Source organism: Anaerolineaceae bacterium oral taxon 439 (assembly GCA_001717545.1).
Lineage (GTDB): Bacteria > Chloroflexota > Anaerolineae > Anaerolineales > Anaerolineaceae > Flexilinea.
Window position 1 is genome coordinate 115,343 of sequence record CP017039.1, and the last position, 55,714, is coordinate 171,056.

The window sequence follows — 55,714 nt, forward strand, 5'->3', positions numbered from 1 at the left end:
CGGCGGAAACGAGGAAGCGTCAAAACTTTCGGGCGTTGACGTCGATAAAACAAAGATCATTTCATACGCGATTTGCGGCGCATGCGCGGCGTTTGCAGGAATGATCATGTTAGCGAATCTGGGGACCGGCGAACCGGCTTCCGGGCAAGGATACGAACTGGACGCAATAGCGGCCGCTGCAGTCGGCGGCACAAGGATGACCGGCGGTAAAGGTTCAATTCTGGGAACCGTTCTTGGCGCGCTCCTGCTTGCCGCGCTGAAAATCGGAATGATCGTTATCGGAGTCCAAACGTTTTACCAATTCATTGTAACCGGAATCATTATCATCATCGCCGCATATTTTGAATTCATTCAGGATTCAATCGTCGCGAAATTATCGAAAAAGTCATAATTTCCGATCAGGTGATCCGTCAGAAAAAGGGGAATCCACTATGAAAGAAGAGCATGGTGTCTTAGTCGTCGGCAGTCTCAACCTGGATATCATTCAAAAGGTTCCCGCGTTTCCAAAAGTCGGAGAATCTCTTCCCGCGGAAGAAACGACGTTATGCGCCGGTGGAAAAGGCGCGAATCAGGCCGCGCAATGCGCCCGGCTGGGAATTCCGACTCGCCTGATGGGCTGGATTGGGAACGATCTTTTTGGAGATTTTCTCCTGAAAAGCCTGTCAATCCCGAACTTAGATCTGAGCCGCGTTAAACGTGTCGAAACGCTGACCGGACTCGGCGTCGTAAATACGCTGCCGGACAGACGATTGTTTGCGATTGTATCGAAGGGGGCGAATTACGCCGGTCAGAAAGAGGATTTATCTGATCTCGACCAGCTGTTGAACGTTTCGAGTATCCTGGCGCTGCAACTTGAAATTCCCGCAGATATCGTGACCCACTGTATTGGAAAAGCGAAAGAACAAAACGTGCGTGTATGCTTAAACGCAGCGCCAAATGTTCCGCTTCGTTCTTCAACAATTTCCGACTGCGATTTTTTTATCGTAAACGAAGTTGAAGCGTCCTTTTATACTGGGGAACCCATCGAAACGCTGAATGACGCTATTCGATCGATCCTGCCTTTTGCGAAAACTCACCGGAACGTTTGTATTTTTACGCTTGGCGAAAAAGGCAGCGTTATCAGTGATGGGAACAGCGCGATTCATATCCCAGCTCATCCGACAAAGGTTATAGAAACAACGGGTGCTGGAGATTCTTTCATCGGTGGATTCATCAGAGGCCTTATCGACGGGTTCAGTATCTGGGACAGCGCAAAATTCGCTTCCCGCTGCAGCGCGGTTACGATCGGGCATATTGGCGGTATTGAATCTATGCCAACGTTTGAAGCAATGCGAACCGCGTATGAAGAAATCCGTGAAAAGAAAGGAGAATAATAAATCTTTAATCCCGCGACATCGTTATAGCATATAATATTTACGATGTTAACTTTCGGAGGAAGATATGATCCCCTATGAACGGCGAATAAGAATTGTCCATGAACTAAAGAAACGAGAATTCTTAAGCCTGAATGAATTGATGGAAATCTTCCAGGACGTATCCGCGTCTACCCTTCGACGCGATTTAAAAAGCCTGAGCGAAGACGGTCAAATCGATCTCATTCAGGGCGGCGCGGCAATTCGGATTTTTTCAACGTTCGATTCTCCGATCAGTTCAAGAAGCATCGTAAATATTGAGGCTAAGGATAAAATCGCGAAGTATGCGGCCAGCCTGGTTAAAGAAAACGACGTCGTTTATATTGATACGGGAACAACAGCGCTGAGTCTGATGAAATATCTTGCAAGTAAAAAAATAATCATTGTAACAACAAATGTATGGCTGCTGAATCATCTGCAGGGAGCAGTTGCCTCTTGCATCGTAGCGGGAGGAGAAGTCAATAAGGAAACCGCAAGCATTACCGGGCCTCAAGCGGAAGAGGCGCTCCGACAGATGTTTTTCGATATCGCCTTCTTGGGGACCTCCGGCGTCGACGCAATCGCCGGAATCAACACTGGCGATATTCGGGAGGCAAGTATCAAAAGAATAGTTAAAGGCAACGCCGCAAAGACCTACGTTCTCGCCGATAGTTCGAAAATCGGCGTTGCCTCCATGTATAAAGCCTTTGAAATCGGGGACTGCGTCATTATCACAGAAAAACGTCATGACCTGCTCCAAAAAGCTGGGAACTATCTTATAGCGGAGTAAAGATGAAACGGAACTTCGACGCGATCGGATTAGATATTGGAGGAACAAATCTCCGGATAGGCCGCGTCGACAGGGATTATTCAGCGCGCGATATTGAAATCAGCTCCAGCCGCGAGATTTTTTCCAATGAGGACAGCGTCAGCAGAATATCAGCCATCATATCTGACTATATTTCAACTTATCTCGGCAATAGGCAGCCGGCGTTCGTCTCAATCGGATTGCCGGCAGTCCTTAATAAAGATCGCAGCATCATCTTTTCAGCGACGAACTTTCCCGGACTGAAAGGAAACTTTCTCGAAAAAATTCGCAAATCGTTAGCTATTCCTGTCATTTTAGAACATGACGCTTATTTTCTTCTGGCGTACGATATGCTTGAGCATGGCGTCCAGCAGACCTCAACTTGTGTCGGAATCTACTTCGGAACCGGATTAGGAACCGCTATTTTTCTAAACGGGATTCCGTATACAGGGAAAAACGGAACAAGCCGCCGAACTGGGACATGTATCCATTCCTTTCGATACGCGCCTTTGCAGCTGCGGAAATCAAGGCTGTATTGAAATGTACTGCTGCGGGAAAGCCCTGGAACAAATCCAAAAGAGTTTTTACAAAGAAACTGTTATCGCCGACATGTTCAATGCGCATCATAGCTCAAAAATATTGAGAAATTTCATTGGATACATGTCGATGCCCGCCGCCGCGATCGCGAATATTCTCGATCCGGATCATATTTTTATTGGCGGAGGCATACCCAACATGATCGGTTTCCCTAAAACAGAACTGGAAGCAGCGATTCGGAAGATTACCCGAAAGCCTTTCCCTGAATCAAATCTGTCAATTATCTTTTCAGATAACCGCGCTGAAAAAGGAATTATCGGTGCAGTTATAGAGGGTAACAGAAAGTTACACCTTCAAGCTGACAATGAAAAAAAAGTAAGCCCCCCACCCCCATTTCAAGCCTCCGTTTCCGGAAAGAAAATCGCAGGCGCTTCCTCAAACGAACGCATGAAAACGTCGGATACGCGCCGGATCGCGTTCAGGTCGCCGACCGCCTCCGACTCATAAATCGCCGCGACAGGGAACCCGGCGCGCTTCGCCGTCGTCATCGCGTACAGCGAATCCTCAAAGACGACGCAAGCCTTCGCCGGGACGCCGAGCCGTTCAGCGGAAGTCAGAAAAATATCCGGGAACATCTTGCTCTTCCCGACCTCGTCCGTCGTCAGCAGGAAATCAAACGCATCGATCAGATCCAGCCGCGTCAGCGCCTTCTCCGTATGCGTCCGCTCCGCCGCCGTCGCAACGCAGCAGGGGATCCCGCGTTCCCGCAGGGCGCGAACAAACGCGCGCACGCCCGGTTTCAACTCAAAAACGTTATCGAAAAAATAACCGACGCGGTCCAGGAATATATCGACGATCTCGTCAACGCTCTCGCTCAGGCCATACCGATCGATCATCATCTCCGCCGCCTGACGCAGCGCAACCGGGCGCAGCGCCTCCAGGAACTCCGGATCGGGCTCGTAGCCATGCTCCCGCGCGTATTCGGCGCTGAGCCTGGCCCAGGTCCCCATCGAATCCAACAGCGTACCGTCCAAATCAAAAATTGCTCCGCGAATTTTGATCACAATCCTTCCTCACTCCACCCAATCCGCATGTTTCACCACCAGCAGCGTCCCGTCGCGCACGGAGATCGACGCCGCCACGCCGGTAAATTCATTACTCAGTCCCAGCCACTCGCGCGCCGTCAGCGTTCGATCCGCCAGCGGATATTTCAGCCCGCTCAGCGTCACGCCCAGACTGCGCTCGCTCAGGCTGAAAATCGACAGCTTCCCGCGTTCCTCCGCCGGAAAATCGACGCGCTCGCTGATCATGACGAACAGCTCGGCGTCCGGTGTCACGATCCGCCCCAACGCGCCCTGCTCCCGAAGATAACGAAGCGCCAGGACGTTCGCGTATGAGTGATCAAAGCGGGTTCCCGTCGCCCCATACAGCGCGAATTCCCGGCAGCCCGCCTCCAATCCGCAGCGGATCGCAAGAATCAGGTCCGGATCGTCCTTCTCGCGCGGAACGACCCGGACGTTTTTTCCCTTCGGGACGAATCCGAGCGAATCGAAATCGCCGATTACCCAATCCGGCCGTAGCTTCCGCCGCCGCAGCGCGTTATATCCGCCGTCGGCGGCAATCAAAATATCACCGATCCGGGGAGAATACGCCGCGCCGCGGCTTTCCCCTGATCCGAAAATCACGCAGCGCCGCGGCTCAGAACGCAGATTCATTTTTCAAGCCGGTTGATCAGCGAGACGACTTCGTTTATCTTTTCGTCCTGCGCCGCCTCGTCCTCATGAAGAAAAGCGTCGCGAACGCAGCCGCGCAGATGCGCTTCCAGAATTTCCCGATTCGCCCGCTTTAAAATCGCCGTCGTCGCCGATAACTGCGTCGCGATATCCATGCAGTAGCGATCCTCATCAACCATCTTCAGAATCCCGTCCAGCTGGCCGCGCGCGGTTCGAATCAGGCTGGTAATCTTACCCCGATCCGCCTGCATCTCACTTAAGGTCCCGGACCGAGACGACCTCGTACCCCGCGCCGGTTACCGCTCCGCTGAGGACCTCGTCCGCGACCGCCGCGCTCAACTCGACCGTAGCCGTTTTCGCTTCCAGATCGACCGCCGCCGACTTTACCCCGGCGAGCGCGCCTAAAACCGATTCGACCCGGGCTTTGCAGTGCCCGCACATCATCCCTTCAACAACCAATTCTTTTTTCATTCCTGACTCGCTTTCTTCCTTCGCTGATTTTACCGTTTCTCCCAAAGCTTCGTTAACGACCGCCGGAGCTTCGGAAGCCTCGATCCATTTCGGACGGAACCCGCGCAGCCGCAGCGCATTCGTCACCACCGTCACGGAGCTCAGGCTCATCGCCGCAGCGGCAAAATCCGGGCTCAGCTTCCAGCCGAACAGCGTATAGAATACGCCGGCGGCCAACGGGATCCCGATCACGTTATAAAAGAACGCCCAGAATAAATTCTGACGAATCGTGCGCATCATCGCCCTGGACAGCTGCGTCGCGGTTACAACGTCGCGCAGATCGTTTTTCATCAGCACAATATCCGCCGATTCGATCGCGATATCCGTTCCCGCGCCGATCGCGATCCCGACGTCCGCCCGCGCCAGCGCCGGCGCGTCGTTGATCCCGTCTCCAACCATCGCAACCTTCTTCGCCCGGCCCTTCGCGTCCGTTTCCGCCTGATACCGGCGGATAATTCCTTCCTTATCGCTCGGAAGCACCTCGGCGATGACCTCATCGACGCCAACGACCCGACGGACCGCCTCCGCCGTCAGCCGGTTATCCCCGGTCAGCATCACCGTTTTCATCCCCATCGCGCGGAGATTCGCGACCGCCTGAGCGCTGGTCTCCTTAACCGCGTCGGCGCAGGCGATCATTCCCAGATAACGCCCGTTCGCCGCGAAATACAGCGGTGTCTCGCCCTCAGCCGCATACAGCGCCGCGTCGGAGATCGATTCCGGAAGCGCGATTTTTTCAGACGCCATCAGCCGTGCGTTCCCGCCGAGAAGCGTTCGTCCGTCCCGAACCGCGCGGACGCCGAAGCCGGAAAGCGCCTCAAACTCGCCGGACCTGTCCGAATCGAACGCAGCGCCCCGTTCAGCCGCCGCGTTCAGGATCGCTTTCGCGAATGGATGCTCTGAGAAGTTTTCCAAATATACCGCCGCCTGCCAGAGCTCGTCCTCGCTGACGCCGTCGGCGGCGATCGCGCGCGTTACCTTCGGACGCCCTTCGGTAATCGTTCCCGTTTTATCCAGAACGACCGTATCGACCTCATGCGCGATTTCGGCGGCATCCGCCGATTTAATCAGGATCCCGTTCAACGCGCCCTGCCCGGTCCCGACCATGATCGCGACCGGCGTCGCCAGTCCCAGCGCGCAGGGACAGGAGATCACCAGAACTGAGATCGCGATCGACAGCGCGAATTCAAACGAATGCCCCAGAAGGAGCCAAACGATCATCGCGGCAACCGCAATCGAAATCACCGTGGGAACAAAAATTCCCGCAATCTGATCCGCCAATTTCTGGATCGGCGCTTTCGAGCTGTTAGCGTCGCTGACGAGCTGAACGATCTGCGCCAGCGTCGTATCTTCGCCGACCTTATCGGCGCGGAATTTAAACGATCCCGTCCGGTTCAGCGTCGCGATATACACCGTGTCGCCAACCGTCTTCTCGACCGGAACGCTCTCGCCGGTCAGGACCGCCTGATCGACCGCGCTCCCGCCTTCGAGAATCGTCCCGTCGACCGGGATCGCCTCGCCCGGCCGGACGACGATGACGTCGCCGACGACGATTTCTTCAATCGGAAGAACCGTCTCTTCCCCGTCCCGGATCACGGCGGCGGTTTTCGGAGCCAGGTTCAGGAGCTTCCCCAGCGCGTCGGTCGTCTTTCCTTTCGAAATCGCTTCGAGATACTTCCCGACCGTAATCAGCGTGAAAATCGTCCCGGCGGATTCAAAATACACGTCCATGACAAACCGGTTCGCCTCCGCCGTTTCCCCCGCGCCAACCGCCCAGGCGATTTTATACAGCGCGTAAATTCCGTAAATCGTCGCCGCCGCCGCGCCGATCGCGATCAGCGAATCCATGTTCGGCGATCCGTGCGCCAGCGTCCGGAAGCCGACGATAAAAAACTTGCGATTGATATACAGGATGGGCAGCAGGAACAGGAACTGCGTCAGGACGAAAACGACCTGGTTCCCGTTTCCATGCAGCGCGGCAGGCAGCGGCAGGCCTATCATATGCCCCATCGACAGGTACATCAGCGGCAGCAGGAAACATATCGAAACGATCAGGCGCGTCCGCAGCGCATTGATCTCCGAGCGGACGATCGCCCCCGGATCGGCCTTTTCCAAGGCGGCCGTTTTCGCGTTTCGCGGCTTCGCGCCGTATCCCGCTTTTTCAACCGCCTGAACGACGACGGAATCGTCGACGGCGCGCTCGGAAACGATTGTCAGCTGGTTCGCGAGCAGGTTCACCGTCGCGCTCTCTACGCCGGGAAGCGACCGCGTCGCTTTTTCGACAGCGGCTGAGCAGGCGGCGCATGTCATCCCGGTAACGGTATAAGTTTGTTTCATGAAAACCTCGTTTCAAAACCCGGCGGTCCCTGTCTTCCCAGGGCCCCACCCCCGCGGGGTGGTGTGATTAGTATACGCTAAATCACCCGCCTGTCAAACCGCCAGATTCCCTTTATTAAAAATCAATAAGTTACTTTTCCAACTTCGAAACCGCGTCCAGCGCCGCGTCCATCAGGACCTCCGACAGCGTCGGATGCGCGTGAATCGTCATGGCGATATCCGCCGCCTTCAGCTTCAACCGCACCGCCAGCGCAATTTCCGGAAGCAGCTCGGACGCCTCCGACCCGATAACCGTCCCGCCAAGAACGACGCCCGTTCCGGCATGGCAGACGAGCTTCGCCCAGCCGGCGTAATCGTCCAGGCCGATCGCTTTTCCGTTGGCGATGAAATCGGCCTTGCCGACGATGACCGGGATCCCGCGTTTCTCCGCTTCCGGCTGCGTCAATCCAACCGCCGCGACCTGCGGAATCGAGTAGGTCGCGTGCGGAACCTGGTCGGGATCATATCCCGCCGGGCTGCGTCCGGCGATTTTCTCCGCCGCGATCCGCCCCAGCGCCGACGCGACATGCGCCAGCTGAATTTTTCCGGAAACGTCGCCGATCGCGTAAATCGATTCCACGTTCGTCCGCCCAAATTCACCTGTCCTGATCCAACCGCGCGAATCCGTTTCAACTCCGGCGTTTTCCAACATCAACGCTTCCGTATTCGGCCGGAATCCGATCGCGATCAGGACATGATCGGCATTCAGCGTTACCTCGTCCGCGCCGTGCTCAAGCGTTACCGACGCACCGTTTTCTGACGACAGCGCCGATTTCAGCTTATGGCCCGTCAGGACTTTGATCCCGCCGCGTTTGAACTGCTTCGTGAGTTCGACCGCCGCATCGGGATCGTCGCCGGGAATCAGCGTGGACATCATCTCAACAACGGTCGCCTCAGCGCCATACGCCGCCCAGACCGAAGCGAATTCAACGCCGAGCGCCCCGCCGCCAATCACGATCACCGACCTCGGAAGCTCAGGGCGCAGAATTGCCTGCCGATAGTTCAGGATCCGTTCGCCATCGAAGCGGATCCCGCCGATCTCCGCCGGACGGGTCCCGGTCGCGACGATCACGTTTTTCGCCGAAATCGCTTCCACCGTTCCATCGTTCATACGAACCGCCAGCGTATCCGCCGTTTTAAAAGAGCCTTCGCCGGCGTAAACGTCGACCCCCTTTTTTTTCATCAGCAGCCCGACGCCCTTGCTCAGGCGTTCGGAAACCTTACGGCTCCGCGCGACCGCGGCGCCGTAATCGAGCGCGGCATTTTCGAACGTGACGCCGAACGTCTTCGCTTCCTTCCGGACCAGGCGCGCTACGTCCGCGTTTTTCAGGAGCGCTTTCGTCGGGATGCAGCCGACGTTCACGCAGACGCCGCCTAACGTATCCTTCTCGATCAGGGCCGTCTTCAGCCCCAATTCCGCCGCCCGTCCCGCCGCGACGTATCCCCCCGGACCGCCGCCGATTACCGCCACGTCATATTGCTTCATAGCAAGTCTCCTTTTCGGTTAGGTTATGAACCGTACCGTTGATCCATTCTAAATTTTAATACAGCCTGTCCGAGCCGGGAATCTCCCCCAGCGCGGCGCCGTTATGAAGTACCGGCAGCGTCACAGTCAGCGCGTCGTCTTCAATTTCCAACGCCGGCTGGACCGGGTAAGGCTGATACGCGGACCGGATTCGCGTCATGCCGGTTCCAAATTTTTCAATAATCCGCAGCCGGTGCAAAACTTCGGCGACAATCACATTTCGCAAAACGGAGCGCTGACCATGCAGACAGGCGTTTTTACTCATCCCCTCCGGCAGCCCGCCGGGAGACGTGACTTCAATCCGATTGGCGTACATCGCGATCCGAACTGCGGACGAAAGGTCATAGCGACGATGCGTTAACGCGTTGGCAACCGTTTCCCGATACGCGTCAAAGGGGATCTGGACCTTTTCAATGCGCCTCCCATCTTCAACCTCCTCGTACGGCGCGTACCATTTCCGGAACATATCTATCGCAGCAGCATATTGCGTCAGGATCGACCGCGCGGATACGTCCCGCCGCTCCAGGAAAATCGAAATCGACGCGCCGAACCGAACGATATTCGTCGCAGGTTTCAGGTTATGATTTTCGTCGGCAAAAAGTTCCCCGGCGATAGTGTAGTCGTTTTCATGGAGGAGGCCGAGGGATCGTAAAGAGTCCCTGGTTAATTTCGTCAAGCCGATTTCGCGCTGCAGTTCGACTTCCAAAACGCGGAAGGATAATTTTTTCTCCGATGAAAGCTGCTGATCATATTCAATCGGAGTCGCGGAAAGAGATAAAGACCGTAAACCAGCCGAATCCAAAGGAATCGAGGCCGTATGCCTCCGCTGATACGCTACCCCTTTATATAAATATGGCGCGTCGGAACCTTTTCGTACTTTTACGCAAACGATCACCCTGCCGTCTGTTTTCTTCTGCTCAATTGAAAACTGAGGCCATGGAGCGATCGAATCGTTAATTTTCGTTTCTATTTGGAGCGAAAACACGTCCGGATTTTCAATCCCGATAAGATCACCGTTATCCCGCACGCCGAACACAATTTCTCCGTCATGAAAATTTGCAAAAGCGCTGACAGATTTCAGAAAGGTATCCGAGTATTTTTCTTTGAACTCAACGGTCTGGCTTTCCCGATATTCCGGCACGGTTATTCCTCCGCTCTCCTTATTTACCAAAGGAGTAACAGGATTATACCTTGCCGAAAGAACCGACCCCGCCCCATGGATCAGCGGAGAAAAAATCGATCAGCCGCTGCACGCCCGCCCCGGAAAGCGCATAGTTCTCTACGATCTCGCCATGCTCGATCCGAATCGCATGCGTACAGCAGCTCAGGATAAATTCAGGATCATGCGTCACCACGAACGACGTCACGCCCTTCCGGCGAAGGGCCGCGATATTTCCCGCCGTTTCGCGCATGTGGATCAGATCCAATCCGCTCGTCGGTTCGTCGAAGACCAGGATATCACGACCGGAAACGAGCGCCGACGCGATCGCGACGCGCTGCTTCTGCCCGCCGGAGAGCGACATTGGATGATCCTCACGGAAGGCGGAAAGGTCGAGCGACGCCAACGCCGCGCCCGCCAGTCCCTCGTCCTCGGGGTTCATCGACAACAGCGCCTCGTCAAGCACGCTTTCAGTAAAGAGCTGATGGTTCACGTCCTGCATCACCAGATAGCAGGATGACAGCCGCTTTTTCGCCGTCAGCGTCTTTCCACGGTACGTCAGCAGGCCGCGATCCTGCGAAATCAGGCCGCAGAGACTCCGCGCAAACGTCGTCTTCCCAGCGCCGTTGCTCCCGATAACCGCGATAACGGCGCCGTCCGGAACCTCCGCCACCGGGACGCTCAGGATCGTATCAGACCCCGGGAATCGAACACGGAGGTTCTCGATCCGGATCGTTCCGTTCCCGGGAAGCGGCTCTGCCGCTTCGGCGTTCAGCCGGTCCAGCGACGGGATCCGCAGCCCGCGTTCCTCAAAAAACCGGGGCGGCATTGAAAAAAACTTGTCGCCGTCGTATGTCTCCCGGATTTCGCCGTCGCGCATGAAAATCACGCGATCCGCGATCCCGCGCAGGAAATGGAGGCGATGTTCCGCGACGAGAATCGTTTTCCCTTCAGCTTTCCAGATTGAAAGAATCCGCCGCAGCGCCTTGATCGTCTGAAAGTCCAAATTCGACGTGGGTTCGTCCAGGACGAAGACGCTTGGCTGAAGGACGCTGACCGAGCCGCAGGCGATCTTCTGTTTCTCGCCGTCGGAAAGCTCGAAAATACTCCGATCTAAAAGATGGTGAATCGATAAATCGGAAACTGCCTTCCGGACCCGCGCGAAAATTTCGTTTTCAGAGATTCCCAGATTTTCACAGCCGAACGCCAGCTCGCTCGTCGTATCGACGTTGAAAAATTGGCTGCGCGGGTTTTGAAAAACGGAGCCTACCGTCTGGGCCATGTCATAAAGCTCGGTTTCAGCGACGTTCTTACCAGCCACAGAAATTGTCCCGCTGAGCTCGCCTTCGTAAAAATGCGGAATGAGCCCGTTGACCATGCGCGTGACCGTCGTCTTTCCGCAGCCAGACTCGCCGCAGAGAAGAACGACCTCTCCGGAGGCGATCTCCAGATTCAGGTGATTGACGCCGGCGTTTTCACGTCCCCCCGCATAAGTAAAAGATACGTCCGTCAGCCGGATCATATGACGACGGCTCCCGCACCGCCCAATCTTTCAAAGAGAAATAACAGGATCATCGCGAAACAGACCGCCATTGCGAAAATATCCTGCGCCCGAAGTCCGATCCGGCAGACGTTCGTCCGACGGATCGGCGCCCCAAGCCCGCGCGTCAACGCTGCCGCCGACAGCTCGTCGCCAATCTTGACGCAGCAGACCAACAGCGGCACCAACCGATATTCAATCATTTTTCCCGGTTTTTTTCCGCCGAAACGGATCCCGCGCATGCGCATCGCGTCGCTGATCGCCGCATATTCCTCGGCGACCGTCGGGAAAAAGCGGAAGACGACCGACAGCGGAATCGACAGGCCCTGCGGCACGCGCATCCGTTCCATCGCACCCATGAACTCGCTGACCGTCGTCGTATTAACCATATAACTCGCCATCGCAATTCCAGGCATGAAGCGGACGGAGAAAAAAGACATCGCGACGAGCAGGAAGTTAACGACGCCGGTCGTCAGCGGCAGCAGGTACGTCTGCATCGCCGTCGCGCCCCAATAGACGCAGAAATAAATCAGCGCCGCTTTCCATTTCCGTTCAATCAGGAATAACGCGAGCGGGACGAACGTCAGGATCCAGATCAGCATGGACATCCATCCGACGCCGGTATCCGCCATGATCACCGTGCCGATCGTGATCACCATTAACAGCTTCGTCCGCGGATCAAAGATCTTCCGCGCGGACAATTCCGCAGATTGAAAAAAACCGGACCTCATTTATGCAATCCCAGCGCGGACAAAATGTTTCTTCAGGATTGCTTTCCCGATCAGCGCGCCAATAATTCCAGCCGTAAACCCGGCGATCAGCATCGGAATCAAACTCCAATCCGGAACGTAGCGCATCAGCGCATTGGCATACTCTTCGCCGTAGCCGCCGTTGATCAGCTTCGCAAAATAAGCGTCGCGGGTAACGATGATCGGAATCAGCGCGCCGATCACCCAGAGCGAAAAGACGCCATGGCAGAGGACGCTCTTCCCGGCGCTCGCATAGTTGCCGGAACGGAAAATCAGGTCGGCGCAGAAACCGGCGATCAGCCCTGTCGCCGTGACCCAGTAGACGCCCATGCCCATAATCCCGAGAAGAAAGCCGCATAGCGCTCCCATGATCGTAATCATCCCGAATTTCTTCGTTTTCGTCAGGAAAAGCATGAACGGAATCCCGCAGATCAGCGGAACAATGACCGTCAGAAACGGAATAAAAATCGGAATAAACCCTAACATGCCGACAGCCATGCTGACAATAAAAATAATCGCGGTAAATAAACCTGTGGTAATTAAGTCTTTCGCAGTAATACGCTCGTTCTTCATCACAAGCTCCCGTTTAGATGTATTTAGAAAACGCGATTCCATCTCGCCAAAAGCCCTGAAATGAAATCGCGTTTATTTTAGCGCACGAAGTTAGTCCTGTCTACCCCGAACTTCACAGATGCCGCCAACCGTTCCACCCGTCTCAGGCAATCCCCGGCCAAACGAAATGTTTCCTGAGGAGCGTTTTCCCAATCCAGCCGCCAGGCAGTCCAAACACGAAACAGGCGGCGAGCAACGGCCCCATGTCCCAGTCCGGAACGCAGCGCATCAGCCTTCCGGCATACGCTGCGCCATACCCGCGCCCGATCAGGCCGGCGCTCTACGCCGCGCATCCGATAACGATCAGAATATAGGACCCGATGGGCCGCATGCAGAAAACGCCATGACTTAAAACGCTTTTTCGAACGCTCGCAAAATTTCCGGAACGGCAGACGAGATCAGCGGCCAGTACAGAAATCGAGCCGGTCACCATGACCGGGATCCCCAGTCCGCGGGCCTATAAGCTAACCCAGCTTTACTATGCCGACAGCCTGTCTATAACCGTTAAACAGGAAAAGTCCGCCGAAAAAGGACAATTCACACTATAATAGAAAGTTGCTGATCCTGTCAAAACACGACACGGAAAAGATATCTCGCAGACGGTTGAGCCGATGGATTCACAGACAATACACTTCTTACACCACGAAAAAAGCGAATCGCTTCATAACGGAAATGGGTATTCAAACGGCAACGGGAACGGCGACACAAGTCTCATTGAATATGTCAACGGCTTTTCGATTCGTCCTGGCTTCTTTCAGCAGAACGGCGCGTACGTCGTCTCGAACGGCGTCGGCTTCACGGTGACGTCGATTGGAGCGGAACTGGTCGAGTTGGCGCTGTTCCGACGTTACGCGAAGGAGCCGTTCGCGGTTCTCCCTTTCCCGCCCAGCTGCCAGATTGGCAACGTTTATTCGATGATCGTTTTCGATATCGATTATATCGACCTGGAATACTGCTATCGGGTTCATGGCCCATATGAGCCGGAAAGGGGGCTGGTCTTTGACGGTTCCCGCTACTGCCTCGATCCCTATGGGCTTGCTGTCACGGGGCAGAGCGATTGGTGCGTGCGGCGCGAGCGGAACGATTATCGCTCCAGGGTTGTTTGGACAAATTTTGATTGGCAGGATACGCGACTGCCCGAATCACGGATGGAGGATCTGGTCATCTATGAGCTGCATGTTCGCGGCTTTACCCGGCATGATTCCTCCGGCGTTCAGCGTCCCGGTACGTTCGCCGGGTTGATCGAGAAAATCCCGTACCTGATTGACCTGGGCGTCAACTGCGTCGAGCTCATGCCCGTGTTTGAATTCAACGAAATGTTTGACGAACGCTATTACGAGGGGAACCGCCTGATCGATTACTGGGGCTATAACCCGATCAGCTTTTTCGCGCCCAATACATCATATTCTTCTAACAAAGAACATCATCAGGAAGGGACCGAGCTGAAAAAGCTGATCCGCGAATTGCATCGCAACGGGATCGAGGTTTTTCTGGACGTTGTCTTTAATCATACGGCTGAGGGAAACGAGAACGGACCGTTCCTGAACCTGAAAGGCTTTGACAACAACGTTTATTACATGCTGACCGGAGACGGCCATTATCAGAATTTCAGCGGCTGCGGGAATACGCTGAACGCAAATCATCCCATCGTTCAGCAGCTGATTCGCGACAGCCTGCGTTACTGGGTTACGGAATATCGTGTCGACGGCTTCCGGTTTGACCTGGCTTCGATCCTGGGGCGATCGGAGGATGGGTCGCCGTTAAATAACCCGCCGCTGCTGAAAAATATCGCTTATGACCCGATTTTATCGCATGCCAAGCTGATCGCCGAAGCCTGGGACGCGGGGGGATTATATCAGGTTGGCTCGTTTCCATCCTGGAAACGCTGGTCGGAATGGAACGGGCGCTACCGCGACGATCTGCGCCGGTTTTTAAAAGGCGACGCGGGCGCGGCGAAAGCGGCAGCGCTGCGAATCGCGGGATCGCATGATCTTTATCATCCCGACGCGCGCGGAAACGACGCTTCGATCAACTTTATCACCTGCCATGATGGGTTCACGCTCCGCGATCTGTATACGTATAACGAGAAACATAACCTCGCGAACGGCTGGAACAACGCCGACGGGGAAAACTTCAACTTAAGCTGGAACTGCGGCACGGAGGGAGAAAGCGACGACCCCGAGATCCTGCGGCTGCGGCTCCGACTGGCTAAGAATGCGCTCTGCGTTCTTCTGGCGTCGCATGGGACGCCGATGCTGCGCGCCGGCGACGAAATGGGAAAGACGCAGCGTGGAAACAACAATGCGTACTGTCAGGATAACGAGATTTCCTGGATCGACTGGAACGATTTAGAACGAAACGCCGACCTGTTCGCGTTTACGCGCTGGATGATTCGGTATCGCCTGACGCATCCGTCGCTCCGGAGCGGAAAAAAACCGGCGAACTGCGGTTTACGGGAGGTACGATTCTTTGGCCCTGACGCGGAAACGTTAACCGACGATCATGAAAACCGCTTTATCGGCCTGTTTTTCGCCGCGCGGAACGCGGCGGATACGGACGATGAGTTTCATTATTTAGCCGTCAACGCTTCCTGGGAAGGAGCCGACGTGAGACTGCCAAAGCTTCCGTCGGGACACGCATACCAGATTATCGTTAATACCGGCGACGAAACCGGGAACGATCATGGAGATTCGGTTTCGCAGCAGCCGCTTACAGCGAACGTACTGACGATCGGCGCACGTTCGGTTATCCTCTGCCGCGCGGATCGGATATGAAACCGGAGCAGAATGGCCTCGCGTTTGCGGGGTATGGTATAATCTGAAACGTTGTTTCGGGGAGGTGCCGGAGTGGCTGAACGGGGCCGCCTGCTAAGTGGTTATCGGGGTAAAACCCGATCGGGGGTTCGAATCCCCCCTTCCCCGCTAACATCAACAAAATCCGAAATCCGCAGCGCAAAAATCTTTTTCCGCTGCGGAATCATCGGACTGATCCTCGACCGCACTTAGCAACAAAAATTAATCCGGCGCGAACGGCGCAGCCGGCGGCGTAAAATTCGCCGCATAGCGCGCCACATTCGATACGCGGAGCTCGTCGATATAAAACCTTCTGTCATCCTTAACAAAGAATTTTTTATTCGTAAAATTGTAGTCATATTGTTTCGTCACCAGCTTAACCCCGTTTACGAACCCTGAAACGGCTCGGGATCCGTTCACGGCTCCATTCCCAACAACCGCGATATGAGAATAAATCATTGTGGGTAGATTTGGCGATATTCCCGCATACGCATTAACAATATTCCGCAGTAATGTGATACTCGACGTATTTACGTGAATAATCTGTTCCTCGCCGGAAGTTGAAGGCTCCCCAAATCCGGCGTAAGTAGTCCCGCCGGAAAAAGGTCTGATCCAGAATTCAATCGTAAAAGGCGATGTTCCTGTCGGAACCAGGTTATCGAAAGTCCCGAGCAAAGCAGAGCACCCTGAACCGAATTTTCCGGCTGGTTCAGAATCGGGACTCTGCAAATATGCATTCGCCGCCCCGCCCGAATTCATATAAACCGCGGTCTCGGCAAGATTTGCAGCGTTATCAAAATGCGCGAGTAATTTTGTCTTCGTCCCCCGATACGTCATCGGTACCTTCCCCTGCGCCATATTAAAAATCGCCATCTTTATCCCCCTAAAATACTCACCCTGATCGCCACCGACGGAATCGCCTCGCACTGAAACGTCAGCGTATTACCCGATCTCGCCACGCAGCGCACCCCGCAGTTGCACCACTCCTCATAACTATTCGCCGTACCGATATCCGGTCCCGTCAGCAGGTTCGCGCTGTTCGCCGACCCCGGAACGTTCACCGTCTGTTGCCGCGTCGTCGCGTTCCAGCTCGCCCCCGGTTGCAGCGTCGCGCCATAATTCGTAAACCCGCCGTTTTGAACCAACTGGCCATTGTTCATAAAAATTCGGCCAATAACAAACAGGTCGTTCACAATGGTGATTATTCCTCTGGTAAATTCGCCAATTCTTGACGTGAAATCCGCCGTCGTATCATTATTGAAGTGGAAATCAATAATTCCGCCGCCTCCTGTCCAGCCTCCCATCTCAATAGCATTTGGCCGCTCGACCATCGCCCCAATATCCGCGGGCGTCAGCGCGTCGCTCCCGCCAATTTTATGCGTATTCTTGTGCCCCGTCGGCGTCATCGCCGTCGGAAAGTCGGTAATCTCTGCCTTCGGATGCGTATGCGCCGCCGGCGGCATTGTAGCTGGGAAATCGCTGATCTGCGCCTTCGTCAGCGTCAGCGCGTCGCTTCCGGTTGCCCCGTGACTGGCCGCGTGCCCCGTCGGTATCATCGCCGCCGGAAAATCGCTGATCTGGCTTTTCTCAATCGTAATCGGATCGCTTCCGTCCTTCGCGTGCGTAGAACCATGCGGAGACGGATTAAATTCAGACGGCATACCGTCGATCTGGCTGACGTCGATCCGGATCGGATCGGAACCGGCCGGGCCGTGCGTTTCCCCATGCCCCGTCGGCGTCATCGCCGTCGGAAAGTCGCTGATCTGCTGTGTCGTGATCGTAACCGGATCGCTTCCGTCCGCCTGATGCGCCGCCCCGTGCGGCGTTGCGTCCAGCTTATCGCGCGACAGCCGCTCGATATTCGCCTTAAACGTATCGTGATCGTAAACCGTATACGCGCGGTAAACCTGCGTCCCCGCCTCCCGGAAATTCGCCGTCGTCCCGCCGAACCCCCGCTCGCAGCTCGTCAGCCGCGATCCCTCGATCCCGTTATAGCGGATCACCTCGGCCGAATCGCCGCTCCCGATTGTCGCCAGATTCGGCGCCTCCGGGAACACGTTAATATTCTCGACCGGAATCGCCGCCGCCTCGGCGGTAATCGATTCCGCTAAAACCGTCTGCGGACTGTTGCTGATCCCCTTGTACATCGTCTCCATCCCCCTGCCCTGAGGCGAAGGAGCCCCGCTTGCGCCTGCCCGTCCCCGTGCCATGTTGAAACCTCCGTCATATGTCAATAATTCCCGCCGCCCCGGCTCTGAATGAACCCCTGAACGAAAAGATGAATGCGGATATACGCTAAATCGTTCGGCCGGACCTCGACGTCGATCCAGCGCCCTCGCGGGATCTTCCCACTGCTGTTCAAAATGTGCGGCGTCAGGTCGAACTCCCCCGATTTCCCGATATCCAGCCGTTTTGTCCCCTCGATCCAGACCTCCGCCCTCTGCGGCGATCCGTACTCAAAAATCCCCTGCTCGATCTCATGTTTATGCTCCGGAAGCTCGACCTTGTGCGTATGCTCCGGAACCTGAACCTTGTGCGTGTGCGCGCTGATAAACGTCAAATGCTTATGCGGCGGAATCGCCACCTGGTGCGTATGATGCATGTTATGCTCATGCTTGCTCAGCGCCCGAAGCACGCTGTGCCGGTGATTCGCGCCCGACACCGCCAGATGGTGATAATGCTGAAGATCGATCCGGTGCTTATGCTGCTGACCCGGATAAGCCGTCGCCTGGCTCGTGTCCCGCGGCGACGAACTCAGCGCCGCCGCCCCGCTCATCGACAGCGTCCCCGAATCGCCCGTTTCGTCCTCGTCGATCAAGACGCCGTGCGTAAAATTCTGGCTTGGCGAGCTCGTCGTGTAAATTTCAACGTTCTCCTCGCTGTTAAAACTCCCCGACCCGCTTGCGCTGCTCGTTGTGACCGACCCGCCCCCCGCGCTGCTCGTCCGGACGCTCTTCCCGCCGCCCTTCGTCTGCCGGTTGAACGCACGGAACCGCTTCAGCTCGATCTTCGCCGTAATCTTATTCACGTAGCGCATCTCACCCGGAAGATAGAACGATAGCCGCGCCCCCTTCTCGTGCGTTGCGTTCTCGCTGATACTCTGCGCGTACAGCTGCGTGCTTCCCTGCGCGTACGTCGATTCGATCCGCTGCCGGTTCGCTAAATCCGCTATCGACGACGCGATATCCGTCGCCTTCGTCGATAGCTCGATCTCTAAGCTTCCCGCCTCGTCCAGAACCCGCTTCGTCTTCGTAACGATCGCCCGCGTCCCGTCTGCCGTCAGCGCCGCGACCTGCCCGACCTCCGCCCGGTCTAAAGGATCCCGCGTCAGCTCGTATAAATCCGTGACCCGGAACGATCGGCTGAACTGCGGCCGCTCCATCTCTTTCAGGAGCGCGGTCATCCTCGCCTTCAGCATCTCCGCGTTTTCAAAGCTGCGGTCAACGTAAATCCGGTTGATCAGCCCATATTTTGCGATCGCTGATGGACTCGATTCCAGGTAAGGCTTCCCGCCGTTAACCGCGCTGATCGTCAGCTGATTCACCCCTTCGCCGTATCCGAGCCCATATAACCGGGTGCAGACCTCTAACGAATTCTGCTCCTCGTCCGATTCCAGCAAGTTCTTCTCTGCCCGAAGATAATACTGCGCCCTGCCCGCTTCGTCGATCCGGCGAAGCTCCAGCCGCCAGGGATAGACCCGCGTGTTGAAATCGAACCGATAGAGCGCGACGAAACTTTTCGGAACCGAATACAGCGCCGTCAGTAAATTTTCATGCTCCCAGCCGTATTCCAGCTGCTGATCAAAGTCGCAGCGCCCTAAAACCCATCGCTGAACCGTCTGCCGCTCCAGAATCCAGCGGATCGTCGCCGCCGTAGGCATTCCGACGTTCCCGACCACAAACGACCCGAATAAAACGTCGTCGACCAGCGTCGCGATAACATGCTCGCAGCGATAACGACGGACCCCGATCGTATTCCGAACCAGCCCCGATCCGATCAGCCGATAAAGCTGCCCCTCCTCGCCATACCGGACGTAGTGATAAGCCTGACAGTACCTCGCTTTATCGTCATCCGCCGGTAGCTCGAACTCCAGCGAGTACACCGCGTTCAGCTCCTGCGTCTCGACAATATTCATCGCGTTCTGAAGAACCGCCGTCTTTTTCAAGTCCAGATCATACACGTTAATCATCGTCATAAAAACCGCTCCGTGTATAAAATCGACGCCGAAAGGTCCCGCGTCGTCCCGCTCTCAACCTGTAAAGACCTCGTCTCTCGACTCAACGCATCGATCCAGTCCCCCGAATGCGTATGGATCACGTTGACCTCGCCCCCATTTTTTGGAACCATCAGGACAACATAATTCTCGCTGTCAATAACCAGCTTATCCCCCGGACGCAGCGTAAGCTTCAGCGCCAAAACCCTTTCCTCGTTCGCCTCCGCCTCTACGACCGCGCTGATCACCTCGTAAAAATCCAGGCCGCGGCTTACGATCTCCCCGGCCGCTACGGCCGCTGTGACGATTTCCGTGAAGAAGATCGACGTGTATCGAATCTGGACCAGCGTGACCGCGGCCTCGATCCCCTCTGTCATCTCTCTGTCCAGATTCCGGACCTCGCTGATAGAAACCCGCGCTTCGATCTCCTCTTTCAGCTCCGCCGCCAGCTCCCGCGGCGCTTTAATCCCCGTGATCTCCGCCGCTGCGCCGATCTCCTCGCTGAAAAAACCGGAATACAATCTTCCTGCGAACCCCTGCGTTTCGGCGGAAACCAGCTCGTAAAACGTTAACGCGTGATTCGTAATATCGGAAACCTGAAAAAGCCCTCCGACCGTCTCGTTCAGACGCAGCGCCAGAACGATAAGAGACTCGCCGCTGCCCTGATTGAATCGGTTCAGATTAAACCGCGTCTGATTCATCTGGTCGCTCCGTTTTTTCCTAATTCACGCTGAATTTCAGCTTTCCGGCCCGGAACGCGACGACGCTCCCGCTGAAAATCGGCGCGCTGCTCCCGAGCTCGCTGATCGCGAACGGCTGCCCGTTGGTTGCCGCGTCGTAAATCGCGATATGCGTCAGCTGCCCCCAGTTTCCCGTCGCCTCCTCCGATACAATATCCGCCGCGTTCTGAACCGTCGTAACCCCCGTCGCTTCTCCCGTCGGAGACGTAAAACTGAACCCGATCCGCGCGTACCCGTTCCCGGAAAACTCGTTTCCACCGTCCTCCGGCGATCCGTTGCAAAGTGCCAGAAACGGTGTGAACCCTGAACAGGACTGCCCGCGCAGGAGATTCATGATCCGCGTCCGCCAGACGTTCGATAACTTCCCGGACCAGATCCATCTCGTCGTCCCCGCCCGGATAACCGGCGCGATCCCTGCCGTAACGTTGAGCGGCGTACCGAGCTGCCCGTATAAATACATATTCCCGCCCGACAAACTGTCGAAAACCGCCACATGCGTAATATTCCCGACCGCGTTCGAAGCTTCCGCGAACGTAATCACCGCGCTGTTTTGAATCGACAGCCCCGCACCCGACGCCTGCGGCGCGCTGAAAACAATCTCCTGCCGCGCGTAGCCCGAATAACCGGCCTCCGTCCCGCCGCCTTCGTCGCCCGGATTATTCAAAAACAAACCAATATAAACCCGGACCGGCGCTGTAGCCGACTGCCCGCGCAGTAAATTAAGCGTCAGCCTTTCAAAATAATCAGTCGCATACATCTTCCTAGTCCTCCTTCATCCCATATATCCTGATCCATAAACCGCTGATTCGCGATCTCGCCCTGCGACATCGATCGCGGGGTCGCATACATCAAGCCACTGGGACCACAAGTCCCCGTGGCGCAGTGCCTGACGCAGAGGCGTCAGGTGCAAATAGCTACGCAACCTTTTTATCGATCTGCATAATCCGTATCCCCACCGCGTCCCGGACCCCTGTATTCGTGATCTCGATCCGCGTCGGCGTCGCCGCCGTCCCCGTGTAGTTCGGCGCGTAAAGCCCCTGAAAATTCCGTTGAATCGTCTCTCCATACGCGAACGGTTCGCAGCTGAATACCAACGCGAACCGGTTCCCGACCCGCCGGAGCTGCTCCAATTCGATCGCGTCGTAAAGTCGCCCGACGTAATACTTCCCCGGCTCGTTCCAGATTCGGATCGTCCCCTTCTTGCTGAGAAGATACGAAATCTCCCGGACCCCTGCCCGCTCGATGATCCGCGTCGTGACGCAGCTCAGCGTCAGAGCCCGTTCGTCGTAAAATCGCGCTCCGAAATCGTACGCCCCCGATCGATTCGGGATCGTCGTCTTTCGTGGCCGGAGCCCCGGCTGGAAAACGTCCTGCGGTTCCTCCGTCAGCTGGATCCCGAATCGCTGGTACATGTCCGTCCCATTAAAAAGGAACGAACTCTTATTCAGATAATTGAATTCCATATTTTACACCCCGGCATAGCGCATCTTCCGCTTCAGCTCCCATGCGATATCCTCCGCCATTTCAATACTGCTATTCCCTCCATGCACGTGAATATGAATATCGCCGAAGTTCCGGCTGTTATCCGTACTCGACTGATTCAGAACCTGCTGCGTCTGCTGATGGTTCAAAATCCGTCCGTCGATCCGCGGAATAAATAACTCCTGTCCCCGCTCCCCGACAATGTACGGAACCCCCGCTTTAACGTTGCCGCCGGACGCCATCCCCATATAAAACGTTCCCGGCGTATATCCGCCGTTCGCGCCGGCCCCGTTCGCGTTAAGCGCGCTGAAAACTCCGCGCCACGCCGATTTCATCGTCTCGAAAAGTCCGGTGATCCAATTAACCCTATTCTCCAGCCTGGACGTATCCACGTTCGCCGCCTCATTAATGCCTGTCTGGAGACCGCTCGCGATCCCCGAAGCCGACTCCGAAACCGAATCCTTCGCGTCCGAAACGCTCGTCTCAATCTCGCTCATCCTGGAGTCAATCGCCGTCGCACCCGCCGTCAGCGCCGTCTCGCTGTCCGACATGCTCGTCTTCACTCCATCCGCCAGCCCTTTTCCATGCGTCACCACCGAATTCATGTACAGTATGATCCGCGGCTCGTAATACCCCCAGTTTTCATAAACCTCTGAAAGCTTTAACCCGTTCGTTTCGGCGTAATCCTCAATATAACCTTTGGCGTCCCAAAAACTCGTCTGAATCTTATCCGCGAAACTTTGAATCTCGTCCTTAACTTCAATGAATGCTATCGTCGCGTCCGCGCTCTCCTTGAGCCATCCGTACGCGTCCGCTACCGCGCTGATCGCGGAGCCAATCGACCCCAGCGCCTCTACCGCCCCGGGCGCCTTTTCAACAAGCCCCTCGGCGAATCCGACAATCTTTGGAATCCATTCGTCCGCAAACGCTTTCGCATCTCCTGAAAGAACCCATCCTGCCGTCTTCTCCGCGATCCCGCCGACAGACTCGACAACGCTGTCGAAGAACGCCTTCCCCGATTCATTTTGCGTAAAATCATTAAACGCCGTCAAAAGCGAATTCGCAACCGGTAAAAGCTTTTCGCCGATAGAAATCTTCAAATTGTCAAAATTCGTGCGCATCAGCGCCAGCTGAGAATTGTAATTGCCCGACTCCCGCTCCGCCTGCCCGTGCATCGTCTTCGACTGCTCCATGACCAACGCGTACCGTGCCTGCGCCTTTGCCGCCTCGTCCAGCGCAATCTCTTTCCCTTCTAACGTCTTTTCGACCGCCTCCTCGGCCTCCGCGACCTTCTGAAGCGCGTTTCGGTATTCGAACGACTCTTCTCCGTGCTTCGCTAACGCCGTTGCTAAATTCTTCTGCGCTTTTTCTAACTTCAAGGAGGCCGCGTTCACGTCTGTCATATCGACTTCCGTCTGAACCAGCCCCATCTGCAAAGCCTTCAGCTTCACGGCAGTATCTTTTATGACCAGCCCGTATTTATACCCTGCCTGCGCGCCGCCCGTCATTACCGACTGTAAATTCTCCAGCACCTGCGCAACCGGGATCCCTGTCGCCGCGCTCATGTCCGCCGCCAGCTGTACTAACGACGTGGAAAAATCGTAAGCTTCCTCCTTATTCATGTTTAACGCACGGAACATCCCGCCGTAAGTATTAATCGCCTCGCGCATCTCCAGCTTATTCATCCGCAGCGCCAGCGTATTCTTCTCAACGAAATACTCGACGTCCCCCTCGAAATCGCCGAAAACCTGTAAACTGTAACCAACCGCGTCCTCATAACTCGACGCCATCGAAATAGCTTCCGCGCTGTATTCTTTCGCGCTCGCTATGGCGCGGCCAATCCCATGAAAAGCTGCCTTAATCCCATCGCTGACAAGTCGGGTCGCGACCCCCGTTTTAATCGATTCCCAAAACCCTTTAATCTTGTTCCCTGAGTCGCCTGCGGCCTCGCCGGTTTGCCGGATTTCAGCCTGAATCGTGTTGTGCTTTTGCTTTGCGATGTCGAGTTCTTCGTTGAGTCTTTGATGCTCCTTTTCGTAGTCCGATATTGGCTTTGCCCCGTTCTCGAAGCCTCTGCGGTTTTCCTTGATCTCTTTTTCGAGCGCTTCGATCTCGTCCTTTGTATTTTCCGCCTGTTTTTCGAGCGCGTTCATGACCTCCTTATACTGAGTCAGCCTTTCCGCCCCATCCGTCCCCGAGAACTTCAAGGCCTCTTTTGCTAATTTGACACCCTCCGCTAAGTTTTTTGAGCTCGTTCGAATCTGTTCCAGCCGTTCGCGATTCGCGCTCATCGCCGTGCTGAAAGCGCTGGATGAAGCCTTTGCCTCGTTCAGCTTCTCCTTCCAGTTCGACAACTCAGACGTCGCTAAACTTTGTTCTCTCTTGGTCTTCTCTAACTTACGCGTGAGTGCGTCGTGTGTCGCTGCATATTTCTCATTGCTGATCGTTTCTGATTCAAGCGCTTTATGATTGTCCTGAATAGCCTTTGTAAGAACCCTGATCTCATCGTCAAGAACCTTGACCTTGCCCGCGGCCAGATTCGCGCCGTCCTGAAGCTTTGCGATATTCCCTGCGTCGAAATTTAAATCCGACTTAACCAGCCGGAGATTCTGCGAAATTTCGCGCGCCGCCGCCTGGAGCGATTTCAGCGATGACGTCGCCTGTGAAGTATCTGCTTTGATTTTTATCGTAGTATCCATAAAGTTTGTATCCCTCTCCCTGATAGCAGCAACAAAAAAAAAACAACGACAGCCGACCGTCGTTGTTACCTGCAGTGAAAAATTTTTTTAAAGGATTACTTTAAAAGCCGAGGAATGTAAGAACGAAAAGAAAACCGAAAACGATAAGCCCGATTAAACCCAGAATAAAAGGCAGATACCCGATAACCGCAACCGCAATCATAATCCTTGTAATTCGGTCCGGCCCTTTCGCCTCCGGCCATGGATAACCGCGCTCCGCGGCCTCTTTCTTTAGCTGATGATATCGCTCAATCGCAGTAAGCTCTTCCATAATCCGCCTCCCGTGCCTTAATTATAAACCTGTGGCAGGAAATCCGTTTACGCTGCAGCCTAAAATCCGTCGTAATCGGATTGCGCAGCCCCTGCTTCGTTCGCCTCATCCAGCGCGTTCAGCCGGTAATAAACCGCGTCCAAAATCATCCCGATCGTAAAACAATCCAATTCCGCGACGGAGAACCCTGCGTGACGCCCCAGCTCCAGAAAATAAAAAAAATTGAGCGCCTCGCTGCTTTGCTCCCCGTCGCTTACTCGTTTTTTAGCGTAATCGTCGTCTTATACGTCCCGGTCCAAAGCTGAAACAACGCCGGAATAAACTGTTCCATTGGAATCACAACGTCCAGATCCTCAATCCAGCCGTCAACCCCTGGTATCGTCGAATCCGCGTTCTTAGCGAACGCCCAGATCAACCGTTCAGCCTGCTCGATATCTTCATACCCGAGGACCTTCTTCTTTGTAAGCTCTTCAATGTCGACGCTCTCCAAAAAAGCCTCGTACAAAGCCTTTTCGTCTTTAAGATCAACGTCCTTTCCCTTAACTACCTCTAAAATCAATAAACTGTCCCTGTTTACGATCCTGTCGTAAAGCGTCGCTAAATCCTCGATGAGGTCTCGCCCGAACTCCGCCCTGTAAATCCGCGCTGCCCCCAACGTTAACCGGACGCGAACCTTTTCGCTTCTCCCGTCGCACTGAATCTCAAAAACCCGTTCCATCCCTGATCTCCTGTTCCCTTTCGGAGAGCTGAGCAGCCCTCAGCCCTCCGCTCATCCAAATCTAAGCCGCCTTCGGATCGTGAACCGCCGTGAACCAGCCGTCATAAACCGTATCGTCCGTCTCCTCGTACGTCCGCGCCTTAACCACCCCGTCGGCGCGCGGAATCGCCGTAACGTTCAGCGTCCGATACTGCGGCGTCTTCGACCCGCCGTCCCCCGCCGTCGTCGCGCTGACGTCCGGTCGGTTCGCCGTGCAGTTGTACATCACATGCCGCGCGTTCTTCGCGTCCTGAACCCATTCCCAGACCAGAACAAACCGCCCCGGATTCGCCTCGTTTTCCTCGTAAATAACCTTCTTATCCGAAGCCTTCTCCCCCAGCGCGTACTGCGCGAACGCCTCGTCTAAAATCGTAAACTCCAGCGTCCCCATATACCCGCTGTTCTGGTTCCCGACGAAAATAACCGTCCCGTCAGCGTAAACCTGCGTCTGATTTCCCGACGCCGTCCAGTTAATCTGTCGCGTCCCCTCGAACATCTTAATCGCGCCGTACGTATCCTTCCCGTCCGGCCCCGCCGTAATCGGAGCCCAGCCCATCTTCGCCGACCCCCATAAAACCTTATTCTGCTTTGCCATCTTTCCTCGCAGTGCCTGACGCAAAGGCGTCAGGTATTATTTCAGCGCCTTCTCAACCGCCGACTCAATCGCGGCGCGAACCCGCCCTCGGACCCGTCCCCAGGCGCGGGCGATATGTGGCCGCTTTCGGCTCGTATTCTCTAAAATAACGACCAGCGGAATCTCCGACCCCTTCCATCCCACCCTTCGTTCATTCCGGATAAATCGGACCCCCGTATAATCCCCGCCGTCTTTTGCCTTCGCCTTAATCCAGCTGCGCGCGTACCTTCCCGAAGCCTTCGGACTTGCCCCCTCCAGCTCTCGAATCGTGAGCTCCGCCGCCTCGTTCAGCCCGGCCTCAACCGCCGCCTTGAGACTCCGCTGAATTTCGGATAAATACGAAGAAATCGACGTCCCCAGATCATCCCCGTTATCCATAATCCATTCCCTCATACCTCCGTATAACTTCCCTCAATGACAACATGATAATTCCCCAGCTCCTCGTCGTACGCCTCCGAAACAATTCGGACATTGTAGAACCCCGCTCCCGCCAGCGCCGAGAAAACCCGCTCAACCGTCGGACGCGCGTCCCCCTTTGAAACGACATCAACCCCGAACTCGTAATACCGCCCCAGCGAACCCCCGTCCGCGTAAACCTCCGCCGCCTCGTGAAGCAGCCAGTAGACCAGATAAACCTCGGTCTTCCCCGTCTCCGGAATCCGGTAAACGCCCCGTTCAACCGGGATCCCGGTTGAGCGAAGCGCCCTCGCTATCAATTCCTCTGCGTCATACATAAATGCCTTTCCTCCCGACGGCCCGAATCCTGCTGCTAACGCTTCCGGTGCGAAACCTTCCCGCGATCGTTCAGTGTCAGCTCAACGAAACCCCGATCCTTGCGGTACACCCGGAGAATCGAATACCGTCTCCCGTATAACTCCGCCTCCCGTTCCATCGCGTAATCCTCCGCCCGGATTATCGCGATCATCTCGATCTCAACCCCGGCCGCTCGCGCCTGATAAAACTCGGACCGTCCGGCCGAACGCAGCTGCGCGTAAACCCCTCGTCGCTGCTCCTGAATCGTCGTCGGATACCCGAACTCGTTCGTAATCGTCCTCGCCTGAATCAGCGTCAGAACCTCGTCCCCGTACCCTTCCATCTCTACCCGCCTCCGTCGGCGTACGAAATCGCGATATACCCTTTTAGCTTCTCGTAAATCTCAAGATACTTCTCCTGATCCTCGCTGAAACCGAAATGAGCTTTCGCGTAAAGAATAACCGCCCGTTTAAGAATCTCGTCCTGAAGTACCTCCGAATCCGCTGAAATCTCCTTAGATTGAACCCCCAGCCGGCGCAGCTCGCGCTTCGCCCCGCCGATAAGATCCCGAATCTCCCCCGTGATCCCCGCGTCCTCCGTCGATACCCGGAGCGCAGCCTTAACCTCATCAAATAACTTCATGCCGCTTCTCCTTGCCAGAACCTTCCGATAACCGAAACCTTTGGGAAATTGAGGGTCTCAGGGAGATGAGCGCCGCCTCGCGTCTTCCGAGACGCCGAGGCAAGTCCCGCGCATATTGATGCGCGGGAGGTCGTTGACCCTCAGTCCCTCACGGACTTATCTTTTACGCCCCCTTCTTGATAATCACAACCCCATTCGGATCCAGCAGCTTCCCGTCCGCAACCATCAAAGCCTTGTTATAGACCTTGTTCGTCTCGTGGTTCGTCCATTTGTACATCGACATGTTCAAGTTGGAATTCACCCCGAAATTCCGAAGATTGCTGAGAATCGCCACCACGTCGCCCGTCTGCGCCGTATCGTAAGGCGCGATAACGTCATCTTCGACCGTGATGACCTCCTTGCCTGCGAAACGGTACGGATTCCCTTCTGTGATGTTGTAATTGACCCGCGCGATCGGCTGACCCTGCGCGTCCGTCATCCCGTCGATATACGCGTCAAACGTGCTTTCGCTCATGATCCAGCTCGCGCCCGCCTTATAACGGATTCCGAGCTTGCTGATCGCCTTCTTCCAGGCTGTCCACTTTCCGAACTCCGCCGCCGTCAGCGTCACCTTATTGTCCGCCGGGACCCGCGCGTCGACCGTGATACCCGTAAACTGACCCGTTCCCGTCCCGTTGATAATCCCCTGATCCATCTTGCGCATCATCGCCTCGGCGATCAGGTCCGTCAGCGCAGCCTCGAAAAAGTTCAGCGAAACGATCGACGTAAGCAGCGACTGCGCAACCTTGCATTCCAGCCCGTGATACATAAACGAAACCGACTTGTCCGCCTTGAACTGCTTATCTTCCGACGGCGTCGTGTCGTCGATCCAGCTCGCCTCCGGAGCCAGATCGAGAATCGGAACGTTTAATCCGCCCTGAACGTTGAACTTCCGGACCCGGCTGAAAAGCGTCCCGTACCGTCCTAACTTCCGGATAACCTCCTCGACGATCGTCGCCGGAATCAGCGCCGCCGCTTCCGCGATACTCGTAAACTCGTTCGAACGGAGAACCTCTCCCCGGATCCCCGTCTGAACGTAGCGCATGAACGCGTTCCGATACTCAATCGATCCCGTCCCCGCATTTCGCCCCTCGTAGAGAGACCCTGCCGAACCCTGCGCTTCGTTGCCCCCGCTGCCGGAAACCTCCGGTGAAACCTGAACCGCGCTGCGGATCGTCGTCCCTTCCGTTCCCTCCGCGATCCGGCCGAGCAGCCCCGATCGCCGTTCCGTCTCCTCCTGAATACGGGACCGCTCCGCCGTCAGCGTCGCGATCTCCGTTTCGTACCGCTCCAGCTCGTCAACCGCGATCGCCTCGCCGCGCGTTTCAATATCCTGCCGAATCTCGGCTAACCTCGCTTCAATTTCCTGTCTGTTCATTAAATTCCTCCGATAATAGACTTTAGTTTGATAAGTTGTCGTCTGCGCGCTAAAACCTCCGTCGCCGGTAGGTTCTCAATACCGCCCGGCGACGTCCTGGCGTCATCGTGACGCCGGGACCGCCTCTCCGCCTCGATCACTCCGTCGAGAAGAGAACGCGCGCTGATACTCGTTTCCGGATTCGCCGGAAACGTAACCGCCGAAACGTCGTAAACCTTCTTAATCTTCCGGATCGTAAACGTCCGTGAAACCTTGTCGTAAGAATGTTCCCGGATCGTAAACCCCCAGCTCATCGCCGTAATCAACCCGGCCCCGATCTCGCTGTACAGCTCGCGCGCCGCTTCCGTGCGCGATAAATCCGCGTAAACCCGTAACGCTTCCGAATCGACCGCGATATCCAGCGTCCCGTTCGACCGCCGCGCGAACGGTTTCCCGCGATGATCGAAAAGCAGGATCACGTCGCTCAAATCCGCTCCTTCCAGCGCGCCCGGATCGATCCGCTCATAATATTTGTTTCCGTCAAACTCATAAATCTCATACGGTTGATCAAATCGCGCGGCGACCCCTTCGACGTAATGCGTCGATTCGAACCGCCGCGCCGTTCCTTCCGATGGCGTCGGCGCTGTAAGCGGCGCAGCCATCGACCGATACTCTATATTGCTCACAATCGGCATAAAACCCTCCAGTTCTCTTTGCAAATAAAAAATCCCTTTATCAACAAAGGGATTTTTAAGTGTTGTCGAATTTTTTATAATTTAGGCACGATTATTTCCATAAAATTTCTCTCATCGCTTTCGCTATACTTATAAATTTTTCTTCATTAGGCGACAATAGAAAATCTTCAATTTTTTGAATCAATGAACTATCAGTATATAAATATAAATTCAATAGATTTGCTTTTACTCTACTGCTAAAAGAATCTTTGATTTCTTTATCATCAGACAGTGGAAATTTAGCTACAGAATTTTTAAAACTACCCTCATCATTGATGTATAAAATATGATCAGGATGCAGTATGATATCCATAAAAATAAGAATACTCCTAAATCTTTCTTCAGTGATTTCTTGTAGTCTTATTCTATTTTGAGTTTTTATTTCTGAATAGTTTCGATAGATAGCAAGAAGAATACCACTGCTAACAATAAGCCCTAAGACTTGAAGGATAGTATTTAACATTTTTACACTCTCCCTTTGTAGATATTTTATCCTACCTGAGAAGAGTGAATAGATCAAAAAAAATATTTAAGTCAGTGGATTGCCACCCTATCGTAAGGAGCTGTGATATTGCGTTCCGCTGAAAAACATTCATGCTCATCCGACAAATAATCCGATTGCACAAAAAGACACTGGGATCGCATCATTCCCGAGTGGGAGAGTGAAGAGAGGCAGAGGCGTCAGCCTTTGCCTCTCTTCAAAAATTTATCTGAAATCGAAGAGGTCGGGTCCCCGACCTCCTTGAGGGAGTGGGACCATCGACATCTTCGATACCTCCGTATAATGACAATTATTCACCCGCTTCTATTCACCCACTTCTGCCGCATCGATCCTCTCATTCAGCAGCTCCACCTCCGCATACTCCTTCCGAATATACCGCTTATCTCCTCCCTCCACGTGCGGAAGCTGCCAGATATCCATAATCTCGTTCCGGCTCAAAATCCCGCGGTCGAAAAGCTGCGTGCTGACGTCTAACTTCGTCCGATTGCTTGCGTACTGTAAGCGGTTCGCCGTGAAGTAAATCGCGTTCCCGTGCGCGAGCTCCCGCTCGCTGAAAATCATGTTGCACATCACCAAACTCAGCTGGATCGCGAACGGCTCGATCTTCGCCTCGTAATACGCCGACCATTCGTCTTCCGTGTACCGGTTCTGTAAAATTGCCTCGTTCGTCCCGAAATACTGATAAACGTTCTCGTTAATCGCCTTCATTTGCAGCGCGTTCACCGTAAACGGCTTGCTTTCCACCTGCTTCAAATCCGAGAACTTATTGTCATAAATCAGGACCCCGCTTTCGTTGTCAGGTCCTAAATTCTCCGCCGTGAACCGCTTCCGTTCCGCCGCGATCTCCTCCGGCTTAAACATGTTGTTCACCCGCGCTAAAAACCGAATCGAAGCCCCGTTCCGGACCCCCTTGATAATCCCTTCGTTTTGCGCGTGAATCAGCTGCATCGTCGGACGCAGCGCCCCGTTGCTCTCCCCGATCAGCTCGTCCTTATATTGATACCCCGTCAATATCCCGACCCGATCCAGCTCGATCGCCGCCCGTTGCCCGTTCGCGAACCGATAACGGACGAATGCCTCCCCGCGAACGTCGACGAATTCCGCGTACTGCGGTAAAAGCGGATAAAAACCAACCGTCTGCCCCGTGAGCGGATGCTCGATCGGGACAATGAACGCCGTATTATGGACGCTGAGAATCGTCGCGATCCGATATAAAAACTTTGCCGTATCCTGAAACGGATTCGGACGGAACGCCAGCGTATTCTTCAAATGAGCCGCCGCCGACCCCGTAACCTCCGGCTTCAGCTTTGAGCAGAACGTCGCGAAACTGTGAATCGCCGCCCGCGTAACCGCCATCTCGTAAACCGATTCCGGCGCAGACGTAAAAACCGGGCTGTATCCGTTGAGCGTCAGGAAATAACCCGAAGCCTCAACCTCCTTCGGTTTCCCGAAAATCCTTTCAAATAACCCCATAGCTCCCGCTCCTTATGCCGCGCGCCATCCATAAGGAGCTGCGGCTGTATCCTGACCCCGTCGAGGGTCAGGACCTTATCGCGCGTCAGACTCCCCCGCGCTCTTGAAAATCTCCGTCCCGCTCGCGTCCGCTTCCGCGATCCAGAAAGATACCGTACCCTTCCGCCAGACCAAACCGCGCGCAGCCTTCCGTTCCGCGCCGATCGTGATCTCCGTTCCCTGGCGGAGCTGCCCGACGATCCCCGCCGCGCCCGCCTCCGGCCGGATATTTGCTAATTCGACCGCGATCGTCGCAGCCCCTGCTTGTCCCGTTTGTGATTCCGCCTCCGCACTTGCAGTCATGGACTGGCTCGCAGTCGCAGCCGGATCCGAAACGGAATCAAAAAACAGATTCGGATCAACCGCTTTCCCGTTTTCCGTCGTCTCGAAATGCAAATGCGCTCCCGTAACGTTGCCCGTCGCGCCGCTGATCCCGATCAGCTCGCCCTTCGCGACCCGCTGCCATCGCTTAACCAGAATCTTCGATAAATGCGCGTATTTTGACCCGATCCCGCCCGCGTGCCCGATCTTGATTAAATTCCCGTAACCCGTCCGATCGAAACCGGCGAAATCGACCGCCCCGGCTTCGGCCGCAAAAACCTCTGTCCCCTCTGGAACCGCGTAATCGATCCCCGTGTGACGTTTCCCGGAATAATTCCAGCCGTTCCCGCGGACGTCTGAACCGTAAATCTCCCCGAACCCGAGCGAAATATCAGCTGGAATACGAATCGGTCGTTCCATGATGCCTCCCTGCCCTCTTCTGCTCCTCCTGAACCTTGAATAACGCCGTTTCGAGCTCCTCTACCCGCCGCTTCAGGTTCTCGATCGTCGTTCGCTGTTCGTCGATAACGATACGCTGCCGCTTAATCTCCGCGTCCTTCTCGTCCAATTCAATCCTTAACTCATGAATTTCCCGCTTTAATTCCCGCTTTTGCTCCATGTACGTATCGACCTGATCCTCAAGATTCTGATTCTTTTCCCGTTCTTCCGAAACCTCTTTTTCAAGCGTCTCGACCCGCTTTGCCAACCGCTTCAGCTCCGATTCCGCCGCCTTTTGGTTCGCCGAAATAATCGCCGTAATAATCGCCGAAATCGACCCCGCGATTCCGCCGATGCCGCCGATCCCGACCAGTAAATCAATCGTCTGCTCGTCCATCAGTCCGCCTCCCGCCAGCGTCTGCGTTATCGGGACCTTCCTGCTCGTGTGAAATATAAGCGATCCGCTCCGCCAGCCCGGCCGCTAAAATCGGAACCATCGCCCAGCGTTGCCGTGAAGCGCATAAGTCCCGGCGCGTTAACGCTCGCGAAAGGAACGCCTCGTGATAATTCCCGAGAACCGAAATCGTTGCCGTCAAAACAATCCAGAACAGCGGGATCATCTGACCGGCGTAAAAACATCGGCGAATCGTCGACCGGACGCGAAGAATCGCGATCCCGTCGACAATCAGAAAAATCAACGCAATAACCCCGATCGCCAGGTCGGATAAAATCCCGCTTCCGTTCATCGTTCCCTTAACCCTTCGCCGTTGGCGCGAAAGTCGCGTCCGGCGCGTTGAACTCCTTGTAAACCGCCGCTTCGATCGACGCCGCGATCAGGTCCAGATCCAGCGTAATTCCCCGCGCTTTAAGCCATTTTTCGGCGTAATCGATCGCGTATTTCTTCTTTTCCTCGCTCAATTTCCCCGCGCCCGCCTGTTCGGCCGCGATAACCGCGATCCTTGCCGACTGCGCCAGAATATCCGTCACCGCCGGCTGCTCCGCCTTCATCCGCGCCCAAATCTCGACCGCCTTCGCCCAAATCGCGCCCGCGATCGACGCAGCCAATAACGGCAACAGGAAATTCAGTAATCCCTGCGCCACCGCCGATAAAATCCCCGATAATTCAATACTCATCCTTCCACCTCATTTCTGAAAATTAAATAAAAAAGACCGGAAACCCTCCCGGTCTGATCGTCAATTTAGTCTGTTTTGACGCGGTCAAACTACCGTCGTATGAACTCGAACGATTTCCGCGTCAATCGCCTGAAATATTTGCTTCCAGTTGTTAGGAATTCCGTAATCTGAAAGTTTGATTTTATAGCTTGTCGTTTTTCTGCGTTGAAAACAACTTATGAAAGCTTCAAAGTCCTTTACGAAAGATTTTCGTTCATCATCCGCCAGAATTGAATAAATACAAATAACCGCGTCAAATACATATCCTTCGAGCTTCTTTTTGCTGGTAAATGACTGCTGATAAATCGTAAAATAATCATTTTTTTTCGAAGGCGCGATATCTAATTTTCGCCGGAATAAATATCCGTGATGTGCGCAAATATTTCGTACCGTGCTCAAACAATGAAGCCAAGATGAAAAGAAAAACTCATTTAGTTTTTGCTTTCCGTGAGAATTATACGATTTAGCTGTCTGTTGATGATGATAATTGAGCTTGGTACCGAAAATATTAAAACATTTGCCGATTTCTTCTTGAATTGATTCCTTTAAGTACCGATAAACTTTAGATAAATCCCCGAAACTTAGAAATTCGATCAATACCCACGCCGGAAATTTGCTTCCGTAATTTAAGACATGATGATACTCAACCGGATATTTTTTTCGCAACTGAAGAATATCTCTTTTATCTTTATCGGTCAATCCTTGCGCCGATGCAGCCAGCATTTTCTGACATACAGTTGGACTAAAAGGGCGTAAAATCAAACTCACCTGTTGCGAAAAAACACTGACACCCAAATCTCGGAAAGAATACTGAACGTTACCGATAAGCAGATGGTTCTGATCGTCAAAACAATTCCCATTATCGAACACATCCGGTCCAAACAGTTCGGAAGAACGATAACTGATCATCGTTCTTAACTTCAACTCAATCATTTCGATATATCGAAAAATCAAGTGTCGAAAACAGGAATCACATTCTTCAATGGCTTTAATATCTTCAAAGGAAACTTTCCGCTCGTAAGTCGGACACTTTGTTTTTGCGTTTTCTCTTTGAAATTTATGGAAATAAACGTTGAGACGATAATAATTCCGCCGGGATAGATAAGCCGTAGCTCCTGTTTCATCCCCTATAATCATTTCCCTATCTTTGAGGATTTGAACCTGTTTGGCGAATGATTCATGTTTTTTGAGTTGATTCATGTCCTGTGATTTGCCTTGAATAAATTAAAGTCGAGCAGCTTTACGACTATTTCCATAGCAACTGCTCGACTGACCATGAACTTTCTGTTGAAAATCCATAACGGTACTGTTGCTATCATTATACGCTAAAAACGCTGAAATTTCAACTCAAATGACAATATAACGGTGTTAATTCGCGTATTATTTACACCTTTGATACCACCAGAAAACGATCGCAATACAGACTGATCCGTGTCGGCTGTTAAGGCGCCGGATCGCACACGCCCTGTGTGAATCAATTCTCAATCAGCGCCCCGATCTCCGGATAATACTTTTGCCTTACCGTCCACGCGTCGATAACGCTCATGAACCCATCGATCCGCGCCCGCTGCTCGATCTTGACCGGCTTCTTTTTCCGCGTTTCGCTGTCCTCCTTGAGCGCCACGTTCAGGAAATGCGCCGCCAGAAGCTGATTATCGCCGATGATCTTAACCTTCCCGTTCTTTAACTCTCCTTCGAACTCGTCCAGTACGCCCGAAAGGTTATATCCCTGGTAAACGTCGTCCGTATGGAAACCGAACTCCTTAAGATCGTTGACCAGGTACGCCGAACTGTAACGGTCGTACCCGATTTTCAGCGTGTAAATCTCATGCTCGCGCAGCAGATCGACGAAAAACCGATAAACGTAGCGATAATCGACGCAATGCTCGCCTGACAGCGTGATGAAACCCCGCTGAACATAAACGTCATACGGAACCCGGTCCGTCGCGATCGCCTTTTCCAACCGTTCCGCCGGCATGAAAAACCGCGTAAAAACGTAGTCCGTCCCGTCCCGCCGGATCACAACCGACGCCGCCGTCAGATCGACCGTCTGCGAAAGATCGACCCCGCCGACCGCGTAGCAGCCGCGAAAATCCGCAAGCGTCAAACCCTCCGCGCCCCGGACCGCGGCCATAACCTCCGAAAAATCCAGCCACGCCATCGACGAATTTTGCTTGATATTGCAGTATTTCGTCAGAAATTCGCGCCGTTTTGATATATTTTTCTCCGCGATCGCGATCTCCTCGCGGTAATAATCCGCGCTGACGCTGACCCCCATGTTCGGATTCGACTTCCTCAATTCGCGCAAATCGCGCCATTTTCCCGGATCGTCGATCAGGTAAAGAAACGGGCAGAGCCTTGATTCCGCGCTGTGCCCTTTCAGGAACGCTGTCGACCGCGTCAGCAGCTCGTCGTAAATCCCGTCGTGAACGTACCCCGCCGTCGTGATCGAAATGATCAGCGGCTGCCTCCGCGCGCCCTGCGCCGATTTCATCACGTCGTACTGCTTCAATCCCGCGTCGCCGACCCAGCTCCCCAGCTCGTCGTTGATCACCGCGTGCGGATTAAACCCGTCCGACTTCTTCGCCGAAAACGCCAGCGGCTTAATCGCCGTGTTCGTCTCCGAGATATAAATATCCGACCGCCGTTTTTTCGTAACGTCCGATAACTCCGGCTCCTTGAGGATCATCTGATAAAAATTATCGTAAACAATCATTGCCTGATCCAGCTTCGGCGCTAAGCAGTAAATCTTTGCCCCGTATTCCCCGTCGATATACGCCAGATACGCGATCATCGCCGCAGCTAAAAGCGTCTTGCCGTTCTTCCGCCCAATAACGATAAAAACCTCGCGCCAGATTCGGAACCCGTCCGCGTCGACGATCCCGAAAATAACCGCGACCATCGCCTTCTGCCATAGCTCCAGCCGAATTAAATCGTCCCGACCCTCGCAGTGATGGCAGAACTCCTCAATAAACCGAATCGCCCGCTCCGCCTTTCTCGCGTCGTAAAAATACCGGCGGGAAGCGATACCCTCGCTTAAAACCGCGTAAAGCCGCCGAACCCAGTCCCCGACGGTAACCGTCCCTGCCTCGATCGCGGCGCAATACTCGGCGATCCAGTTCTGCCCCGAACCCTTTCCCATGCCACAAGCCGCATCCTTTCCCTGTAGGATAGCGGCGTAGTCCTCACCTTAACCGAAGGTGAGGGCAATCGCCTCCTTGAAAATCTTAAAACTCGTTCCGTTCCCTGCCGGCCAAAATCTTCCCGGTTGATCGCCCGACCTGACGATAACCTCACGATCGATCCGCCGGGGGCCGTCTCCGGAATTCGGATCGCCCTTCGTTTTCCGCGTCCCTGGACGGTGCGAAATCCGCCGTAAATTGAACCTTTTACCGTGATCGTTGTAACGTCCCCGCGTCAACCCTCGCCGAAATAATCCGCCGATCTCACGATAACCTCACGATCGATTTGGGCGGTCCCCTTCGTTTCCCGCGTTCCTGGGCGGCGCGAAATCCGCCGTAAACTGAGCCTTTTACCGTGACCGTTGTAACGTCCCCGCGTCAACCCTCGCCAAAATAATCCACCGATCTCACGATAACCTCACGATCGATCCGCCGGGGTCCGTCTCCGGAATTCGGATCGCCCTTCGTTTCCCGCGTCCTTGGGCGGCGCGAAATCCGCCGTAAACTGAGCCTTTTACCGTGATCGTTGCGACGTCCCCGCGTCAACCCTCGCTGCGAAGAATTTGAAGACGGCTGGCCTTCTTCCGTTCCAGCGGAACCAGCTCCGTAAGCTGCTTAACGACCGTCGATAAATTCTTTGTCATCGCTAAATGCGTCTTGACCGCCTCCGACTGCTTCGTTCCGTACTGATTCTCGCCGTTTTGATACGTATCCGTATACCCCTGCTCGTTGATAATCTCTTCCAGCTCGCGAAGCGAAACGATCATGAACGCAGCCGATTCGATCAAACTCAAAACCGTCGTCATCTTGTTTTTATCCAAGTCCCGAAAAACCCGCTTGAGCCGGTTCGTCTCCTTCCGGATAAGCTCCGCCTTCGTCGGCTCGCTAATCCTGCCTGATACCTCGATCTCGTCCTTTGTCGCCATTCGTCGCGCCTCCTTTCGCTAAGTCTGGAAAACTAAAAAAAGAGAGCGGTATTTCCCGCCTCTCCCCCCACCCCCTTCATGTACACGCCTTATGCGCACACGCGCGGAGTTTTTTTAACCTCCCCCACCGGTCGCAATTCCCCGTTCGCATCCATCCGCATGGGGGGACTCACGCAGCCGCCCGTCCGCCCCGATTCGATACCCAACCGCAGCGTCAGCTCCGCCGAAATGCTCGCGGTTATGACACGCCTGACACAGCGCCTCAAGATTTCCCCAGCCTAACGCGATCGCAGCGTCATGAATATTTGCTCGCGTCAGATACACCCGATGATGCACAACCTCCGCAGCCACCACCTCCCCGCGTGCAGCGCAGCGTTCGCACAGCCAGCCCACGCTGGCAAGATAAGCCGCACGCGTCCCCTTCCACGCCGCCCCCTTATAAAACCATTCCGCCCATGCCTTCAACCGTCACGCTCCATCCCGAGCTCGCTCGCCCAACAAAAAGACCGCCGAAGAAACCTCGGCGGTCTTGATAAAAATTTCACTGTACAAATCCTACCACCCGCAAAAGGCCCCGTCAAGGGCGCGAAACGGGCGCATTTCGGGCATTTAATCAGCCTCCACCGCGCTGCTGACCGCGGCGACCACACCGAACCAGCAAACCGCCATATCCTTCACGATCCGATTCCGCCATCGCCTCAGCGTCTTCGGGTCACGCCCCAGCAAGTCCCCGATCTCCTCCCACGTGTACCGCTCCGCATGAACCCCGCGGTCCTGACCCGCTTCGTTTTCCCCGAAGTAATACATCCGCAGCGCCTTAAACTCCGGCCGATCGTTGAACAACTGAACCACGCGATCCACCTGATCAAACCGCGCCGCCGTCAATTCATACAGCCGCGCCCGCTCCGCCTCGCGATCGCCGATCATCTCGTCGATCGACGCGCCCTGACCCTGCCCCGCGTTGAGAATAATCCCTGCCGATCTCCCCGGCAGCTCCTGCGCAATGTACCCCGACCGATCCCGAAGCAGCGCCGCAAGCGACTTGTAGTTATAAAGCAGCGTCTCGGCCGCCCGAAAATAATTCACCCGTCCCGAAATCGGCAGCGTCAGCCCGACCAGCTCTGCCGCCGTCTTCCCGGCGACAATCCCCGCCATCGCTTCCGCCAATTCTTTTTGTTCCTGATTCAGCTCCATATCCCTCCTAAATCTCAACATCTCCGAACCGTGTCCGGCTTGATTTTCCTCATCCGCGCGTAAATATAAACCCCGCTGACAAACTCGCTGCTCTTGACCTGAATATCGACCAGCTCATACCCCGGATAGGCCTGATTGAAAATCGTCCCCGGCATGTCCGCAATCTCTTCGACCGCCTTCGCGACCCGCCCCCGGCTCATCCGCCAGTCCGAAACCGTAACCTTCGGCTTCGTCAGATTCCGCGATCCGTACCAGCGTTTTCCCGGATACCCTTCCGTCCGTTCCGCCTCATCGCTCAAAGCCGAACCCCTCCATGACTTGACCATGTACCGCGAAACCGCCTCAAGCCCCGTATACCGATCCGGCTGCAAACGCTTGCAGTTCGCCCAGCCCCGCCCCCAGAGCCCTTCAATCACGTCCCGATCCAACCCGCCGCTCAGAATCATGTGAACATGCGGCCGCGGCGAGACCCCGCCCTTCCGCTCGATAATCTCCGCTGCCTGATCGAAAACCCCCGGAAGCTCCGCCTGCTCAGGTTCGTCTCCCGCCTCATGCCGGAAACCCTCGACCGAATAAATATATTTCAGCTCGCCCAGCCCCGTCTTCGCCCGACGATCTTTCATCCGCCGGAGAAAATTCCGAACGTCCCGCTGAACCTCCCGAAAGCCCGGTATCCGTTCGTCCCCGTACGTCAGCGTCACCATCAGATCCTCGCGCCCGAAGTTGCAGCTGACCAGCCGAACCAGCTTCCGAACCGCGTTCCGATCGTTGAGCCGCCGCTGCGCCTCGCGCGTAACCGCCTTCCGCGCCCGCTTCGCCTCCGCCCCCGTCTCCCAGATCGGAAAAACCTCGCTCTCCAGCATCTCCCCGCTCTTCGTCGTCTTCGTTCGGTATCGAAGCACCCCCGGCCGGACCCGACCCAGAACCTCCGGACTCGCCTCGTAAACCTCCGTATCGAAAATCGCCTCAAACTCCGCCCGCCATCGCTTCATGATACCTTCACCGTCGATTCGCTAATACTTATTACAAGCCTCGGAAAGCTCAACTTTCCGAGGCGCAGTCTCTGCCGGGTTGGCGGCAGGGGCGAGCCTTGCCCGGGGCAAGCCGGCTAAAATTCTCCTTACAGTCGGTCGACCTGTCCCGAGACAACGATCGCGGGAAGCCTTCACGGCCTTTGAGCCGTGAGGGCGAGCCTTGCCCGGGGCAAGCCGGCCCTCGCTTCTATATATATAGAAGCAACCGCAAAAGGAAAAGCGCTTAACTCAAAGCGCCCTTCCTGATTAACATATTCCCCGTCGCCTCAGGCGAACGCTCCCTCGGAAAACCCAGATTCGTCCCCGTCCTCGTACCTCTCGCGCAGCCGCGCTAACGTCATCCGCTGATAAAAATTCCGCGTCATCCGGATCAGCGCCTGATCCTGCTCGATCGTCTCGCGATTCAGCGCCGCCTTTTCCTCGCGCGTCAGGCGCTTCCCGAACGCCCAACCCGTCGTGCGCAGCGATAAATGAATCGAATACTGAGCCGTCAGCTCCTTCCCCATCCCTAAAATCTCCCAGTCGCCCTCCGAAATCGCCTGATCCAGCCGCGCCCGCTCCAAAGCCGCCCGGACCGCGTGAACGAATTCCGCCGCCTCGTCATATTCGCGCCCGCCGAACCCCTCGCGCGCCGCCTTCGAAACCCCTTCCCAGCGCCGGACCAGCTGATAACCGCGCCGGACCCGGCTCTCCGCCTCGTCCGCCCTGACCGTCCGATAAACCTTTAACGACCTTCCCATCTCAAAACTCCTTATTCGCGTTACAATAAAAGAACGAATCGCAAGATTCCGGAAACGAACGCCGCGGACAAGACCCCAATCTGACCCGCGGCGCTGCCGTTTCTCCTCAAAAACACCCGAAAACCCATCCGCCCAAACGGATCAGGACAAAAATCCCGATCGTCAGCCCCGCGCAGCTCAAAAACCCGAAGAAAAACCCCTCGTCGTACGCTTCCCGCGTCCAGCTCTCCTTCGTGCCTTCCCGAACCGCCATATCCTTTAGCTCAACCATTCGCAGCCTCATTTCAAACCCTTCTCAACCAGACAAATCATCGGCCGAACCCAGACCTCCGACGCCTCCGACGAATCGAAATACCCGAACGTCTTCCCGTCGCTCGCCGCCGCCCGAATCCCGGTCCCGCGCGCCCCTTCCGAAATCGACCGCGTCCACCACCAGCAATCCACCGGCGGAATAAAATCGCTCCGACGCCGGACCCCCTCCCAGCTCATCAGCCCGACCGTCGCCTCCGCCCGGCCCCCTGCGCCGTCCGTCATCAGGAACTCCCGAACCCGAAACCCCGAACCGTCCTCGCTCGCCGCCCGCCGCTTCAAACCCGGCAGGAAATCCTCATGCATCTGCCGGAATAAACTTGACCCGAAAAAACCGACCCCGCGCCCCGCGTCGAACGGCGCCGGAAAAAGCGCCGCGACCGATAAGAAAAACGCCCCGCGATCGACCTCCCGGAACCCGACCCAGTCCAGACCGCCCCAGCGGATAACCCGCCCGATCATAGCGCCTCCAAATCCTCCGGAATCGTCGCCGATTCCCCCGTAAGCGCCTCGTATCGGAGCCGCGCCTCGTATAACGGCGCGAAAACCCGGACAGCCTGCTCGATAATCCAGCCCTCCGCTTCCGCCTCTTCCGCAGCGCTCATCGTCGCCTCGATCGGCTTCGCCTCTTCAAACCCGTCCTTCGTTCGCCGCGCGATCATCCCAATCTTCATCCCTGCTCTCCTCTCGTTTCAATTTCCATCCCTGCCGCGGCTTCCGCCGCCGCCCGACGCGCAAGAAACATCCCGTCCCGGATATACATCCGCGCCCCCTTGAGCCGTCTCCGAATTCGAATAAATACCTCGTCCTCTTCCCCTTCGATCGCCGCGAGAACCTTCTCGTTCAGCTCCTCAAACGCTTCCAGACTCTCGACCAAGTCCGCTAACTTTGAAGACGCTGCGTTCTCAAGACGCCGCGTCGAATGTCGAAAACGTTGGTTTTCGACGCTTGTCTCTGTTTTCTTCATTCCTCGTCCTCCTGATCCTCGACCAATAAAAGCCCGGATTCAATAAAGTCATATTTCCCGGATTTGATCCGATTTATCGCCGTTGATAAAACGTTGTGAAGCCGCGAAGCCTCCGAGAAAGAAAGCTCCAGCTCGATAATCTCCCCGCTTTCGCTTCGTCTTTCGATCGAAATTGCCTGATCTGCCGCCGATTTTCCGATAACCGACAGCACGCCATATTCCCCGAATTTCAAACAATCCAAAACAAGCCTGAAAGACGGACGAATTCCAAAATCTTTCTTGTTCATCTTCCTTGCGCCTCCGTTACAATAACCTTATGAAACCTGAATTCCTATCCGCCTTGAAAAACCTCTCCGCCTCGATCGGCTACAGCGAAATCGTCGCCACCCTCGCGCTCGGACTCTCCGCCTACAACACCGTCGTCGCCCGATTGGATAAACGCTTTCACGCCAAAATCTTCATGAGCCATCAATCCGCCAACAGCGGACTCCCCCATTTCGTCCTCCAGGTCGTCAACGCCTGCCAGGTCACCATCTACGCCGGCCGCTTCTTCATCACCGAACGAAAAACCGGCGTTGTCTTTGAATCCGGCTGCATCCCGGTCCCCGGAGAGTACCGGGATTGGACTTACGACGGACTCCCCGTCCCGATCCATCCCGGCATGAGCTTCCGCTTCATGATCCGCGTCGACGATAAAATCCTTGCCTCCGCCGTTCCGTCCGAAGCCCTTCGATTCGACATAGCCTTGCAGCTCGCCAACAACCAGACCTTCAAAATCAAAAAGCGGAAACTCAACCCCGATTGCCTGAAATCCCTCGAATCCTTTCGGAACCCCGGAAACCGTTGACGTCATAACCCCAACCGTTTCAGGACCAGAGCCAGAACCGACAGAATAATCCCGATCCAACCCAATAACTCCCGTTTATCCAAAGCGTCCATATTCGCCATGTCGTAATAAAAATCGCTGACCGCTTCCTTTATCCCTTCCCATCGATCCGAAAACCATTCAGCGAAACCGTCGAACACGCTCACCCTTCCCCTTTCTCATGCTTAGCAGTAAGCAGAACGTCCGTCCTCCCCGCCGCGTTTAAAGCATCCAGAACCCCGTCTAAATAGCCCTTGACGTAACCTTTCCGCGCCCCTGCCGGAATCGACGCCATCGTCCAATACCGAATCGCTAACCTTTCCAGCTTTTCATCCGTCTCGTTCATCCTTCCCCCTCGCGCGCAGCCTCATCCTCCCGCTCGAATAACTCGTCGATCGTGCAGCCTAAAACTTTCGCGATTTCTGGTAGCTTGTTTGCCATTGGGTATTGCCCGTTCTCCCATTTGGATACTGCTGTCTGGTTAACAGAAAGCAATGTTCCAAGTTGTTCTTGAGTTAGATTTCGTTTTCTGCGTAACGCTTCAATTTTGTTCATGATGTTTAGCCTCCACAAGCTTAATATAATCCAAGTAGGGCTATTAGTCAAGCTTATTAAGGCTAATGCAGTGCTTTGCTATTGATTTTTATTAGCAGTGGGAATATCATTACAGTATGGTAAATATCAAAGTGCTCAGGAAAAAGGCTAACCTTTCTCAAGCTGAGCTTGCTGAAAGGCTCAACGTGAATCAAACTGCTGTTTCAAAATGGGAGTTAGGGAGGACGTTGCCAGATGCTGATACTTTGAGTCGCTTGGCCGATATTTTTGATATTTCGATAGATCAAATTTTAGGGCGCGAGTCTGTAAACGATGTTTATTTCCCTACATATGTAGATGATCTTATTCAGCGTTTCAAACCCGTCCGGATCCAGCGCCTCCCCATGCTCGGGAATATCGCCGCCGGAAAACCCATCTTTGCCAACGAGGAACATGAAATCATGGTCGAAACCACCATCCGCGCCGATTTCTGCCTGACCGTTTGCGGCGACTCCATGATCGGCGCCGGAATCCTCGACGGCGACGTCGTCATGATCCGGAAACAGCCGATCGTTCAAAACGGCGAAATCGCCGCCGTCCTGATCGACGACGAAGCTACCCTGAAACGCTTTTATAAAACCGATACCCTCGTAACCCTGATATCCGAAAACCCCGCCTATCCGCCGATCGTCTATAAAGCCGAAGACGGCCGCGATATATTGATCCTCGGAAAAGCCGTCGGCCTGACCCGAATTTTTAAATAAGAAAGGTGCGCCTGTGATGACCGTCGGACAATACGAACCGTTTGCCCCCCCCTCGGATATTTCGACCTCCCCAGAGGAAAATACCCGCCCAGCCGAATCTTCGGAATGCTCGTCGACGGCGTCGGAATGTCCCCCTTCTACCTCCCCGGCGATCTCGTTATCTTTTATGCGACCGATAAAATCGAAAACAGCGATGATGTCGCCGTGAAAATTGCCGGAGGCGAACCGAAGCTCCGCCGGATCCGGAAAACTCCGGCCGGAATCCTTCTGACCCCGCTGAATCCAGCCGCTCAGGGCGAAACCTATACCGCCGAAGAAATAAAAAACCTCCCCGTTGAAATCCTCGGCGTCGCTGTCGAACAGCGGCGCACCCTCAATAACTGGCTCAAAACGTAAGAAAGGAACGGAAATGGCAGGAAGAAAACAAAAATCCAGCTGCTTCGGAACCGCGATCGCGATCCTTTTCGGCTTCGCCGTCCTGTACGGCTGCGCCTCCTCCTGTACTTCCTCGAAATCCCCAAAGCCTCAGTCCCCGCCGACCTCGATCCCGGCCGAAGACCAAATTCTCAAGACCATGGTCGCCGAAATCCAGCTTTCCTATACCCCGACGATAACCCTGACGCCGACGCCTTCGTTTACGCCGACCGATGAATCGACCGCCGAAATCGCGCTGATCCCAACCCTTTCGACGAGCAGAGAACCGTCCAGCTCGACGCTAGCTCAGCAAAAATACATCGTTCAGGATGGCGATACCTGCTGGGGAATCGCCGTAGATAAATATAAAATCCCCTTGGAATCCTTTCTCGCCGCGAACGGAATCTCGGCCGCGTACTGCGATATCTCGGTAGGTCAGGAAGTCGTCATACCCGCCGCCGATTATCCAGTCCCGACCGCGCTCCCGTACGCCGCGCCGACGTCGGTTCCCGTTTATATTGCCCCGACGGCCGCGCCCGTTTACGCCGCGCCGGCCGTCGTCGCGCCGGCTTCCGATTACGCCGCGCCTTCTGAAAGCGAATGTAACCCCAATTACATCGATGTCTGCCTTCCGATGTATGGAAATGTCCGGTGTAAAGATATTAAATATACGCGCTTTCGCCACAACGGATACGATCCGTTCGGCCTTGACCGCGATGGAGACGGAATCTGCTGCGAAGGGAAATAAAAAACGCCCGAAGGCGTTGATAAATTGCATATACCCTAAAGAAAAAAAGGAGGCGGACCCCGACGATACCGCTCAACGACAAAACCCAGAAAAATAACCCCGCGATAAAAAGACGCTGCCGGCTGACGATAATCTTCTCGTTTCGACCGATCGCGTCGTAAATATTGACGATTTCCTGCGCGATTCGCTCGTTCTCGAAATCCCAGTAGTCCGCGACTAATCCGTCGTAATCCGTCCGATGCGACTTATGCCAGCCCCTTGGGATCGACGCCAGGATAAAAAGAATCGCGCTGATGAGGAAAAAGGCGAGAAAAGCGGCGAAACCGATCAAATGATATTTTGACGAATCTGCCGGAAGCGGACGATTTAACGGAATAATCGCCCCGATCGAAACTGAAATGGAGGAAAAACCTAAAAATCGTAACGCTAAATCGCGATATAAATCCGCCGTTCGCTTCGTCTCCGCCTCGTCCGCTCGCGCGATTCCTAACGCCTCGCGCAGCCCGGCTAAACCTTCGCCGTCTGATAAAACGCTCTCCTGATTCATGAAAGGACCTCCATAAATGAACCCAAACCCGCCGCCGAAACCAAAACCGACAACACCGCCGACCCCGCGCCCGGCTGATCAGCGCGGCGGCGGAAAAGACCGCCATATTCCCGAAAAACCCGGAAGCCGTCCGAAGTCTTGATCTAATTATAGTTGAATTGATAACTGGAAAAAACGCCCGAAGGCGATTTGAAATTTAACGGCAGCGCGGAGTTACCCCTGATGTCTACGAAAGTTGCGATTTACGCCCGTTATTCGTCCGCAAATCAAACCGAACAGTCGATCGAAGGACAGATTCGCGACTGCTATTCCTACGCGGAACGGAACGACTTTACCGTCGTCGCTGAATATATCGATCGCGCGATTTCGGGCCTGACCGACGATCGGCCCGATTTCCAGCGCATGATCGAAGATTCGAAAAAACGTGAATTCGATTTTATCCTCGTCTGGAAGCTCGACCGGTTCAGCCGTGATCGCTACGACTCCGCGATCTATAAGCGCGAGCTGAAGAAAAACGGCGTCCGCGTCCTGTCCGTAATGGAAAACGTCGGGCATGGCGATGAATCGATTATCCTTGAATCGATCCTCGAATCGATGGCGGAATTCTATTCCCGCGACCTGTCGAAAAAAGTTAAGCGCGGCCTGCGCGAAACCTGCCTGAAAGGAAATTTCCCCGGCGGCTTCGTCCCGCTCGGTTATCAGGTCGCCGATCGGAAGATCGTACCCGATCCGGAGATCGCCCCGCTGATCCGCCGTGCCTTCGAGCGCTTCGCCGCCGGCGTTCCAACCGGCCGGATCGTCGAAGAACTGAACGCCGCCGGCGTTCGTGGGAACCAGGGCCGCCCGCTAACGTACAGCACCGTCAACAAAATCCTGAAGAATCGTAAGTACATCGGCGAATTCATCCATGGCGAAAACCGGCTTGTCGACGCTTATGAGCCGCTGATCGATCCCGAAACCTTTGAACGCGTTCAAGCGCGTATTTCCGGAAATAAACGCGCTCCGGCGGCCGGCAAAGCCGATGAACCCTATCGGCTTCGCGGAAAAATCTTCTGCGGTTATTGCGGGTCCGCGCTGGTCGGTGAATCCGGACGTGGGAAGCTCGGGGCTGTCTATCATTACTACGCCTGCGCCCAAAAGAAAAAGCACCGTGCATGCCGGAAAATGAACGAGCGGAAAGGCTTCTTAGAGTGGTACGTCGCTGAACAGACGACCGAATACGTCCTGAATCCTGAACGCCTCGACTATATTGCCCGCGGCGTGATTCGTAGCCTGCGCAACGACGATAAAACGAAAGATATCTTTCGAATCCGAAAGAAAATTGACGCGCTGGAATCCGAAATCATATCCTATCTGGATATGCTCCCAACCGCGCCGCCCGCGACGCGTGAACGATTGTTTCAGCGGATTGAAACCCAAACCGCACAAAAGGAAACCGCCGAAACCGAACTCGCGCGCGCCGAGCTTTCCGCGCGAACGCAGCTCAATGAAGAGGATGTAATCAAGTGGATTAAAAATTTTTGCGTCGGCGATCTCCTCGATCCCGAATTTCAGCAGCGGCTCATCGACACCTTTATAAATGCGATCTTCCTGTTCGAAGATAAAATCGTCATCTATTACAACGTAAAAAACGGGAAGCAGGTATCCTACTTCGAAATGATCAGCGATCTGAACGATCCGGACGATGATCTTAATCCGGACGTGCCATCCCATCCATCGCCTCCCGATGACCCGCCGGGTTCGGATTTGCTTCCATCTACTCCGCTGAAAAACCGCGCTGATCTCATATTTCGTGGTTGTGCGCTCTGGGAATACAGATTTGTCAGATTTACAGCTCGCGTATTTCATATTTTTGTTATCTGTCAAAGTCAGAATACAGACAGAATATTAAAGCCGCCCAATGTTGTTTTGGGCGACTTTAATATAATATATCAAACAATCAATGGACAGATAAAGGAAGCCTGACCGGCTTGCCAATCTCCGCTGACAGATCAGCCGCAAAAATAATTTCCTGTGTCTTCATTGCATCGTTTAAATTGACAATCGTCTCTTGATCTTGAAGGATGCAATCGATAAAATGATGAATCTCCTGAGGGAATGGATGATGGGATACATCGCCGCTATCAGGCGTCGTAACCGGAATTTCCATGAAATCCTTTTGTCCTGGAATTTCATCAGGCGAAAAGAGTTTATTATTTAGAAGCGTACCTTTATCGCCAAAAAGATGCAGATTAAATATGTATGGAGAGACAGAATCATAACTGCTTCCGACCTTTCCCATTGTTCCATTGGCAAATTTTAGCAGTACAGCAATCGTTCCGTCAAACTCCAAATCATTGCGCGATTTACTCGAATAGGCTGTCACCTCTATAACGTCGGATTGCATAAACCAGCGAATCGCGTCAATTGCATGACAGCCTCCGGCCAACAATGAACTGCTGCCAACGGATTTTTTCCGCGTCCAGTCATAACATGGATAAGTCTCTGTGACCCGATGAAAATAATCCGTTTCCGCGTAATATAGTCTCCCCAGGAATCTATCCTGGATTTTTTTCGCAGTCTCAAATAGTGGATTCCACCGAAGAACATACCCAACTAATGTCTTAACGCCCGCTTTATCGACAGCTTTTTTCATAGCAAGAGCATCGTCCCAAGACAAAGCGATGGGTTTTTCAATCAGAATATGCTTCCCAGCCTCAGCAGCTTTGATCGTTTGTACTGTGTGAAGATGATTAGGTGTGCAAATACATACAATATCCACCCGAGAATCCTTCAACGCCTGATCATAGTCTGTATAACAATTGACCCCGACGAGCCCATATTCCTTTGCTTTCGCCAATGCTTTATCAGCATTTCTGGAAACAATTGCGACAACCTCCGAATGAGGGTTCATTGAAAAAGCACGTATATGCTCACCTGAAACCCATCCCGTTCCAACAATTAAAACCCCATATTTTTTCATTGTTCCCTCTAAATTATTTTCTATTTAGTAGTGTCTTCAGGACATTCAAACCATGAAGAAAAGTCATTTCTATTTCATAACGAGCTGGCGGAATCAATTCGAGAATAAAATCGCCATGAAACCCTGCTTCGTTCAATGCAGTTATTACAGCGGGATAATTCACATCTCCATCCAACAGATTGGTAAAGCCATGGATATTATCAACACTCATGCGATAATCTTTGCAATGCACCATTTTGATCCGATGTCCTAAAGTGCGAATCCATTGTTCTGGATAACCGAATCGTCGCGCATTGCCAATATCAAAATAAACGCCAAGATTCATTTGACCGGTCTCGTCAATCAAACGATTGATCTCAAGCGGGCTATACAAAAAATTATTCCAAACATTTTCAATCGCCAGGTTGATCCCACCTGCGCCAGCCGCCAGGTCTGCCAGCCGAGATTGCACAAGATCAAAAGTTCTTTCATAATCCATTTCAGAAGTAAGCATGCCAGGAATGACTTGAACCGTTTTTGCTCCGAGAATATTCGCCGCGTCAATCATCCTGCGAATTGCAAAATTGCATTTTTCGTAGACCTTCCTGTCCGGCGAAGTCAATGGATAAATTGAAAAACTGATAATTCCCCCAATGCTGCCGAAAGAAATCCCGCTATCATCCGATATTCTTTTTAATTCATAAAAATCATTGTCGTCAGATTCAATATTCAGCAGCCTGTTATAATACGCGCTGATATCAAGCGTGTCCGTAACGGAAGCGGTCCTGGATTGAGTTAAGCTTCCTGCTGTAAAACAGACTTCTAAAGATTCAAATCCCAATTGCTTCGATCGACTTGCGATATCCAGAATATCCATCGTCATAGGCCAACAAAATTGATTAATTCCTATTTTCATTATATCCACCTTATTTTTGTAATACACCCTGTATCACAGCTACGCCCCAAATAATTCCGCCTTGAACGATTAATTTACCCACCTGACTAATATTCGCCATAGTTAATATAGCAAACAACAACATCAGGAAAAATGTCCCAAATACGCAATTCCAGACCCCGCCGCGGCCTCCCTCTATTGCGTTTCCACTAATCAAAACTGCAGCGAGCGAATTGTTGACATAATCCGCACCTATTGAGAGTGAAGTCGTTCCGATATAACCCGATGCAAGCAATCCGGCAATGACCGCAAAAACGGATGAAAGAATATAAGCTGAAAATTTTACCGCATCGCTGTTGACTCCGCACAAATCAGCGACGAGCGGATTTGAACCAACGGAAAACAGCTTCCTTCCATAGGTCGTCTCATGCAGCAAAACCGAACAGACAATCGCGATTATGATCCAAACGAGGGTCGAATATGGAATCTGCATATAAAAAAAACCGTTCCCAATCGTTTTTAATAATGGAGAAACATTGCCGCTTGGCGACCCTCCAGTATAAACAAGGTAAACGCCTTGAACAATAGACATTGTACATAGCGTCATGATAAATGGCGCAATTTTCAGTTTCAGAACACCAAACCCATTGAGCGTTCCGCAAAAAAAACCAATCAATAAACAAACAAGAACTGCTTCCCAAAAATTTTCATTACTTCCTTTCATGATTGAAACTGCTATAACATTGGTTAGTGTTAATACCGAACCAACCGACAAGTCAATCCCCCCAGTAAGAATTACGAACGCCTGCCCTATCGCGACAATACCAAGTGATGAACTTTGACGTGAAACATTCATTAATTGTGCTATGGTAACGGATCCAGGCCGCAGGAAATTCTGAACAAGAAGCAAAAGACATATCGTAAGGCCAAGAACACAAATTTGAAAGAGGATCGGAGATCTGTCCATAAAAAAATGTATTTTCTGCTTCATTCTTTCCCCTTCTTTCCAGAAAAGAGCGGTTTCGAAATCGAGTAAAGAATCATCGCAAAAACCAGCAGCAATCCCTTGAGGACATACTGATAAAAATGATTTACGCCAATAATATTCATCATATTTGAGAGCATCCCAATGAGAAATGCGCCTGCAATTGTTCCTGAAATCCCGCCATATCCGCCTGAAAGCGCCGTGCCCCCAATCGCGGCAGCCGTAATAGAGTCCAAACCAAAAGATGTCCCGATTAAGGGATCGCCAATTCGCATTCGACAGGCAAGAATCAATCCAGTTATCGCGGCCGTAATTGAAGAAATAATAAATGCAATGACGCTTGTTTTCTTCACATTGACGCCCATCGCCGAAGAAATATCACGATCTTTTCCAATCGCATAAACCCAAGGCCCAAACTTTGTCGCGGACATGGTCAATTGCAAAATAATGAAACACAGGCTCAGGATTAAAAGCGGAACTGAGAGAAAACCGCACTGCATCATAATCAAAGCCGCAAAAAATTTTGGGATTTTCCCGCCTGCGACTGGCATCACAAACTGCGCCACGCCATTCAGCATAATCATCATGCTTAATGAAGCAATCATCGGCGGAACTCGAAGGTAATTAACACTGACTCCGATAAAAGCCCCTGTAAGCATTGCGGCCATAAAAGCGATCAGAAGCGCAGGAAGAACCATTATGGCAGATTCACTTTTCATAAGCGTCGCCAGGATACAAGCCGTCAGGCTGATAACGCTGCCAACAGAAAGATCAATTCCCCCCGAAATCATAACAATTGTCTGGCCAAGGCTGACAATTGCCAAAGGTATACATTGAATCAAAATGTTGCTGATATTTCCGATTTTACGATACGAGGGAGATAAAATCGAGAGCGTCAGGAAAAGAACCAATACAATTGCATAAACCAGAAATACATTTTTCCGCTCTGAAGAAAGTTTTAGAGAGATTTTCCTTTTATCCATAGGAGTCATTTCCATAAGAAAATCCACTTGCAGCTATCATAATATTCTCTTCCGTAGCGTTTCCCCGTGAGTACTCAGCTGTAATTTTCTTCTCACAGAACACATAGATCCGATCGCTGAGACCAATCAATTCCATCATATCGCTTGTCAAAAGCAAAATCGCGACGCCATTTTTTGTCAGTTGATGAAGCGTCTGATAAATTGACATCCTGGCGCCAACGTCAACGCCTTTCGTGGGTTCATCAATAATTAACACGTTAGGCTCAACCATCAGCCATCGCATCAGCATTACTTTTTGCTGATTCCCGCCCGAAAGAGCTCCAACTCGTGTTTCCAGAGAGGGGGTCTTAACTTGAATTAATTTCGCGAGATTCACGACCGTTTCTAACTCCTTCTTTCGAAGAATAAGCCCAAAAAACGAACAGATTTTATCTAAGGAAGCTAACGAGCTGTTTTCCCTGACAGATTGATGTAAAACCAACCCTGCGCCACGCCGATCGTCAGGAAGGAACCCCAATCCGCCCCGAATATGTTCCTGAATATTTCCAGACGGCATCTGGTTTCCCATCACCCAAATCTTCCCATCAAGAAACTTCTCAACCCCAAAAATAGCATGGAGGATCTCCCGTTGCCCTTGATCGTTTAATCCGCCAATCCCAACGATCTCGCCTGCGCAAAGATGCAAATGGACCGGATTTCCTCCCTGTTCAAGCTTCAGGTTCTCTACCTTGAGAACAATATCTCCCGGGCTAACATCGCTCCGATCCGGATAAATATGATCCAATGTTCTCCCCACCATTTTTGAAATCATTTGCTCTTTTGAAACGGTCTTAGCGTCAAAACTACCGATATTTTTACCGTCTTTAAGAATCGTGATCCGATCGGCAATTTGTTTGATTTCGTCTAATCGATGAGAAATATAGATAATACAGGCTTTATTTTCTTTCAACATCGTCAGAATTTCAAACAGATGTTGAGCCTGTGCTTCGCTCAAAGCCGCCGTTGGCTCGTCGAGAATGATGATTTCGGGATTATCCATTAACGCTCGTATAACCTCAACGACTTGCCTTTCCGCTGACGATAAAGCCCCAACCTTCTGATCGGGATCAAGCGTATAGCCGAATCGCTTGTTTATTTCATAAATCCTCCGCCGCATCATCGCCTTGTTCAGAGCGATACCTCGACTCGTTATCTCGCGAGAAAGAAAAACGTTCTCATAAACCGTAAGGTTTGTCAAAAGATTAGCTTCCTGATGAACAAAACTGATTCCTGCCGCCGCGGCATCGCGAGGACTATTGAAGGTAACGCTAACCCCGGCAATTCGGACGATTCCTGAGTCCGGCGTTTGATTACCTCCGAGGATATTCATCAACGTACTTTTTCCCGCTCCGTTCTCACCAATAAGAGCATGGATCTCGCCTTTGCGACAGAAAAAACTTACGTCCTCTAAAGCCGTAACACCAGGGAAAGTCTTCGAAATATGGAGCATCTCAAGAAAGTCTGTTTTCGTTTCCATGGCTTCTTAATTTACGGGAGGGAACGATCCATTTGAAAATGACCGCTCCCTCAGAACATCCCTTCTTATTTTTTCAACCCCTGGGTTCCATCGTTCCCATTTCCATAAAGAGCTTCGATATCCTTTTCCGGCATCCTGGTATTCGCCCAGAAGCTATCCGATAAGTCTTCACGAACGAACTGATCCAACGTTTCCTTAGTAATAACTGGAATATCGACAATGATGTCTTCTTTTTCTCCTACGCCGTCTAAGATGTTCAACCCGACTTCGGCGCCTGCGGCGAACAACCACGTCGGCATTGAGGTAGCTATGGATGTAAACCCATTTCCTTCGTTAAGTTTCCACAATTTTAAGAAGCCATTATTGTCCTCGCCGGTCATCGGGACCAGGCTTCGTCCCGCAGCCTGAAACGCCTCGATCGCGCCGCGCGTCATATCTCCGCCGCAGGACCAAACACCGTCGATTTCTGGAAATGCGGACAGAAGGTTTTCCGTTGCGACCTTTCCCTTCGCGTAATCCCAATCCGCATATTCCTCGCCCAAAACTTTAATATCGGGGTATTGATCTAAAACTTCCTGAACGCCAGCCCGTCGGTTTACAGCAACGGTTAAACCAGCCATACCATTCAGAATAATAATATTCCCTTTGCCATTCAGTTCCTTTGCCAGCCATTCCATCCCGGTTCGGCCAAAATCCTCATCCTTAGCTAGTACGGACGCATGGTATTTATCTGTTCCGACAGGAGAAGCGCAGGTTACAACAACGACGCCTTTATCATATGCCTCTTCTATAATCGGAGCGACAGCGTCAGGAGAAATCGGCTGCAAAAGCAAAAGATCGATATCCTTACTCAACAAGTCCTGAATATCTGAAATTTGCTTGTTTGTGTCATTGTTTGCATCCGTTATAAAGTAATCTGATACACGATCGCTATTCTTCAAATAAGACTCGAGCTCGTTCACACATTGGACGCCCCATGAATTCCCGACCCAAACGTTTGAGAAACCAACCTTGTAGGTTTTTTTATCCGGCTGACCAGCCGCAAGGGGGGCCGTCTTCACTTCGACTGTTGCCGTTTCAGATTCCTGAGGTTTACTGCGATTGCAGGCGGCCGCGCTTATCGCCAAAAGAACAGCGAGCGCAAAAAAAGATATGCGTATAAAGTTTTTCTTCATATTGTCCTCCCAACTTTTTTGAAAACCTTTTTCCATCAGTTTAAAAAATTTTATCCCACGTTTTTGCCAAAAACAATGGCATAAAGGCGCAATTCATTGACAAATTCGGTCTTTTCGGATATCATGACACCGAGAGATGATTATGACAACCGGGTTTAATTGGGAATATGATTTCGAGCCTGGGTTTCCGCTTCATATTTTCTCCTTTGTCGTAAAAGGGAACCGGGATCGAATGCATTGGCATCTATACTTCGAGATTGGTCTTTGTACCAAAGGCTCAGGGCAATTTATCTACATGAATAAAGTTTATCCTGTTAAACCAGGAGATTTATTTATCTCGAATAATTTCGAAAATCATGTCGCGATTTCTGATGGAGAAAATTCAACGGAATATCTTTTCTTGATTTTCCTGCCAACTTTCATTTCAAACCCACAAGACTGCGGATTTAATCTTGATTACATCTCTCTTTTTAAGTACAACCCGCTGACTTTCCAAAATAAAATCGACGCAAATCTGCCGATTGCCAGCGAACTATCCGGACTGATTCATGAAATGTACCGCATTTCAAAAGAAAACGAAACCTATAGAAAGTTAGCGATGGATATAAAACTCAGGGAGATTCTTCTAAAGCTAACGATTCATTACAATGATTCTACAACTGCAAACGACAGTAAAGACGAAAGTATCCCGCCAAAAATTCAGCAGGCAATTCACTATATTAATACCCATTTCAGCGAAAAAATTACCGTCAACAAAATGGCGAAGCTATTATCCATGAACCCGTCCTATTTTCGCCATTATTTCAAAAAGCACACGCAAATAACGTTCAAAACCTATCTGACGCATCTGAGAATTTCGCAAGCGCGGAAATTGATGCTGGCAACCGAAACGCCCATAGTTAATATCATCAAAGAAGTAGGGTTTTCTAATATGAACCAATTTTATATCGTGTTTCGAAA

63 protein-coding genes and 1 tRNA gene (2 of these 64 cut by a window edge) are annotated in these 55,714 nt (G+C 53.2%); 11 read left to right on the forward strand and 53 right to left on the reverse strand.

Going from position 1 to position 55,714, the window contains the following annotated elements; all coding sequences use genetic code 11:
- From BEQ56_00530 to BEQ56_00545, 4 genes are all read left to right on the forward strand, one after another.
- Positions 1 to 391, forward strand: the 3' end of a protein-coding gene (locus BEQ56_00530) for a ribose ABC transporter permease (protein AOH44330.1). Its footprint begins 572 nt before the window's first position; 391 of the gene's 963 nt are visible here — the last part of the coding sequence; its start codon lies beyond the left edge, outside the window; its stop codon occupies positions 389 to 391.
- A 40-nt stretch (positions 392 to 431) separates the two neighbouring features.
- Positions 432 to 1,373, forward strand: a complete 942-nt coding sequence (locus BEQ56_00535) for a hypothetical protein (GenBank protein ID AOH42100.1) — start codon at positions 432 to 434, stop codon at positions 1,371 to 1,373.
- A 67-nt stretch (positions 1,374 to 1,440) separates the two neighbouring features.
- Positions 1,441 to 2,181 (forward strand): hypothetical protein, encoded by a 741-nt coding sequence (locus BEQ56_00540; protein ID AOH42101.1) that lies wholly within the window; start codon positions 1,441 to 1,443, stop codon positions 2,179 to 2,181.
- Positions 2,182 to 2,183: 2 nt separating this feature from the next.
- The gene (locus tag BEQ56_00545; protein AOH42102.1) at positions 2,184 to 2,738 is read left to right on the forward strand and encodes a hypothetical protein; all 555 of its coding nucleotides are present in this window, start codon (positions 2,184 to 2,186) and stop codon (positions 2,736 to 2,738) included.
- A 393-nt stretch (positions 2,739 to 3,131) separates the two neighbouring features.
- Here the strand turns inward: BEQ56_00545 and BEQ56_00550 are convergent, their stop codons facing one another.
- The 9 genes from BEQ56_00550 to BEQ56_00590 all read right to left on the reverse strand — a co-directional run bounded on the left by BEQ56_00550 (position 3,132) and on the right by BEQ56_00590 (position 12,898).
- Complete coding sequence (locus tag BEQ56_00550; GenBank protein ID AOH42103.1) at positions 3,132 to 3,803, reverse strand: hypothetical protein; 672 nt, start codon at positions 3,801 to 3,803, stop codon at positions 3,132 to 3,134.
- A 6-nt stretch (positions 3,804 to 3,809) separates the two neighbouring features.
- The gene (locus tag BEQ56_00555) at positions 3,810 to 4,451 is read right to left on the reverse strand and encodes a thiamine diphosphokinase (protein AOH42104.1); all 642 of its coding nucleotides are present in this window, start codon (positions 4,449 to 4,451) and stop codon (positions 3,810 to 3,812) included.
- Entirely contained in the window at positions 4,448 to 4,720 is a 273-nt protein-coding gene (locus tag BEQ56_00560) for a transcriptional regulator (GenBank protein AOH42105.1), read from the reverse strand. Before BEQ56_00560 ends, BEQ56_00555 begins: the two co-directional genes overlap by 4 nt.
- A 1-nt stretch (position 4,721) precedes the next feature.
- A complete protein-coding gene (locus BEQ56_00565; protein AOH42106.1) occupies positions 4,722 to 7,313 on the reverse strand; it encodes a copper-translocating P-type ATPase in 2,592 nt (863 codons plus the stop codon).
- Between the two features lie 130 nt (positions 7,314 to 7,443).
- Positions 7,444 to 8,838, reverse strand: coding sequence for a dihydrolipoyl dehydrogenase (locus BEQ56_00570; GenBank protein AOH42107.1), 1,395 nt, complete (start codon positions 8,836 to 8,838; stop codon positions 7,444 to 7,446).
- 55 nt (positions 8,839 to 8,893) lie between these two features.
- The gene (locus BEQ56_00575) at positions 8,894 to 10,018 is read right to left on the reverse strand and encodes a hypothetical protein (GenBank protein AOH42108.1); all 1,125 of its coding nucleotides are present in this window, start codon (positions 10,016 to 10,018) and stop codon (positions 8,894 to 8,896) included.
- A gap of 43 nt (positions 10,019 to 10,061) precedes the next feature.
- Complete coding sequence (locus BEQ56_00580) at positions 10,062 to 11,558, reverse strand: ABC transporter (protein ID AOH42109.1); 1,497 nt, start codon at positions 11,556 to 11,558, stop codon at positions 10,062 to 10,064.
- Positions 11,555 to 12,307, reverse strand: coding sequence for a hypothetical protein (locus BEQ56_00585; protein ID AOH42110.1), 753 nt, complete (start codon positions 12,305 to 12,307; stop codon positions 11,555 to 11,557). The genes BEQ56_00580 and BEQ56_00585 overlap by 4 nt, the downstream gene beginning before the upstream one ends.
- Positions 12,308 to 12,898: a hypothetical protein gene (locus tag BEQ56_00590; protein AOH42111.1), complete on the reverse strand. Its 591-nt coding sequence runs from the start codon at positions 12,896 to 12,898 to the stop codon at positions 12,308 to 12,310.
- Between the two features lie 752 nt (positions 12,899 to 13,650).
- On the opposite strand from BEQ56_00590, the gene BEQ56_00595 reads away from it, so the two are divergent.
- A complete protein-coding gene (locus BEQ56_00595) occupies positions 13,651 to 15,711 on the forward strand; it encodes a glycogen debranching enzyme GlgX (GenBank protein ID AOH44331.1) in 2,061 nt (686 codons plus the stop codon).
- A 58-nt stretch (positions 15,712 to 15,769) separates the two neighbouring features.
- Positions 15,770 to 15,861: transfer RNA gene (locus BEQ56_00600), tRNA-Ser, on the forward strand.
- 90 nt (positions 15,862 to 15,951) lie between these two features.
- Here the strand turns inward: BEQ56_00600 and BEQ56_00605 are convergent.
- The 37 genes from BEQ56_00605 to BEQ56_00785 form a co-directional block, all read right to left on the reverse strand.
- Positions 15,952 to 16,602: a hypothetical protein gene (locus BEQ56_00605; GenBank protein AOH42112.1), complete on the reverse strand. Its 651-nt coding sequence runs from the start codon at positions 16,600 to 16,602 to the stop codon at positions 15,952 to 15,954.
- Positions 16,603 to 16,604: 2 nt separating this feature from the next.
- Positions 16,605 to 17,885 carry a hypothetical protein gene (locus tag BEQ56_00610; GenBank protein ID AOH42113.1) on the reverse strand — a complete coding sequence of 427 codons (1,281 nt, stop codon included), beginning with the start codon at positions 17,883 to 17,885 and terminating at the stop codon, positions 16,605 to 16,607.
- Between the two features lie 74 nt (positions 17,886 to 17,959).
- Complete coding sequence (locus BEQ56_00615) at positions 17,960 to 19,924, reverse strand: hypothetical protein (protein AOH42114.1); 1,965 nt, start codon at positions 19,922 to 19,924, stop codon at positions 17,960 to 17,962.
- Positions 19,921 to 20,643 carry a hypothetical protein gene (locus tag BEQ56_00620; protein AOH42115.1) on the reverse strand — a complete coding sequence of 241 codons (723 nt, stop codon included), beginning with the start codon at positions 20,641 to 20,643 and terminating at the stop codon, positions 19,921 to 19,923. Before BEQ56_00620 ends, BEQ56_00615 begins: the two co-directional genes overlap by 4 nt.
- Positions 20,644 to 20,662: 19 nt before the next feature.
- Positions 20,663 to 21,439, reverse strand: a complete 777-nt coding sequence (locus BEQ56_00625) for a hypothetical protein (protein ID AOH42116.1) — start codon at positions 21,437 to 21,439, stop codon at positions 20,663 to 20,665.
- A 157-nt stretch (positions 21,440 to 21,596) separates the two neighbouring features.
- Positions 21,597 to 22,145 (reverse strand): hypothetical protein, encoded by a 549-nt coding sequence (locus tag BEQ56_00630; protein ID AOH42117.1) that lies wholly within the window; start codon positions 22,143 to 22,145, stop codon positions 21,597 to 21,599.
- Between the two features lie 3 nt (positions 22,146 to 22,148).
- On the reverse strand, positions 22,149 to 24,863 hold the full coding sequence (locus tag BEQ56_00635; protein AOH42118.1) for a hypothetical protein: 2,715 nt from the start codon (positions 24,861 to 24,863) through the stop codon (positions 22,149 to 22,151).
- Positions 24,864 to 24,963: 100 nt separating this feature from the next.
- A complete protein-coding gene (locus BEQ56_00640; protein AOH42119.1) occupies positions 24,964 to 25,173 on the reverse strand; it encodes a hypothetical protein in 210 nt (69 codons plus the stop codon).
- A gap of 253 nt (positions 25,174 to 25,426) precedes the next feature.
- Positions 25,427 to 25,891: a hypothetical protein gene (locus BEQ56_00645; protein AOH42120.1), complete on the reverse strand. Its 465-nt coding sequence runs from the start codon at positions 25,889 to 25,891 to the stop codon at positions 25,427 to 25,429.
- 61 nt (positions 25,892 to 25,952) lie between these two features.
- Positions 25,953 to 26,525 (reverse strand): hypothetical protein, encoded by a 573-nt coding sequence (locus BEQ56_00650; GenBank protein AOH42121.1) that lies wholly within the window; start codon positions 26,523 to 26,525, stop codon positions 25,953 to 25,955.
- 36 nt (positions 26,526 to 26,561) lie between these two features.
- Positions 26,562 to 26,957 (reverse strand): hypothetical protein, encoded by a 396-nt coding sequence (locus tag BEQ56_00655; GenBank protein ID AOH42122.1) that lies wholly within the window; start codon positions 26,955 to 26,957, stop codon positions 26,562 to 26,564.
- Positions 26,954 to 27,298, reverse strand: a complete 345-nt coding sequence (locus BEQ56_00660) for a hypothetical protein (protein ID AOH42123.1) — start codon at positions 27,296 to 27,298, stop codon at positions 26,954 to 26,956. Before BEQ56_00660 ends, BEQ56_00655 begins: the two co-directional genes overlap by 4 nt.
- Before the next feature lie 35 nt (positions 27,299 to 27,333).
- Positions 27,334 to 27,660, reverse strand: coding sequence for a hypothetical protein (locus BEQ56_00665; GenBank protein ID AOH42124.1), 327 nt, complete (start codon positions 27,658 to 27,660; stop codon positions 27,334 to 27,336).
- Between the two features lie 2 nt (positions 27,661 to 27,662).
- Positions 27,663 to 27,959: a hypothetical protein gene (locus tag BEQ56_00670; protein ID AOH42125.1), complete on the reverse strand. Its 297-nt coding sequence runs from the start codon at positions 27,957 to 27,959 to the stop codon at positions 27,663 to 27,665.
- A gap of 163 nt (positions 27,960 to 28,122) precedes the next feature.
- On the reverse strand, positions 28,123 to 29,376 hold the full coding sequence (locus tag BEQ56_00675) for a hypothetical protein (GenBank protein ID AOH42126.1): 1,254 nt from the start codon (positions 29,374 to 29,376) through the stop codon (positions 28,123 to 28,125).
- Positions 29,376 to 30,050 (reverse strand): hypothetical protein, encoded by a 675-nt coding sequence (locus BEQ56_00680; protein AOH42127.1) that lies wholly within the window; start codon positions 30,048 to 30,050, stop codon positions 29,376 to 29,378. Before BEQ56_00680 ends, BEQ56_00675 begins: the two co-directional genes overlap by 1 nt.
- A gap of 91 nt (positions 30,051 to 30,141) precedes the next feature.
- The gene (locus BEQ56_00685; GenBank protein ID AOH42128.1) at positions 30,142 to 30,552 is read right to left on the reverse strand and encodes a hypothetical protein; all 411 of its coding nucleotides are present in this window, start codon (positions 30,550 to 30,552) and stop codon (positions 30,142 to 30,144) included.
- Positions 30,553 to 30,894: 342 nt separating this feature from the next.
- Positions 30,895 to 32,064: a phage portal protein gene (locus tag BEQ56_00690; GenBank protein ID AOH42129.1), complete on the reverse strand. Its 1,170-nt coding sequence runs from the start codon at positions 32,062 to 32,064 to the stop codon at positions 30,895 to 30,897.
- Between the two features lie 75 nt (positions 32,065 to 32,139).
- The gene (locus BEQ56_00695) at positions 32,140 to 32,844 is read right to left on the reverse strand and encodes a hypothetical protein (protein AOH42130.1); all 705 of its coding nucleotides are present in this window, start codon (positions 32,842 to 32,844) and stop codon (positions 32,140 to 32,142) included.
- Entirely contained in the window at positions 32,816 to 33,259 is a 444-nt protein-coding gene (locus tag BEQ56_00700) for a hypothetical protein (protein ID AOH42131.1), read from the reverse strand. Before BEQ56_00700 ends, BEQ56_00695 begins: the two co-directional genes overlap by 29 nt.
- Positions 33,240 to 33,608: a hypothetical protein gene (locus BEQ56_00705; protein ID AOH42132.1), complete on the reverse strand. Its 369-nt coding sequence runs from the start codon at positions 33,606 to 33,608 to the stop codon at positions 33,240 to 33,242. The genes BEQ56_00700 and BEQ56_00705 overlap by 20 nt, the downstream gene beginning before the upstream one ends.
- Positions 33,609 to 33,615: 7 nt before the next feature.
- A complete protein-coding gene (locus BEQ56_00710; protein ID AOH42133.1) occupies positions 33,616 to 33,996 on the reverse strand; it encodes a hypothetical protein in 381 nt (126 codons plus the stop codon).
- A gap of 84 nt (positions 33,997 to 34,080) precedes the next feature.
- Positions 34,081 to 35,235, reverse strand: coding sequence for a hypothetical protein (locus BEQ56_00715; GenBank protein ID AOH42134.1), 1,155 nt, complete (start codon positions 35,233 to 35,235; stop codon positions 34,081 to 34,083).
- A gap of 274 nt (positions 35,236 to 35,509) precedes the next feature.
- The gene (locus BEQ56_00720; GenBank protein AOH42135.1) at positions 35,510 to 37,177 is read right to left on the reverse strand and encodes a terminase; all 1,668 of its coding nucleotides are present in this window, start codon (positions 37,175 to 37,177) and stop codon (positions 35,510 to 35,512) included.
- A gap of 48 nt (positions 37,178 to 37,225) precedes the next feature.
- On the reverse strand, positions 37,226 to 37,456 hold the full coding sequence (locus BEQ56_00725; protein ID AOH42136.1) for a hypothetical protein: 231 nt from the start codon (positions 37,454 to 37,456) through the stop codon (positions 37,226 to 37,228).
- 303 nt (positions 37,457 to 37,759) lie between these two features.
- The gene (locus BEQ56_00730; GenBank protein ID AOH42137.1) at positions 37,760 to 38,143 is read right to left on the reverse strand and encodes a hypothetical protein; all 384 of its coding nucleotides are present in this window, start codon (positions 38,141 to 38,143) and stop codon (positions 37,760 to 37,762) included.
- Between the two features lie 114 nt (positions 38,144 to 38,257).
- On the reverse strand, positions 38,258 to 38,608 hold the full coding sequence (locus BEQ56_00735; protein AOH42138.1) for a hypothetical protein: 351 nt from the start codon (positions 38,606 to 38,608) through the stop codon (positions 38,258 to 38,260).
- A 144-nt stretch (positions 38,609 to 38,752) separates the two neighbouring features.
- Entirely contained in the window at positions 38,753 to 39,337 is a 585-nt protein-coding gene (locus BEQ56_00740) for a hypothetical protein (GenBank protein ID AOH42139.1), read from the reverse strand.
- 14 nt (positions 39,338 to 39,351) lie between these two features.
- Positions 39,352 to 40,329, reverse strand: a complete 978-nt coding sequence (locus BEQ56_00745; protein ID AOH42140.1) for a hypothetical protein — start codon at positions 40,327 to 40,329, stop codon at positions 39,352 to 39,354.
- Positions 40,330 to 40,637: 308 nt separating this feature from the next.
- Positions 40,638 to 41,111 carry a hypothetical protein gene (locus BEQ56_00750; GenBank protein AOH42141.1) on the reverse strand — a complete coding sequence of 158 codons (474 nt, stop codon included), beginning with the start codon at positions 41,109 to 41,111 and terminating at the stop codon, positions 40,638 to 40,640.
- A gap of 279 nt (positions 41,112 to 41,390) precedes the next feature.
- Positions 41,391 to 41,882 carry a hypothetical protein gene (locus tag BEQ56_00755; protein ID AOH42142.1) on the reverse strand — a complete coding sequence of 164 codons (492 nt, stop codon included), beginning with the start codon at positions 41,880 to 41,882 and terminating at the stop codon, positions 41,391 to 41,393.
- Positions 41,879 to 42,094 carry a hypothetical protein gene (locus BEQ56_00760; protein ID AOH42143.1) on the reverse strand — a complete coding sequence of 72 codons (216 nt, stop codon included), beginning with the start codon at positions 42,092 to 42,094 and terminating at the stop codon, positions 41,879 to 41,881. Before BEQ56_00760 ends, BEQ56_00755 begins: the two co-directional genes overlap by 4 nt.
- Positions 42,091 to 42,387, reverse strand: a complete 297-nt coding sequence (locus BEQ56_00765) for a hypothetical protein (protein ID AOH42144.1) — start codon at positions 42,385 to 42,387, stop codon at positions 42,091 to 42,093. Before BEQ56_00765 ends, BEQ56_00760 begins: the two co-directional genes overlap by 4 nt.
- Entirely contained in the window at positions 42,384 to 42,674 is a 291-nt protein-coding gene (locus BEQ56_00770; protein AOH42145.1) for a hypothetical protein, read from the reverse strand. The genes BEQ56_00765 and BEQ56_00770 overlap by 4 nt, the downstream gene beginning before the upstream one ends.
- Before the next feature lie 44 nt (positions 42,675 to 42,718).
- Positions 42,719 to 43,240, reverse strand: coding sequence for a hypothetical protein (locus BEQ56_00775; GenBank protein ID AOH42146.1), 522 nt, complete (start codon positions 43,238 to 43,240; stop codon positions 42,719 to 42,721).
- A gap of 175 nt (positions 43,241 to 43,415) precedes the next feature.
- On the reverse strand, positions 43,416 to 43,598 hold the full coding sequence (locus BEQ56_00780; protein AOH42147.1) for a hypothetical protein: 183 nt from the start codon (positions 43,596 to 43,598) through the stop codon (positions 43,416 to 43,418).
- Positions 43,595 to 43,807, reverse strand: a complete 213-nt coding sequence (locus tag BEQ56_00785; protein AOH42148.1) for a hypothetical protein — start codon at positions 43,805 to 43,807, stop codon at positions 43,595 to 43,597. Before BEQ56_00785 ends, BEQ56_00780 begins: the two co-directional genes overlap by 4 nt.
- A gap of 116 nt (positions 43,808 to 43,923) precedes the next feature.
- On the opposite strand from BEQ56_00785, the gene BEQ56_00790 reads away from it, so the two are divergent.
- The 3 genes from BEQ56_00790 (at position 43,924) to BEQ56_00800 (ending at position 45,712) form a co-directional block, all read left to right on the forward strand.
- Entirely contained in the window at positions 43,924 to 44,550 is a 627-nt protein-coding gene (locus BEQ56_00790) for a hypothetical protein (protein ID AOH42149.1), read from the forward strand.
- 105 nt (positions 44,551 to 44,655) lie between these two features.
- Positions 44,656 to 44,946: a hypothetical protein gene (locus tag BEQ56_00795; protein AOH42150.1), complete on the forward strand. Its 291-nt coding sequence runs from the start codon at positions 44,656 to 44,658 to the stop codon at positions 44,944 to 44,946.
- 13 nt (positions 44,947 to 44,959) lie between these two features.
- Positions 44,960 to 45,712, forward strand: coding sequence for a hypothetical protein (locus BEQ56_00800; GenBank protein ID AOH42151.1), 753 nt, complete (start codon positions 44,960 to 44,962; stop codon positions 45,710 to 45,712).
- On the opposite strand, the gene BEQ56_00805 is transcribed toward BEQ56_00800, so the two are convergent.
- Positions 45,627 to 46,259, reverse strand: coding sequence for a hypothetical protein (locus BEQ56_00805; protein ID AOH42152.1), 633 nt, complete (start codon positions 46,257 to 46,259; stop codon positions 45,627 to 45,629). The two genes, BEQ56_00800 and BEQ56_00805, sit on opposite strands and share 86 nt — an antisense overlap.
- Positions 46,260 to 46,481: 222 nt before the next feature.
- Here BEQ56_00805 and BEQ56_00810 point away from each other — a divergent pair, with 222 nt between their 5' ends.
- Positions 46,482 to 48,224 carry a hypothetical protein gene (locus BEQ56_00810; protein ID AOH42153.1) on the forward strand — a complete coding sequence of 581 codons (1,743 nt, stop codon included), beginning with the start codon at positions 46,482 to 46,484 and terminating at the stop codon, positions 48,222 to 48,224.
- Here the strand turns inward: BEQ56_00810 and BEQ56_00815 are convergent.
- The 6 genes from BEQ56_00815 to BEQ56_00840 form a co-directional block, all read right to left on the reverse strand.
- Entirely contained in the window at positions 48,199 to 49,221 is a 1,023-nt protein-coding gene (locus BEQ56_00815; protein ID AOH42154.1) for an oxidoreductase, read from the reverse strand. The two genes, BEQ56_00810 and BEQ56_00815, sit on opposite strands and share 26 nt — an antisense overlap.
- Positions 49,222 to 49,234: 13 nt before the next feature.
- On the reverse strand, positions 49,235 to 50,116 hold the full coding sequence (locus tag BEQ56_00820; protein AOH42155.1) for an AP endonuclease: 882 nt from the start codon (positions 50,114 to 50,116) through the stop codon (positions 49,235 to 49,237).
- Positions 50,117 to 50,126: 10 nt separating this feature from the next.
- Entirely contained in the window at positions 50,127 to 51,086 is a 960-nt protein-coding gene (locus BEQ56_00825) for a branched-chain amino acid ABC transporter permease (GenBank protein AOH42156.1), read from the reverse strand.
- The gene (locus BEQ56_00830) at positions 51,083 to 52,063 is read right to left on the reverse strand and encodes a branched-chain amino acid ABC transporter permease (protein ID AOH42157.1); all 981 of its coding nucleotides are present in this window, start codon (positions 52,061 to 52,063) and stop codon (positions 51,083 to 51,085) included. The genes BEQ56_00825 and BEQ56_00830 overlap by 4 nt, the downstream gene beginning before the upstream one ends.
- A complete protein-coding gene (locus tag BEQ56_00835) occupies positions 52,056 to 53,552 on the reverse strand; it encodes an ABC transporter ATP-binding protein (GenBank protein AOH44332.1) in 1,497 nt (498 codons plus the stop codon). Before BEQ56_00835 ends, BEQ56_00830 begins: the two co-directional genes overlap by 8 nt.
- A 92-nt stretch (positions 53,553 to 53,644) precedes the next feature.
- A complete protein-coding gene (locus BEQ56_00840; GenBank protein ID AOH44333.1) occupies positions 53,645 to 54,754 on the reverse strand; it encodes a hypothetical protein in 1,110 nt (369 codons plus the stop codon).
- 142 nt (positions 54,755 to 54,896) lie between these two features.
- Here BEQ56_00840 and BEQ56_00845 point away from each other — a divergent pair, with 142 nt between their 5' ends.
- On the forward strand, positions 54,897 to 55,714 hold the 5' portion of the coding sequence (locus BEQ56_00845; GenBank protein ID AOH44334.1) for a hypothetical protein. Its footprint extends 55 nt past the window's final position; 818 of the gene's 873 nt are visible here — the first part of the coding sequence; it begins with the start codon at positions 54,897 to 54,899; its stop codon lies beyond the right edge, outside the window.

What these genes read in the sequence shown, in the direction of transcription:
- BEQ56_00535 (AOH42100.1), top strand. Translation starts at nt 432, where the DNA reads ATGAAAGAAGAGCATGGTGTCTTAGTCGTCGGCAGTCTCAACCTGGAT.
- BEQ56_00540 (AOH42101.1), top strand. Translation starts at nt 1,441, where the DNA reads ATGATCCCCTATGAACGGCGAATAAGAATTGTCCATGAACTAAAGAAA.
- BEQ56_00545 (AOH42102.1), top strand. Translation starts at nt 2,184, where the DNA reads ATGAAACGGAACTTCGACGCGATCGGATTAGATATTGGAGGAACAAAT.
- BEQ56_00555 (AOH42104.1), bottom strand. Translation starts at nt 4,451, where the DNA reads ATGAATCTGCGTTCTGAGCCGCGGCGCTGCGTGATTTTCGGATCAGGG.
- BEQ56_00560 (AOH42105.1), bottom strand. Translation starts at nt 4,720, where the DNA reads ATGCAGGCGGATCGGGGTAAGATTACCAGCCTGATTCGAACCGCGCGC.
- BEQ56_00565 (AOH42106.1), bottom strand. Translation starts at nt 7,313, where the DNA reads ATGAAACAAACTTATACCGTTACCGGGATGACATGCGCCGCCTGCTCA.
- BEQ56_00570 (AOH42107.1), bottom strand. Translation starts at nt 8,838, where the DNA reads ATGAAGCAATATGACGTGGCGGTAATCGGCGGCGGTCCGGGGGGATAC.
- BEQ56_00580 (AOH42109.1), bottom strand. Translation starts at nt 11,558, where the DNA reads ATGATCCGGCTGACGGACGTATCTTTTACTTATGCGGGGGGACGTGAA.
- BEQ56_00585 (AOH42110.1), bottom strand. Translation starts at nt 12,307, where the DNA reads ATGAGGTCCGGTTTTTTTCAATCTGCGGAATTGTCCGCGCGGAAGATC.
- BEQ56_00590 (AOH42111.1), bottom strand. Translation starts at nt 12,898, where the DNA reads ATGAAGAACGAGCGTATTACTGCGAAAGACTTAATTACCACAGGTTTA.
- BEQ56_00605 (AOH42112.1), bottom strand. Translation starts at nt 16,602, where the DNA reads ATGGCGATTTTTAATATGGCGCAGGGGAAGGTACCGATGACGTATCGG.
- BEQ56_00610 (AOH42113.1), bottom strand. Translation starts at nt 17,885, where the DNA reads ATGGAGACGATGTACAAGGGGATCAGCAACAGTCCGCAGACGGTTTTA.
- BEQ56_00615 (AOH42114.1), bottom strand. Translation starts at nt 19,924, where the DNA reads ATGACGATGATTAACGTGTATGATCTGGACTTGAAAAAGACGGCGGTT.
- BEQ56_00620 (AOH42115.1), bottom strand. Translation starts at nt 20,643, where the DNA reads ATGAATCAGACGCGGTTTAATCTGAACCGATTCAATCAGGGCAGCGGC.
- BEQ56_00625 (AOH42116.1), bottom strand. Translation starts at nt 21,439, where the DNA reads ATGTATGCGACTGATTATTTTGAAAGGCTGACGCTTAATTTACTGCGC.
- BEQ56_00630 (AOH42117.1), bottom strand. Translation starts at nt 22,145, where the DNA reads ATGGAATTCAATTATCTGAATAAGAGTTCGTTCCTTTTTAATGGGACG.
- BEQ56_00635 (AOH42118.1), bottom strand. Translation starts at nt 24,863, where the DNA reads ATGGATACTACGATAAAAATCAAAGCAGATACTTCACAGGCGACGTCA.
- BEQ56_00640 (AOH42119.1), bottom strand. Translation starts at nt 25,173, where the DNA reads ATGGAAGAGCTTACTGCGATTGAGCGATATCATCAGCTAAAGAAAGAG.
- BEQ56_00645 (AOH42120.1), bottom strand. Translation starts at nt 25,891, where the DNA reads ATGGAACGGGTTTTTGAGATTCAGTGCGACGGGAGAAGCGAAAAGGTT.
- BEQ56_00650 (AOH42121.1), bottom strand. Translation starts at nt 26,525, where the DNA reads ATGGCAAAGCAGAATAAGGTTTTATGGGGGTCGGCGAAGATGGGCTGG.
- BEQ56_00655 (AOH42122.1), bottom strand. Translation starts at nt 26,957, where the DNA reads ATGAGGGAATGGATTATGGATAACGGGGATGATCTGGGGACGTCGATT.
- BEQ56_00660 (AOH42123.1), bottom strand. Translation starts at nt 27,298, where the DNA reads ATGTATGACGCAGAGGAATTGATAGCGAGGGCGCTTCGCTCAACCGGG.
- BEQ56_00665 (AOH42124.1), bottom strand. Translation starts at nt 27,660, where the DNA reads ATGGAAGGGTACGGGGACGAGGTTCTGACGCTGATTCAGGCGAGGACG.
- BEQ56_00670 (AOH42125.1), bottom strand. Translation starts at nt 27,959, where the DNA reads ATGAAGTTATTTGATGAGGTTAAGGCTGCGCTCCGGGTATCGACGGAG.
- BEQ56_00675 (AOH42126.1), bottom strand. Translation starts at nt 29,376, where the DNA reads ATGAACAGACAGGAAATTGAAGCGAGGTTAGCCGAGATTCGGCAGGAT.
- BEQ56_00680 (AOH42127.1), bottom strand. Translation starts at nt 30,050, where the DNA reads ATGCCGATTGTGAGCAATATAGAGTATCGGTCGATGGCTGCGCCGCTT.
- BEQ56_00685 (AOH42128.1), bottom strand. Translation starts at nt 30,552, where the DNA reads ATGTTAAATACTATCCTTCAAGTCTTAGGGCTTATTGTTAGCAGTGGT.
- BEQ56_00690 (AOH42129.1), bottom strand. Translation starts at nt 32,064, where the DNA reads ATGGGGTTATTTGAAAGGATTTTCGGGAAACCGAAGGAGGTTGAGGCT.
- BEQ56_00695 (AOH42130.1), bottom strand. Translation starts at nt 32,844, where the DNA reads ATGGAACGACCGATTCGTATTCCAGCTGATATTTCGCTCGGGTTCGGG.
- BEQ56_00700 (AOH42131.1), bottom strand. Translation starts at nt 33,259, where the DNA reads ATGGACGAGCAGACGATTGATTTACTGGTCGGGATCGGCGGCATCGGC.
- BEQ56_00705 (AOH42132.1), bottom strand. Translation starts at nt 33,608, where the DNA reads ATGAACGGAAGCGGGATTTTATCCGACCTGGCGATCGGGGTTATTGCG.
- BEQ56_00710 (AOH42133.1), bottom strand. Translation starts at nt 33,996, where the DNA reads ATGAGTATTGAATTATCGGGGATTTTATCGGCGGTGGCGCAGGGATTA.
- BEQ56_00715 (AOH42134.1), bottom strand. Translation starts at nt 35,235, where the DNA reads ATGAATCAACTCAAAAAACATGAATCATTCGCCAAACAGGTTCAAATC.
- BEQ56_00720 (AOH42135.1), bottom strand. Translation starts at nt 37,177, where the DNA reads ATGGGAAAGGGTTCGGGGCAGAACTGGATCGCCGAGTATTGCGCCGCG.
- BEQ56_00730 (AOH42137.1), bottom strand. Translation starts at nt 38,143, where the DNA reads ATGGCGACAAAGGACGAGATCGAGGTATCAGGCAGGATTAGCGAGCCG.
- BEQ56_00740 (AOH42139.1), bottom strand. Translation starts at nt 39,337, where the DNA reads ATGGAGCTGAATCAGGAACAAAAAGAATTGGCGGAAGCGATGGCGGGG.
- BEQ56_00745 (AOH42140.1), bottom strand. Translation starts at nt 40,329, where the DNA reads ATGAAGCGATGGCGGGCGGAGTTTGAGGCGATTTTCGATACGGAGGTT.
- BEQ56_00750 (AOH42141.1), bottom strand. Translation starts at nt 41,111, where the DNA reads ATGGGAAGGTCGTTAAAGGTTTATCGGACGGTCAGGGCGGACGAGGCG.
- BEQ56_00755 (AOH42142.1), bottom strand. Translation starts at nt 41,882, where the DNA reads ATGATCGGGCGGGTTATCCGCTGGGGCGGTCTGGACTGGGTCGGGTTC.
- BEQ56_00760 (AOH42143.1), bottom strand. Translation starts at nt 42,094, where the DNA reads ATGAAGATTGGGATGATCGCGCGGCGAACGAAGGACGGGTTTGAAGAG.
- BEQ56_00765 (AOH42144.1), bottom strand. Translation starts at nt 42,387, where the DNA reads ATGAAGAAAACAGAGACAAGCGTCGAAAACCAACGTTTTCGACATTCG.
- BEQ56_00770 (AOH42145.1), bottom strand. Translation starts at nt 42,674, where the DNA reads ATGAACAAGAAAGATTTTGGAATTCGTCCGTCTTTCAGGCTTGTTTTG.
- BEQ56_00775 (AOH42146.1), bottom strand. Translation starts at nt 43,240, where the DNA reads ATGACGTCAACGGTTTCCGGGGTTCCGAAAGGATTCGAGGGATTTCAG.
- BEQ56_00780 (AOH42147.1), bottom strand. Translation starts at nt 43,598, where the DNA reads ATGAACGAGACGGATGAAAAGCTGGAAAGGTTAGCGATTCGGTATTGG.
- BEQ56_00785 (AOH42148.1), bottom strand. Translation starts at nt 43,807, where the DNA reads ATGAACAAAATTGAAGCGTTACGCAGAAAACGAAATCTAACTCAAGAA.
- BEQ56_00790 (AOH42149.1), top strand. Translation starts at nt 43,924, where the DNA reads ATGGTAAATATCAAAGTGCTCAGGAAAAAGGCTAACCTTTCTCAAGCT.
- BEQ56_00795 (AOH42150.1), top strand. Translation starts at nt 44,656, where the DNA reads ATGCTCGTCGACGGCGTCGGAATGTCCCCCTTCTACCTCCCCGGCGAT.
- BEQ56_00800 (AOH42151.1), top strand. Translation starts at nt 44,960, where the DNA reads ATGGCAGGAAGAAAACAAAAATCCAGCTGCTTCGGAACCGCGATCGCG.
- BEQ56_00805 (AOH42152.1), bottom strand. Translation starts at nt 46,259, where the DNA reads ATGAATCAGGAGAGCGTTTTATCAGACGGCGAAGGTTTAGCCGGGCTG.
- BEQ56_00810 (AOH42153.1), top strand. Translation starts at nt 46,482, where the DNA reads ATGTCTACGAAAGTTGCGATTTACGCCCGTTATTCGTCCGCAAATCAA.
- BEQ56_00815 (AOH42154.1), bottom strand. Translation starts at nt 49,221, where the DNA reads ATGAAAAAATATGGGGTTTTAATTGTTGGAACGGGATGGGTTTCAGGT.
- BEQ56_00820 (AOH42155.1), bottom strand. Translation starts at nt 50,116, where the DNA reads ATGAAAATAGGAATTAATCAATTTTGTTGGCCTATGACGATGGATATT.
- BEQ56_00825 (AOH42156.1), bottom strand. Translation starts at nt 51,086, where the DNA reads ATGAAGCAGAAAATACATTTTTTTATGGACAGATCTCCGATCCTCTTT.
- BEQ56_00830 (AOH42157.1), bottom strand. Translation starts at nt 52,063, where the DNA reads ATGGATAAAAGGAAAATCTCTCTAAAACTTTCTTCAGAGCGGAAAAAT.
- BEQ56_00835 (AOH44332.1), bottom strand. Translation starts at nt 53,552, where the DNA reads ATGCTCCATATTTCGAAGACTTTCCCTGGTGTTACGGCTTTAGAGGAC.
- BEQ56_00840 (AOH44333.1), bottom strand. Translation starts at nt 54,754, where the DNA reads ATGAAGAAAAACTTTATACGCATATCTTTTTTTGCGCTCGCTGTTCTT.